The 57,671-nt window shown below is 36.2% G+C and carries 69 protein-coding genes (1 of these 69 running past the window's edge); 51 read left to right on the top strand and 18 right to left on the bottom strand.

The window, feature by feature from the left end; all coding sequences use genetic code 11:
• The 46 genes from IHV10_RS20335 to IHV10_RS20110 all read left to right on the top strand — a co-directional run.
• Positions 1 to 1,359: the 3' portion of an ATPase, T2SS/T4P/T4SS family gene (locus tag IHV10_RS20335; protein ID WP_197133906.1), read on the top strand. Its footprint begins 102 nt before the window's first position; the window shows 1,359 of its 1,461 coding nt (coding positions 103-1,461); its start codon lies off the left edge, out of view; its stop codon occupies positions 1,357 to 1,359.
• Positions 1,359 to 2,294, top strand: coding sequence for a hypothetical protein (locus tag IHV10_RS20330; RefSeq protein WP_197133890.1), 936 nt, complete (start codon positions 1,359 to 1,361; stop codon positions 2,292 to 2,294). The genes IHV10_RS20335 and IHV10_RS20330 overlap by 1 nt, the downstream gene beginning before the upstream one ends.
• Positions 2,295 to 2,309: 15 nt before the next feature.
• Positions 2,310 to 3,206, top strand: coding sequence for a hypothetical protein (locus tag IHV10_RS20325; RefSeq protein WP_197133887.1), 897 nt, complete (start codon positions 2,310 to 2,312; stop codon positions 3,204 to 3,206).
• A gap of 58 nt (positions 3,207 to 3,264) precedes the next feature.
• Positions 3,265 to 3,423, top strand: coding sequence for a hypothetical protein (locus IHV10_RS20320; RefSeq protein WP_197133873.1), 159 nt, complete (start codon positions 3,265 to 3,267; stop codon positions 3,421 to 3,423).
• A gap of 44 nt (positions 3,424 to 3,467) precedes the next feature.
• On the top strand, positions 3,468 to 3,857 hold the full coding sequence (locus IHV10_RS20315) for a hypothetical protein (protein ID WP_197133870.1): 390 nt from the start codon (positions 3,468 to 3,470) through the stop codon (positions 3,855 to 3,857).
• A 12-nt stretch (positions 3,858 to 3,869) separates the two neighbouring features.
• Positions 3,870 to 4,367 (top strand): hypothetical protein, encoded by a 498-nt coding sequence (locus tag IHV10_RS20310; RefSeq protein ID WP_197133867.1) that lies wholly within the window; start codon positions 3,870 to 3,872, stop codon positions 4,365 to 4,367.
• A 23-nt stretch (positions 4,368 to 4,390) separates the two neighbouring features.
• Positions 4,391 to 5,116 carry a hypothetical protein gene (locus IHV10_RS20305; RefSeq protein WP_197133864.1) on the top strand — a complete coding sequence of 242 codons (726 nt, stop codon included), beginning with the start codon at positions 4,391 to 4,393 and terminating at the stop codon, positions 5,114 to 5,116.
• A gap of 4 nt (positions 5,117 to 5,120) precedes the next feature.
• Positions 5,121 to 10,862, top strand: coding sequence for a PKD domain-containing protein (locus IHV10_RS20300; RefSeq protein WP_197133861.1), 5,742 nt, complete (start codon positions 5,121 to 5,123; stop codon positions 10,860 to 10,862).
• Positions 10,863 to 10,928: 66 nt separating this feature from the next.
• The gene (locus IHV10_RS20295; protein ID WP_197133859.1) at positions 10,929 to 11,306 is read left to right on the top strand and encodes a hypothetical protein; all 378 of its coding nucleotides are present in this window, start codon (positions 10,929 to 10,931) and stop codon (positions 11,304 to 11,306) included.
• A gap of 21 nt (positions 11,307 to 11,327) precedes the next feature.
• The gene (locus tag IHV10_RS20290) at positions 11,328 to 12,518 is read left to right on the top strand and encodes an ATPase, T2SS/T4P/T4SS family (RefSeq protein ID WP_197133857.1); all 1,191 of its coding nucleotides are present in this window, start codon (positions 11,328 to 11,330) and stop codon (positions 12,516 to 12,518) included.
• A 226-nt stretch (positions 12,519 to 12,744) separates the two neighbouring features.
• Positions 12,745 to 13,554 (top strand): hypothetical protein, encoded by an 810-nt coding sequence (locus IHV10_RS20285; protein WP_197133855.1) that lies wholly within the window; start codon positions 12,745 to 12,747, stop codon positions 13,552 to 13,554.
• On the top strand, positions 13,551 to 14,273 hold the full coding sequence (locus IHV10_RS20280; protein WP_197133853.1) for a hypothetical protein: 723 nt from the start codon (positions 13,551 to 13,553) through the stop codon (positions 14,271 to 14,273). The genes IHV10_RS20285 and IHV10_RS20280 overlap by 4 nt, the downstream gene beginning before the upstream one ends.
• An 18-nt stretch (positions 14,274 to 14,291) precedes the next feature.
• Positions 14,292 to 14,654, top strand: coding sequence for a hypothetical protein (locus IHV10_RS20275; RefSeq protein WP_197133852.1), 363 nt, complete (start codon positions 14,292 to 14,294; stop codon positions 14,652 to 14,654).
• 100 nt (positions 14,655 to 14,754) lie between these two features.
• The gene (locus IHV10_RS20270) at positions 14,755 to 14,904 is read left to right on the top strand and encodes a hypothetical protein (RefSeq protein WP_197133850.1); all 150 of its coding nucleotides are present in this window, start codon (positions 14,755 to 14,757) and stop codon (positions 14,902 to 14,904) included.
• A 77-nt stretch (positions 14,905 to 14,981) separates the two neighbouring features.
• The gene (locus tag IHV10_RS20265; protein WP_197133847.1) at positions 14,982 to 15,302 is read left to right on the top strand and encodes a hypothetical protein; all 321 of its coding nucleotides are present in this window, start codon (positions 14,982 to 14,984) and stop codon (positions 15,300 to 15,302) included.
• 255 nt (positions 15,303 to 15,557) lie between these two features.
• Entirely contained in the window at positions 15,558 to 15,764 is a 207-nt protein-coding gene (locus IHV10_RS20260) for a hypothetical protein (protein WP_197133845.1), read from the top strand.
• A 70-nt stretch (positions 15,765 to 15,834) separates the two neighbouring features.
• Positions 15,835 to 16,032: a hypothetical protein gene (locus tag IHV10_RS20255; RefSeq protein ID WP_197133842.1), complete on the top strand. Its 198-nt coding sequence runs from the start codon at positions 15,835 to 15,837 to the stop codon at positions 16,030 to 16,032.
• Positions 16,033 to 16,338: 306 nt separating this feature from the next.
• Positions 16,339 to 16,752: a hypothetical protein gene (locus tag IHV10_RS20250; RefSeq protein WP_197133839.1), complete on the top strand. Its 414-nt coding sequence runs from the start codon at positions 16,339 to 16,341 to the stop codon at positions 16,750 to 16,752.
• Between the two features lie 270 nt (positions 16,753 to 17,022).
• Entirely contained in the window at positions 17,023 to 17,205 is a 183-nt protein-coding gene (locus tag IHV10_RS20245) for a hypothetical protein (RefSeq protein ID WP_197133832.1), read from the top strand.
• 36 nt (positions 17,206 to 17,241) lie between these two features.
• Entirely contained in the window at positions 17,242 to 17,469 is a 228-nt protein-coding gene (locus IHV10_RS20240; RefSeq protein WP_197133830.1) for a hypothetical protein, read from the top strand.
• 18 nt (positions 17,470 to 17,487) lie between these two features.
• Positions 17,488 to 18,852, top strand: coding sequence for a hypothetical protein (locus IHV10_RS20235; protein WP_197133828.1), 1,365 nt, complete (start codon positions 17,488 to 17,490; stop codon positions 18,850 to 18,852).
• A 100-nt stretch (positions 18,853 to 18,952) separates the two neighbouring features.
• On the top strand, positions 18,953 to 19,165 hold the full coding sequence (locus tag IHV10_RS20230; protein ID WP_197133826.1) for a hypothetical protein: 213 nt from the start codon (positions 18,953 to 18,955) through the stop codon (positions 19,163 to 19,165).
• Between the two features lies 1 nt (position 19,166).
• Complete coding sequence (locus IHV10_RS20225; RefSeq protein ID WP_197133824.1) at positions 19,167 to 20,222, top strand: ArdC-like ssDNA-binding domain-containing protein; 1,056 nt, start codon at positions 19,167 to 19,169, stop codon at positions 20,220 to 20,222.
• Positions 20,223 to 20,292: 70 nt separating this feature from the next.
• Positions 20,293 to 22,638 carry a VirD4-like conjugal transfer protein, CD1115 family gene (locus tag IHV10_RS20220; protein ID WP_197133817.1) on the top strand — a complete coding sequence of 782 codons (2,346 nt, stop codon included), beginning with the start codon at positions 20,293 to 20,295 and terminating at the stop codon, positions 22,636 to 22,638.
• 18 nt (positions 22,639 to 22,656) lie between these two features.
• Positions 22,657 to 24,651, top strand: coding sequence for a pLS20_p028 family conjugation system transmembrane protein (locus IHV10_RS20215; protein ID WP_197133815.1), 1,995 nt, complete (start codon positions 22,657 to 22,659; stop codon positions 24,649 to 24,651).
• A gap of 2 nt (positions 24,652 to 24,653) precedes the next feature.
• Positions 24,654 to 24,977, top strand: a complete 324-nt coding sequence (locus tag IHV10_RS20210) for a DUF5592 family protein (protein ID WP_197133813.1) — start codon at positions 24,654 to 24,656, stop codon at positions 24,975 to 24,977.
• On the top strand, positions 24,964 to 25,554 hold the full coding sequence (locus tag IHV10_RS20205) for a hypothetical protein (RefSeq protein ID WP_197133811.1): 591 nt from the start codon (positions 24,964 to 24,966) through the stop codon (positions 25,552 to 25,554). The genes IHV10_RS20210 and IHV10_RS20205 overlap by 14 nt, the downstream gene beginning before the upstream one ends.
• Before the next feature lie 5 nt (positions 25,555 to 25,559).
• Positions 25,560 to 25,844: a hypothetical protein gene (locus IHV10_RS20200; RefSeq protein ID WP_197133809.1), complete on the top strand. Its 285-nt coding sequence runs from the start codon at positions 25,560 to 25,562 to the stop codon at positions 25,842 to 25,844.
• Positions 25,841 to 27,736, top strand: coding sequence for a VirB4 family type IV secretion system protein (locus IHV10_RS20195; RefSeq protein ID WP_197133807.1), 1,896 nt, complete (start codon positions 25,841 to 25,843; stop codon positions 27,734 to 27,736). The genes IHV10_RS20200 and IHV10_RS20195 overlap by 4 nt, the downstream gene beginning before the upstream one ends.
• Positions 27,736 to 28,356 (top strand): hypothetical protein, encoded by a 621-nt coding sequence (locus IHV10_RS20190; protein ID WP_197133805.1) that lies wholly within the window; start codon positions 27,736 to 27,738, stop codon positions 28,354 to 28,356. The genes IHV10_RS20195 and IHV10_RS20190 overlap by 1 nt, the downstream gene beginning before the upstream one ends.
• Before the next feature lie 19 nt (positions 28,357 to 28,375).
• Entirely contained in the window at positions 28,376 to 29,416 is a 1,041-nt protein-coding gene (locus IHV10_RS23035) for a bifunctional lytic transglycosylase/C40 family peptidase (RefSeq protein WP_305069425.1), read from the top strand.
• Between the two features lie 129 nt (positions 29,417 to 29,545).
• Positions 29,546 to 30,247: a hypothetical protein gene (locus IHV10_RS20180; RefSeq protein WP_197133801.1), complete on the top strand. Its 702-nt coding sequence runs from the start codon at positions 29,546 to 29,548 to the stop codon at positions 30,245 to 30,247.
• Between the two features lie 376 nt (positions 30,248 to 30,623).
• Complete coding sequence (locus IHV10_RS20175; protein ID WP_197133799.1) at positions 30,624 to 30,866, top strand: hypothetical protein; 243 nt, start codon at positions 30,624 to 30,626, stop codon at positions 30,864 to 30,866.
• A 6-nt stretch (positions 30,867 to 30,872) separates the two neighbouring features.
• Positions 30,873 to 31,310, top strand: a complete 438-nt coding sequence (locus IHV10_RS20170; protein WP_197133796.1) for a hypothetical protein — start codon at positions 30,873 to 30,875, stop codon at positions 31,308 to 31,310.
• Positions 31,297 to 31,827: a macro domain-containing protein gene (locus tag IHV10_RS20165; protein ID WP_197133794.1), complete on the top strand. Its 531-nt coding sequence runs from the start codon at positions 31,297 to 31,299 to the stop codon at positions 31,825 to 31,827. The genes IHV10_RS20170 and IHV10_RS20165 overlap by 14 nt, the downstream gene beginning before the upstream one ends.
• Before the next feature lie 4 nt (positions 31,828 to 31,831).
• The gene (gene mobP2 / locus IHV10_RS20160) at positions 31,832 to 33,058 is read left to right on the top strand and encodes a MobP2 family relaxase (protein ID WP_197133792.1); all 1,227 of its coding nucleotides are present in this window, start codon (positions 31,832 to 31,834) and stop codon (positions 33,056 to 33,058) included.
• Between the two features lie 47 nt (positions 33,059 to 33,105).
• Positions 33,106 to 34,506 (top strand): DUF3991 domain-containing protein, encoded by a 1,401-nt coding sequence (locus tag IHV10_RS20155; protein WP_197133790.1) that lies wholly within the window; start codon positions 33,106 to 33,108, stop codon positions 34,504 to 34,506.
• A gap of 302 nt (positions 34,507 to 34,808) precedes the next feature.
• Positions 34,809 to 34,994 carry a hypothetical protein gene (locus IHV10_RS20150; RefSeq protein WP_197133788.1) on the top strand — a complete coding sequence of 62 codons (186 nt, stop codon included), beginning with the start codon at positions 34,809 to 34,811 and terminating at the stop codon, positions 34,992 to 34,994.
• A gap of 59 nt (positions 34,995 to 35,053) precedes the next feature.
• Positions 35,054 to 35,299 (top strand): hypothetical protein, encoded by a 246-nt coding sequence (locus IHV10_RS20145; RefSeq protein WP_197133787.1) that lies wholly within the window; start codon positions 35,054 to 35,056, stop codon positions 35,297 to 35,299.
• Positions 35,300 to 35,356: 57 nt separating this feature from the next.
• Positions 35,357 to 35,605: a hypothetical protein gene (locus IHV10_RS20140; RefSeq protein ID WP_197133785.1), complete on the top strand. Its 249-nt coding sequence runs from the start codon at positions 35,357 to 35,359 to the stop codon at positions 35,603 to 35,605.
• Positions 35,606 to 35,666: 61 nt separating this feature from the next.
• Positions 35,667 to 36,134: an LPD11 domain-containing protein gene (locus IHV10_RS20135; protein ID WP_231619638.1), complete on the top strand. Its 468-nt coding sequence runs from the start codon at positions 35,667 to 35,669 to the stop codon at positions 36,132 to 36,134.
• Positions 36,135 to 36,377: 243 nt separating this feature from the next.
• Positions 36,378 to 37,016, top strand: coding sequence for a hypothetical protein (locus IHV10_RS20130; RefSeq protein WP_197133783.1), 639 nt, complete (start codon positions 36,378 to 36,380; stop codon positions 37,014 to 37,016).
• Between the two features lie 42 nt (positions 37,017 to 37,058).
• Positions 37,059 to 37,832, top strand: coding sequence for a Fic family protein (locus IHV10_RS20125; protein ID WP_197133781.1), 774 nt, complete (start codon positions 37,059 to 37,061; stop codon positions 37,830 to 37,832).
• Positions 37,833 to 37,864: 32 nt separating this feature from the next.
• The gene (locus IHV10_RS20120) at positions 37,865 to 38,254 is read left to right on the top strand and encodes a hypothetical protein (protein WP_197133779.1); all 390 of its coding nucleotides are present in this window, start codon (positions 37,865 to 37,867) and stop codon (positions 38,252 to 38,254) included.
• Between the two features lie 296 nt (positions 38,255 to 38,550).
• On the top strand, positions 38,551 to 39,072 hold the full coding sequence (locus tag IHV10_RS20115; RefSeq protein WP_197133777.1) for a sigma-70 family RNA polymerase sigma factor: 522 nt from the start codon (positions 38,551 to 38,553) through the stop codon (positions 39,070 to 39,072).
• A complete protein-coding gene (locus IHV10_RS20110) occupies positions 39,072 to 40,103 on the top strand; it encodes a DUF4030 domain-containing protein (RefSeq protein ID WP_197133775.1) in 1,032 nt (343 codons plus the stop codon). Before IHV10_RS20115 ends, IHV10_RS20110 begins: the two co-directional genes overlap by 1 nt.
• Positions 40,104 to 40,142: 39 nt before the next feature.
• Here the strand turns inward: IHV10_RS20110 and IHV10_RS20105 are convergent, their stop codons facing one another.
• The 10 genes from IHV10_RS20105 to IHV10_RS20060 form a co-directional block, all read right to left on the bottom strand.
• Complete coding sequence (locus IHV10_RS20105) at positions 40,143 to 40,682, bottom strand: hypothetical protein (protein ID WP_197133773.1); 540 nt, start codon at positions 40,680 to 40,682, stop codon at positions 40,143 to 40,145.
• Positions 40,683 to 40,823: 141 nt separating this feature from the next.
• Positions 40,824 to 41,099 carry an AbrB/MazE/SpoVT family DNA-binding domain-containing protein gene (locus tag IHV10_RS20100; RefSeq protein ID WP_197133771.1) on the bottom strand — a complete coding sequence of 92 codons (276 nt, stop codon included), beginning with the start codon at positions 41,097 to 41,099 and terminating at the stop codon, positions 40,824 to 40,826.
• Complete coding sequence (locus IHV10_RS20095) at positions 41,096 to 41,695, bottom strand: recombinase family protein (RefSeq protein ID WP_197133769.1); 600 nt, start codon at positions 41,693 to 41,695, stop codon at positions 41,096 to 41,098. Before IHV10_RS20095 ends, IHV10_RS20100 begins: the two co-directional genes overlap by 4 nt.
• Before the next feature lie 343 nt (positions 41,696 to 42,038).
• Positions 42,039 to 42,491 carry a hypothetical protein gene (locus IHV10_RS20090; RefSeq protein ID WP_197133767.1) on the bottom strand — a complete coding sequence of 151 codons (453 nt, stop codon included), beginning with the start codon at positions 42,489 to 42,491 and terminating at the stop codon, positions 42,039 to 42,041.
• 70 nt (positions 42,492 to 42,561) lie between these two features.
• Complete coding sequence (locus IHV10_RS20085) at positions 42,562 to 42,759, bottom strand: hypothetical protein (protein ID WP_197133765.1); 198 nt, start codon at positions 42,757 to 42,759, stop codon at positions 42,562 to 42,564.
• Between the two features lie 238 nt (positions 42,760 to 42,997).
• Positions 42,998 to 43,732: an AAA family ATPase gene (locus IHV10_RS20080; RefSeq protein ID WP_197133763.1), complete on the bottom strand. Its 735-nt coding sequence runs from the start codon at positions 43,730 to 43,732 to the stop codon at positions 42,998 to 43,000.
• 35 nt (positions 43,733 to 43,767) lie between these two features.
• On the bottom strand, positions 43,768 to 44,706 hold the full coding sequence (locus IHV10_RS20075; protein ID WP_197133760.1) for an ABC transporter permease: 939 nt from the start codon (positions 44,704 to 44,706) through the stop codon (positions 43,768 to 43,770).
• Entirely contained in the window at positions 44,703 to 45,599 is an 897-nt protein-coding gene (locus tag IHV10_RS20070) for an ABC transporter ATP-binding protein (protein ID WP_197133757.1), read from the bottom strand. Before IHV10_RS20070 ends, IHV10_RS20075 begins: the two co-directional genes overlap by 4 nt.
• A gap of 18 nt (positions 45,600 to 45,617) precedes the next feature.
• Positions 45,618 to 46,181: a hypothetical protein gene (locus IHV10_RS20065; RefSeq protein WP_197133754.1), complete on the bottom strand. Its 564-nt coding sequence runs from the start codon at positions 46,179 to 46,181 to the stop codon at positions 45,618 to 45,620.
• 81 nt (positions 46,182 to 46,262) lie between these two features.
• Positions 46,263 to 46,640, bottom strand: a complete 378-nt coding sequence (locus tag IHV10_RS20060) for a hypothetical protein (protein WP_197133751.1) — start codon at positions 46,638 to 46,640, stop codon at positions 46,263 to 46,265.
• A gap of 215 nt (positions 46,641 to 46,855) precedes the next feature.
• Between IHV10_RS20060 and IHV10_RS20055 the strand changes: the two genes are divergently transcribed.
• Positions 46,856 to 48,625 (top strand): hypothetical protein, encoded by a 1,770-nt coding sequence (locus IHV10_RS20055; protein ID WP_197133749.1) that lies wholly within the window; start codon positions 46,856 to 46,858, stop codon positions 48,623 to 48,625.
• 74 nt (positions 48,626 to 48,699) lie between these two features.
• Here the strand turns inward: IHV10_RS20055 and IHV10_RS20050 are convergent, their stop codons facing one another.
• The 7 genes from IHV10_RS20050 to IHV10_RS20020 all read right to left on the bottom strand — a co-directional run bounded on the left by IHV10_RS20050 (position 48,700) and on the right by IHV10_RS20020 (position 53,538).
• Positions 48,700 to 48,921: a hypothetical protein gene (locus IHV10_RS20050; protein ID WP_197133746.1), complete on the bottom strand. Its 222-nt coding sequence runs from the start codon at positions 48,919 to 48,921 to the stop codon at positions 48,700 to 48,702.
• Positions 48,914 to 49,561 (bottom strand): hypothetical protein, encoded by a 648-nt coding sequence (locus tag IHV10_RS20045; protein WP_197133743.1) that lies wholly within the window; start codon positions 49,559 to 49,561, stop codon positions 48,914 to 48,916. Before IHV10_RS20045 ends, IHV10_RS20050 begins: the two co-directional genes overlap by 8 nt.
• A 32-nt stretch (positions 49,562 to 49,593) precedes the next feature.
• Positions 49,594 to 50,544, bottom strand: a complete 951-nt coding sequence (locus IHV10_RS20040; RefSeq protein WP_197133740.1) for a DUF3895 domain-containing protein — start codon at positions 50,542 to 50,544, stop codon at positions 49,594 to 49,596.
• Positions 50,545 to 50,672: 128 nt separating this feature from the next.
• Complete coding sequence (locus IHV10_RS20035; RefSeq protein ID WP_197133737.1) at positions 50,673 to 51,266, bottom strand: hypothetical protein; 594 nt, start codon at positions 51,264 to 51,266, stop codon at positions 50,673 to 50,675.
• Positions 51,263 to 51,682 carry a hypothetical protein gene (locus IHV10_RS20030; protein ID WP_197133734.1) on the bottom strand — a complete coding sequence of 140 codons (420 nt, stop codon included), beginning with the start codon at positions 51,680 to 51,682 and terminating at the stop codon, positions 51,263 to 51,265. The genes IHV10_RS20035 and IHV10_RS20030 overlap by 4 nt, the downstream gene beginning before the upstream one ends.
• A gap of 334 nt (positions 51,683 to 52,016) precedes the next feature.
• Complete coding sequence (locus IHV10_RS20025; protein ID WP_197133731.1) at positions 52,017 to 52,373, bottom strand: hypothetical protein; 357 nt, start codon at positions 52,371 to 52,373, stop codon at positions 52,017 to 52,019.
• A gap of 13 nt (positions 52,374 to 52,386) precedes the next feature.
• The gene (locus IHV10_RS20020; protein WP_197133729.1) at positions 52,387 to 53,538 is read right to left on the bottom strand and encodes a ParM/StbA family protein; all 1,152 of its coding nucleotides are present in this window, start codon (positions 53,536 to 53,538) and stop codon (positions 52,387 to 52,389) included.
• Positions 53,539 to 53,976: 438 nt separating this feature from the next.
• Between IHV10_RS20020 and IHV10_RS20015 the strand changes: the two genes are divergently transcribed.
• The 3 genes from IHV10_RS20015 to IHV10_RS20005 all read left to right on the top strand — a co-directional run bounded on the left by IHV10_RS20015 (position 53,977) and on the right by IHV10_RS20005 (position 56,741).
• Positions 53,977 to 54,594: a hypothetical protein gene (locus IHV10_RS20015; protein ID WP_197133726.1), complete on the top strand. Its 618-nt coding sequence runs from the start codon at positions 53,977 to 53,979 to the stop codon at positions 54,592 to 54,594.
• Between the two features lie 111 nt (positions 54,595 to 54,705).
• Positions 54,706 to 55,533 carry a hypothetical protein gene (locus IHV10_RS20010; RefSeq protein WP_197133723.1) on the top strand — a complete coding sequence of 276 codons (828 nt, stop codon included), beginning with the start codon at positions 54,706 to 54,708 and terminating at the stop codon, positions 55,531 to 55,533.
• A 365-nt stretch (positions 55,534 to 55,898) separates the two neighbouring features.
• Positions 55,899 to 56,741 (top strand): ATP-dependent DNA ligase, encoded by an 843-nt coding sequence (locus IHV10_RS20005; RefSeq protein WP_197133721.1) that lies wholly within the window; start codon positions 55,899 to 55,901, stop codon positions 56,739 to 56,741.
• A gap of 213 nt (positions 56,742 to 56,954) precedes the next feature.
• On the opposite strand, the gene IHV10_RS23150 is transcribed toward IHV10_RS20005, so the two are convergent.
• Positions 56,955 to 57,044 (bottom strand): putative holin-like toxin, encoded by a 90-nt coding sequence (locus tag IHV10_RS23150; protein ID WP_370629683.1) that lies wholly within the window; start codon positions 57,042 to 57,044, stop codon positions 56,955 to 56,957.
• 411 nt (positions 57,045 to 57,455) lie between these two features.
• Between IHV10_RS23150 and IHV10_RS20000 the strand changes: the two genes are divergently transcribed.
• Positions 57,456 to 57,671: hypothetical protein (locus IHV10_RS20000; protein ID WP_197133718.1), on the top strand; the 216-nt coding region annotated here is incomplete at its 3' end.

The following is a 57,671-nucleotide window of genomic DNA, read 5'->3' as shown; positions in this document are numbered from 1 at the left end:
GAAAGAGCTAAACAATTCGTGAAAGAAGAGATAAACAACCGAATTGAACAGGATAACAAACAAGAAGATTTTGTAGAGAATATGCATCGTTCAGCGATGGGGGATAAGATAGCGAGAAAATCAATTCTCGTTATCATTGATGATTTCTTGCTGAAGAATGCGATTTCTGAGGTGGAGATTCCAGATTATTATTCCGAATTAAATAACGCTATTTTTGAAGAAGCTTATGGTTGGGGACCATTAGGACAGTGGAGAAACGTACTGATTAACTCTCCAAAAGCGCAAGTGATCGGAAAGGATATCTTCATCGATAAGAATGGCCGTTATGTAAAAGCACCGTACTCCTTTCAAACCATAGAAAAAGTGTATGAACTGACTGAGAGGTTAAAAAATACCGATCGAAAAAACAAGTTAGATGCGATCCAACATACCGAGCTCTTAACAACAACGATGGATGGCATACGAGTAACCATTAGTATTCCTGGTAGAACCATTGAACCAGTTATAACGTTTAGAAGACAAATTGTGAAAACGTATGATCTTAGCACACAAGTGAAGCTCAATACGATTCCACAGGAAGCTGTACTTTTACTCGAGATATTGGCCAAGATGCCTTTTAGCAGCATCATAGGAGGGCCACCGGAGTGCGGCAAGAGCACCTTTTTAATGACACTGTTAAATGGCTCAGAAGACTTGAGTCGAACAGGATTCATTGAGTCCTCTTTTGAAATGTACCCAAGAATTCACTTTCCAGGGGAACAGATCATTCACAAGCAGGGAACGGGTAAAGAGCTTGAAACCGTCGTGTTTCCTACCTTGTTAAGGGAAGATATTAAACGTCTAGTCATGGCAGAAATACGAGAAGATGAAGCAGAGATATTCGCTAGTGGAATGACGAGAGGAATCACGCAAGTGATGGGTACGATTCATGAGAGCGACCCGATTGACATACCGGATATACTAGCAACGATCAGCTTACGTAATAAAAGGGAAGGTGGTAACAAATACGCCGAATACTTACGGTTTGCAAAAGCTCTTCACTTCTCGATTTCTATGGATGCTATCGATGATCCTAAACATGAAAAGAAAGTAACAGGGATTCAGTTTTATCATGTAGATGAAGATACATTGGATGTCTCCATATGGAAAGTCATGGACTATGACTGGGAACAAGACACTTGGACCTACCACCATGAGATTCCAAATAATATTAAACGGTTGGCTTATAAAAAGAACCGTAAAGAAATGGTTACGCTACAAAAGGCACTGGAAGAATTAAGTGAAAAATATCCGATGAAAGTGGAAGAGAGAAGAAAGACCGGTTACACATTTAAGGTACTGCGAGGAAGTGGTTTTTAATGCGTGACTACTTGGATATTATTTTAAACCTTCTCCATTATTCCATCGGTCTTGCGGCCATACTCATCTTGTTACACTTGTTCGGATTTAATTACAAAGCAGCGTTTATTCGGATGCGTGTCAGCAAGCTGTTGAAACAAGAAAAAGAGCAGGTAATCAAAAACAAAATGTTGTCCTGGTATAACCAGTTGTTACGAGCGACAATAGCGAGTTATCGACCAGTCATGTTACGAAAGATCCTGATGGTTCAAGCCTGCTTTTTCTCATTGTTTCTTTTGTTCTTTTTAACTAGGACGCAAAATGTGATTTTCTCTCTAAGTTTTTCCATCCTGTTTGCGATCTGTGTTCCAGTCGTGTTCCTTTATATTCGACTTTCACGTATTCGAGCGAACGCACAAGCAAATATTAATGTAGCTGCACTTAAACTGTTTCAGTCGTATTTGAAAAATGATAAAAGCATGTATTTTGCTTTAAAGGAAATGAGCCAAGAATTAAAGGGAAACCTAAAAGTGGTGTTTACCATGTTTTATCTTCGTCTACTCGAACATGAGGAACGAGAAGAGGCAGCTCAAGTCTTTTCGTATCAAATTGGTAGTTTTGCAGGTAGAAACTTATCTCTGGCTATCTTAAGGGCTTTAGATGGAACGGACGTAAGCAACATCTTACAAGATGTGACTGAGGAAATTTCATTACAAGAAAGAAATCTACGAAAAGCTGAAACAAAAGGAAGAGAAACAGCTCAACTGGGCTGGTTACCTGCAATCGCGGCACCCATACTTTTTATTATCAACGATCAAAAGATCATGTTAACCAGTTCTTACCCTTATCTTTTATCGACTTCTATGGGGGTAAAGGCACTTTCCATTACAGTGTCAGTTGCGGTTATTGGTATTTTAATGGCTATAATCTTAGCTAATCCTAAAAAACAACTATAAGGGTGAAGAGAGCCTATGAATCTACTAAATCCCGGTACATTAGCCTTCTATGGAATAGGAACTTCCTTTCTAATAGGGGCTTTTCTTTTACTAACCAAGGTGTATCAAGACGATCGACGACGATACACACGATTGAATTTAAAGTTTAAGCAAGTCGTAACCAATCCAAAGGATACGACGTTAGGATCTATTTTGTATAACGAAACAACAGAAACTGAATTAAAGAGATGTATGATGCCAGCATGGCTAGATAGCATCGTGTTTAATGGTACTCGCCTATCGATTGTGGGATTTGGAGTTATTTTATACCTGATAAAGATGAATACCGGTATCGGTCCTTTTTCCTCAACATCTCTTTTGCTTATCTGTCTTTTGTTTTCAGTAGGATGTGTTCTACGAAAAGGGTTTCCTTTGCACTACCTCTTAAACACGTATAGGAAATCCCGTATAAGAAGAAAAAACAATGAGGTGTATTCCTTATATCTTTTGATCACATCTGAATTTAGTACACACGAGGAGAAGGTAGGGAATATTTACAACTTACTTTATGAAAGTAGAAAATACTTTCACCATATTAAGAAAGCCATTGATAAAGCGTTATCGAGTGGTGACGGAAAAGAAATCAATTGGAATGCGTTTGTAGGAGATATTCATACACCTGAAGCTGAGAGGCTCGCTCTTGTGATGCAAGAAGTAGAGATGTTGCCGATCAGCCAAACCAAACAATTGTTAGAACAAAAGCGAGAAGAGTTCTCTAATCAAAATATCAGAGAATACGAGGATTACTTAGAGGACCGGGGCAAGATTATTTACATGATCTGTTTCATGTGTGCGTTTAGCATCTTCATCTGTCCCTTAGTTGTTCACTTTCTTCAATACAAGGACATTATCAACATGTCCAATAATCTGTAGATACTACACAAATATCATTTGTGATTATCATAAATAAACTGTGGAGGTTAGAAGGAAAATGAAAGAAATCGCAATGAAAGTAGTTATGTTGGTGTTTGCCCTAACTTTAGCATCAGGCTTTTTATATGGTGACGGAGGATTTCAAGGTGATGCAGAAGATATGAAGGACACCACGAAAACCAAGCTTGCAGAAGTACAAACGGAAATGTCGAAGTAAAACGGAATGGGGGGCAAGCAGTCCCCTGTTTTTAGGAGGAATTTATGAAAGAAATTATTCTTTTTACTATCGTTTTCCCTTTCCTTCTTTATTTTTCGTTCACTCCAATATTAAATGATTTAGAAAACGCTAGAGGAAAGATTATACAAGGAACCATCTATAAATCGACTGAAAAGGCAGCACTAGACGGTTATTATACAGAAGAAAATAAAGAAGAAATATACACGCAATTAGAAGAAATCGGCTATGAGCGAGATGAGGTAGAACTTAGGTTAACAGAAGATATGAAGATGAGAGGTGAATACGTGGAAGGAACTATTACTGCTCCTAATAAGTACACTTTTATCTTAGGTGGTCTTATTTCTTCTGATTCAGAAGAAGAGAATCCGCCGCATGTTCGGTCTTCAGCAAGGATGAGTGAATTTGTAAATTAGAGGTGAAAAGGTTTGAAGTATGTATTTGTGACGGGGTTCCTAGCTGTTTTGTGGGCTTATATCAACATGTATCAACTTGAGGTGACCCTATTTGATATCGGAATGGATAAAGTGGAATATGCGGTGGAGAACGCCGCACATGACGCGGCCTTACAAGTGGACGAAGATATGATCGCAAACAACAAAGTTTTATTTGTGAAAAGTAAAGCCGATAAAACATTTAGAGAGACGATGATGGCTAACCTGAAAATTGATCAGGATCTTAAGCCCATACACTCGACGATCTTAGAACAGCCTATAAAACTGTTAGACGTCCAATACATCGACAATAGCTATATCAATCCTTTAACAAGTAAGCTCGTTACATACCCTTTTATCTATCAGTACAGTGGCGATAAAAGGCTGGAACGTACAGTCTTCGGACCAAGTATTGTATATGTGATTGAAACAACCTTTTACAAAAGTGAAGAGCCTCATCAGTTTGTCGTGATCCAAGAATATAAAAAGTAAAAAAAGAAAAGGAGAATGGCCAAATGAAATTTTTAAAGTCTAAAAGTTTAGCAGCTTTATCACTTGCGTTTATTGTAACGTTGATGCCTCAGAGAGTAGATGGGGCTTCACCACCGAAAGATCCATTTGCGAATTATATGAAGATGTACGATTATGCATCCGTTCATAAGTACAGAGTCATCAATAAGAACCTTTATTTTCAAAAGGATGGACAATCAGGTCGTTTTGAAAGAAAGATGAATCCAAAACGTATTAACCCTCATGTAAATAGCCAGATTTATAATGCTACGGTTTCGTTATTACATGGAAAATATTACACAAGCACAAGCTATATGCCGAAAATGGACACTATTCCTTCTCGCGTAATACTATCATTCTCTCCTTCGGAAGCTTATGCAATGTCAGGTAGCACAGCCTTTAACTACATCTTCTACGATGAACAGGGCGATAAATATAATAGCCACATAACCTTAACCACAAGCAGCTTGTGGTATACAGATGTTAGTGAACTGAATAAAGATCATGCAGAGGCTGTTTACAAAGCAAAGCTACAAAACAGTATTAATGCTTTATTTGATGAAAACAATGAAAAAGCGATATTTGAATTTGTTTTCAGTGAATACTTAAAGTCTGCTAAACGCCAAACTAAAGATGGTACGGTTCGTAAAAAGAAATTTGGAAATATTAATGTGGTTATGGAAAAAAGGACAGTTCCAACTTTTTATTTCTCATATGTAAGAAAGCCTTAATAAAATGAATGTACGTAAATGGAAGTATATATTTACATTCATTCTACTCTTTACACTTTTATGCAATACAAAAGTTATACAAGCTGGCAGTTACCCTGCAAATGAAACAGAATTTTATGATTACCTAGTTAAGATAGGCAAAAGGATTGTAAATACAAACGGTCAAAAAGCTAACTATAAAACCTATCAACAATACAATCTCATTGTCTATGGGGATCGTCATGGAACATTTAGAGTAGGGAGTTATTGCGGTAATGAGGCTGAATTTCGAAACTTAGGATACAACGAGTATGGAAATGTAGTATCTAATAAGTGTTTTATCAATGATGCTACAGGCTCTAGCCCAGATGAATGGAAATTCATAAAGGTAGATCCCAGTGAATCATCATGGAAAAGGATGGATGATTCAGATCAGTTTAACTATACAAATAATGTTCTTCTTCAAGGGAACGGGGCAAAAAACCTAAACGTTCATAAACTAGGAGGTAGACCATACGGAAGAGTGGAAGTTGCTCCAACTTGGAAATCCGCAGGTTCAATTTACACGGAGCACCAAAATAGCAACGGAAGTATTTGGTATGCCACCTTTACTGTTCCTCCGATGGTGGCAGGTAGTGCGATAGAAACGAATATAAGTACGGATGATGATACTTATATTATTTCTAACACAGAAAATAAAGTTGAAGGCCAAATGACGGTCACATCGACTGCCAAGTTGACCGGTTATGCTAAAAAAGATCACATCACAAGAATCACTTCCGAATATAAAGGAAAACAAACAACAGATCGATATACAGATCGGGTATGGCACAGACAAGCTATCACGTTCTCAAGAAGTGATTTTTCAAAACCCGGTACATTTGATGTTGTATTAGAAGCAAAAGGATCTCTCGAAACGAAATTTGGAGATAAAGATCAAGACGTCGCCACAAAGAAAGTAAAAGTCATTGTTGAACCTTATTTAGAAGCTGAGGTGTTGGCTGAAGCAACTGCGACTCCTGAACGCCAGGTAATCGAAGGAGACAAGGCAACCATCACAGTGAATGTCAAAGGAATAGTAAAAGATGCAGCTGGGGACATTCAGTCATGGACCTTTCTAGCTAAGAAATCAGAAGCGAACAGTTACATTTCAAGAGTTGTAAATTCGAAGAAGACAAGTGAAAGTGTCAATTTTACGTTTACGGTTCCGAAAGAAATGGTTAAAAACGGTACCTATAAACAGATTTTTGATACAAAGGTGAGGGTGAATCGAAAGGCCGCGGACAAGGAAGATGCTGATCGAACACATGCATATGTGATGCCAAAAGATAGTGAGGAACCGCCTCCTCCTCCACCACCAGAAACAAAACCACCAAGTAGTGGATGTGATCCAAATGATCCAACGTGTGCGCCCGATCAAGAGTACGCGCCACCTGTTGCCAGTGTCTTTGCTCAAGATAGCTATTTCTGGCCAGAAACAGTCGAAGCTCAAAACAATTCATACCACCCAGATCCACGATCTAAGATTGTTGAACATGCCTGGTCATTCGATAACCAGCGAGCTGAAAGTGGTACAAAGAAGTTCTCACGGGTCACTGAACCTGAACAACATACAGTTACCATAAAAGTTTTAGACGATCACACGCTATCCGATGTGGCTTCTAAAACTTTTTCTATTTTACCGACTAAGCCGATTGCGGACTTTGCGATAGGCGGTCATAAAAAAGAGAATCGCGCCATCTCGTTAGATGCAAAACCATCGGAAGGAAAAACACCATCGGTTCATGTTGCGCCGATAGATTACACCAAAACGGAGTGGCACATTGTTCCTTTAACACTAGGTGTTGATCCAAAAGGTATTATGATTCGACCAACAACTAATAAGCAAAAACTAGAGTTCCTTGTACGAGAGGCAGGAGACTATGAAGCCACGGTAACCGTGACAAACAAGTTTGGCGAAACGTCTGATCCTGTTTCAAAAGAATTCACCGTTTTAGAGGATGCTGCACCTGAAGCAAAGTTTGCAGTTGATACAAAAACAGCTTATAGAGATGGAACTTCAAAAGAAGCACAAATTGAACTGACAGATATAAGTACAAGCCCTGATGGTGACACGATTAAAGAAAGAATCTACTATGTTGAATTTGATTCAAACAATGATGGCTTTGTAGGTACGAAGTTAGATTCTCCTAAGCAAGTGATTACTTCTGGAAACCTTTTATCTGTTCTTTATAAAACAAATAAGGTAGGTAACTACCGATTTAGTATGGAGATCAAAGAAGGTTTTGCAGAACCAACATTACCGGAATTCATTTCAGACGAACATTATCAAAAGGATCAGTCCAATAATCTACACGGGGCAGGGGATGTAGCTTTTTATTTAGAGGACAAAAACTTCAACATTCCTGATACCGACAAGGTAGTAGAAGTCGATAATACTCCGCCGGTAGTTGATTTTGGGATGTTTAGACGTAATAAAGTAGATGTTGTCTTAAACTATGCTGGCTTAGATACGGCTACACCGCAGCATCTCACCGGCAAAGCACCAAACGATGGCGATTACGATCATCGATACTTTACGTATGATGAAGTCTCAAAGAATGCCATGACAGCTCTATCAGGCAAATTACAAGCCAATCTTGCGGCAAAGGGAATTGATGCAAAGATTTCCTTTGATAATAAGTACCATAAAGTTCTGGATGTGGACGGAGTAGGAATTCGAAACATCCCTCAATGGGGTTGGACCTATTGGCAAACCTATGACTATCAAAACGTATACGATCAGCCTTCAGGTTATTCGCCTCCATCTGGATGGGTTATTGATAGTTCGACTCCGAAGAAACAAACACAAACGATTAAGAAATATGGACAAGGAAGACCTTCTGCAGGAAGTGATTGGCGCTATGTGAGAGAGGTTATCGGACAGGCATCCGATGCGGTAGAGGTAGGAGCTTCAAGTGTGTCTTACACCGTGTACGCGTCAACACCTTCTCAAGAACCACCAACAGGTGCTTATGAGAATTGGCCATATGAATCCCGAAGATGGTACCAGAATAGTTCAGATTGTTCGAAAACAGATCCTAAAACGAAAGGTTGTATTGAATATAAAACGGTTTGGGGATCAAGCTCGTGGTGGCTTCGCGCCATCTACCATGATTTTGAACGAACGGTTTATGACCACAGGTTAAAAAAGACGAACTATCACCAACGATGGGAAATTCAATACTATTACGATCAAGGTGTAAATTCGATTGAACAAGTAAACACCACTGATTTTTCGTCAGCTTATAACAGTCAAACGTACCGGACAGACGCAAAGCGACACTATATTCGAATGGATAAAGAAGCATGGAACTGGATGGGAGATGCGACAAAAGTAAATATGGTAGTTAATAAGACGAAGACAGAGGATGTTTTTCTTTATAACATGGCTGCCGTATCCAATAGAGCCAATGCAGATCAAATCTTCCTTAAGAGCTCAAGACTTGGTAAGTTTCAAAGCTACGACCCGTTCATCTTATCGAAGAACGTAAGTGATATTGAAAACTTTTTAATCAATGCTTATGGTCTAAAGCAGAACGGAGAAGAGTTAACGGTATTAATTGGAGATCGGATCGATTACACCGTAACGTATCAGGATAACGAGAACGACCCAGAGATCAAACGCGAGTGGAAGTTCACGCACGATAAAACAGAGGTCAATGGCCGCGTTATCGATAATCAAGCTGATGCTGTAATCTCTGAAAATAAAAAGTGGTTGAATGCGCCATTACAACTTTCGAAACCAGGGACATACACGGTTAATCTTCGTTCATTAGATGACCCAGTACATTGGAAAGATCAGCGTTTCTTTAATTACCGGAAGTGGTCGGATGAAGAGGTGCCGAAAGCTTATAAAGTTCATGTGCATCGCCCACCGGTGGCGAATTTCACCTTTAAGCTCGATCCATATAAAGGTTATGAACTTATGCTTGATCCTACTCTTTCTTATGATCCTGACCACCAAGTCAATCGGTTAGATAAAGGAATTGTAAAACATGAATGGATGTCTTACACCGTTGACGGGGTTACTCATGAAGGGAAGCCACCAAGTCAGTTGCAGTCAAATAAAATTTATGATGTCACTTTGCAAGTGGAAGACATCGATGGTGCTTATGCATCTGTAACGAAACGGATCAATACGGGAGATAATGTTCCTCCTGTTGCGGATTTCACACTGCAAGATGTTGTAAGTACAAAAACAAAGTTAGACATTCAAGATTTAAGTTATGATCCAAACGGAGATCAGCTAGATAACTATCAAATCACGGTTCGTAAACAAGGGGAATCCACTATTTTAAAAACGCTGACTGAATGGCCAACAAGCTTTAACGATGTGGGATTAGGAGAAGGGACGTACGTAATGGGGCTTACCGTGTGGGATGTTCCGAGAGAAGGTCCTTCACTACAGTCGGAGATCCATGAAGAACAGGTGAAAGTGATGAACAATAACCCACCTTTATCGAGGTTTACACTAGCTCCAAAGCCGTTAGAGCTTGGAACTGTCGCAACCTACACAGATACAAGTACAGACCCAGATAATCACAATCCGTTGAAGTATTCATGGAAAGTGGAAAAACTTGATTCAAATGGTGATGTTCTTGAAACATGGGAAACAGGTGTTGCACCTACTGACTTTAGAGATTTTGGTGGAATTGGCAGCTACAAAATTTATCAAACGGTGTGGGATTCGCCTCCATTTCCTTTAGAGTCTCTGTCCGATACAACGGTGCAACATATCGAAGTCATCAAAGGGCCTGACCGTCCATTCGCGCTATTTTCTTGGTATCCTGAGGTGATTCATGCGACAGACACGTTCACGCTAGATCCTATTGATAGTTATGACTTAGATGGAGACATCGTGGGTTACCAGTGGAAAATTCAAGCGCCTACTGGAACGGTGACTACTTCAACAGAAATGTTTCCTAAAATAAGTGGTGCAGTTGAAGGTGTCTATACGGTTGAATTGCATGTAACGGATGATGATGGGCTTAAATCATTAGTACCTGAGGTCCGAAAGATTACAGTTTTACCTAAGCCACCAAATGAGCCACCAGTCGCTACATTTGTTTGGGAACCCTTTGAGCCGTTCTTAGGAAAGAGCATATCGTTTAACCCTGATTCGTCTTACGATCCATCTAAAGGTGGAAAAATCGTCTCTTGGGCTTGGGAATTCACGTCTGTTGATGGAAAGAAGACAACTAGTACTGAAAGGTATCCATCCCTTTTAGCTGCCAGTCCATCCTACCAGGTCAAGTTAACGGTTAAGGATAACGAAGGGGCTACGGGGAGTACAACCCAACAAGTAAACGTTCATATCGCGAACTTAAAGGCTTCCGTAACGCATACACCAGAATGGCAGAAGATATGGGGAGAAGAAGGAAAATATCCTCATACAGGAGTGTTCCGGGCTGGCGAAAAATTCGTCATCGAGCTAACGTCTACCCCGGCCAATCGTGTTTTTGGAACGGTTGATTTTGGTGGAAAAGTAGGGAAGGTAGACATCCCTTCAGGAGCCTTTAAATTAATGAAGAATGAGCCGTTTGAGATGCTGTGGAGAGCTGAACTATGGAGAGAAGACTTCAAGTACATTGAAGAAGGAGAATATCTCTTTAGGTTCAATTCACTACATCCGATCAGCTTACCAAGTGTGACAGCTGAAGACACGTTCATGATTGAAATTGAGGGGAACGTGTTCGACATACTAGGGTTTCATCGAAACTACTAGTCATAATAGATTCATAAGGAATGACCCAGTTATATAACTGGGTCATATTTTTTAGGAGGGTGAAAGATGAAAGACTTTCCCTGGGTTATTTTTATCATCTATTTAGGTTTCATGATAATCATACTGGTCAGTAATCATAAGAGTGAAGAGTTTCGGTATCGGGCTACGTTAACGACAATGACCGAATCAGCTGAGATCGCAGGTGTGAAGAGTTTAGATAACAGTGCACGAGTGGAGTCGGGTCGTGCAGAATTAACAGAGTCTAACTTCGAGACATCGTTTCAGCAACTATTCAAAACAAACGCAAATGCAAAGATTAATCCAAAGGATTTTGATTATCAATATTTAAAAGCTACTGACGGAAGAATTAAAGCCGTTCGTATTCAAATTACTGACGATCGTGACAATGCTTACAAAACAACCTATGTCGCAGACGTTCAGTAAATAATAGAAGGAGTGATCACAGTGAAAATACATCCACAAACACTAGAAGGTATACAAAATGAACTAAAGAGACTTCATCCGCAGCTGTTACTTGATGCGTTTACTGATTATGAGGCGCGAGAAGTCCTACGAGATATTTTAATGACAGAACATGGAACATTCCTCTCAACAGATGAACTATTGGATCATGTCGTTCAAGAGACTGTGGGGCTAGGAATCATTGAAACGATTATCAAGGATGAAAACGTGACGGATATCAGCTACAACGGAACGGAATTAATCGTGAATACGAATGAAAGAAAATACACCTATGAATATGAGGTGACAGAAAACTATATCGTAAAGCTCATTCAAAAGTTTGCGAACGCTGTGGGAAAAGAATTTACACCCAAGTCACCGATTCTCGATGCAACACTCAGTAACTTGCGTTTAAATGCCGTTCATAACAGTATCTCACCTTATGGTACGACAATGGCATTACGTGCTTCAAAAGCCAAACTAGCTTTAAATGAAGAGAACTTTTCAGATTTTGCGCCACCATATATTCTAGATTTTTTTAAAGACGCTATTGCGACACGTTCTAATATTGTTATCTCTGGGGAAACGGGAACGGGAAAAACGGAATTACAGAAACTATTGGTAAGTATGATTCCGTTTGATGAAAAGATTGCGATGGTAGAAGATACGATCGATAGCCACATTAAGGATCTTTTTCCGGACAAGGATATTCACAGTTGGATAACATCACAGTCCACTACTCATACGGATCTGATTAAGGCAGGACTTCGAAACAATCCGGTATGGATCTTAGTTTCTGAAACGCGAGGTAAAGAAGCATACGAGATGCTTCAGGCTGTCCTTTCAGGGCACCGAATCATTACAACCCTTCATGCGGTGGATGCAAGAGCCATCCCTAAACGGTTTGTAAACATGATGAAAATGGGTTACCAAGTAGACGAAGAATCCATCAAGTCAGATATCTATAACTATTTTCAGTTTGGAGTCCATATTGAAAAGACGGAGATCAAAGGGAAAGTGATTCGATATCTTCGAGAAATTGTAGAATATCAAGCAGACGGCACCGCGCTCACGGTCTATGAACAAAAAAAGGAAGGTGATGAGATCTACGGTGTGGTAGGAAAGTATAGTCAAGATTTCGCAGAAAGATTAAAGAAATATAAGCGTGCTAATCATTTTATAGGAACAACTTAATTCCATGTCCAAAGTTTTCGTTTTTCTATTGTCGACATTCTGTGCACTAAATGTAATGGTAATTGTAACGGGACTTTTAATAATATTTGAGAGGTTTTATGAAATAGACGTATCGCCACCGATAATTTCAATTACCGTAATTGGAATTTCAGCCCTTTTCCTTTTAGCAGGGGGGAATGACTGTATTTGTCTAAATGACCCAATTGAAGATAAGGAGAGCTAGTCAATGTTAAAGAAAAGAAAGATATATACCTTAGATGAGTTAAATGCATATAAAAAAGCATATGGAAATCCCATTCAACGTAAAGAGCTGTTCGCGACACTAACCATTCCCTTTGTCGTGGCAGCTCTTTATACGTTTTCTCTGTATTACTACTGGTGGCTTGCGCTCCTTGCTGGGTGCATCGGAATGCTCTACAGCTACCGGGTAATGTTACCGGCAAGTATTAAGAGAATCTATGAAAATAATGCATTTCGAGAACGCAATAACTTTGTGAACAATATTACACAGATCCTAACGAATCCAGAACGAACGATACTCGAGGCACTTAAGATTGTTGGCGATCGGGCACATGGTGAATTTAAACATGATCTTCTACAACTTCAGGCATCCTTACTCGATGCAGATAAAGAAGAAATCCAAAGAGCTTTTCAAGTCCTATCAAAGAAGTATGAAAAAGACGTGATTTTCGATATGTACATTGAACAACTCACAACGGCCATGACAGAAGGACGCTTTAGTATGGAGACTTTAAAGGACATAAAAACGTACCATAATGAAGTTAAAAAGAGACAAGACAAATTCAAAGCAGCTAAAAGTCGTGAGGCTTATAACTTCAAGTTTATTTGTACCATTGGTCTTGCCCTCATTGCGGCGATTTCGTTTAGTTTTGGGTGGAAACAATTTATTACGGTCTATGCACACAGTCCGATCGGTTGGGTGGTAAGTGGAGCTTACCTTATGATTCTTGGTGGCTACTTTGCATCGTTCCGAAAACGGCTAGTAGATGACGACATTATGGAGGTGCAACTATGACACAAGAAAAACAAAACATATGGCATCGACTGGCAGAACATGATTTGTTCCAAATGCTCGAGGAAATGGGGCTTAATGAGGAGCGATTCATTAAATTTCAGAAAAGACGTTTCTTTCTAACCGTATCCATATTCTTAACTTTCATTCTACTTTCTATTTTTATAAACAAATGGTTATTTATTGCCGGTATTGCAATAAGTGTTTTTATTTGGACAAGCGAATATAAACGGGCACTTAAGTTTTATCGGAACTTTCAGTTCGAAAAACAGCTTGTGTTTTCAAAGTTCATGAGAATGCTTATACCGTACCTTTTACAATCTGGCGCCACATTATATAGTGTGTTCAATCGAATGCTTAGCCGCCTAGAGGATGGTCATGTGAAGCACTGTTTAGAACGTTTGCTTATTGAGATGAACGAACATCCAAACTCTGAAGAACCGTTTAAGAAGTTTGCGATCGACGCGAGTGGGACAGACAGTGCCATTCTCTTTATGACAACACTGTACGATTTTCAGCAAAACACTTTTGATCATTCCATCATTACAGAACTTGGACAAATGGCCAGTGAAGAATTGTTTGAAGGTGTAGATGATATCATCGCCTACAAATTAAGAAAATTTGTTATGTATCCAACAAAACTAACAATGGCTAGTTTCTTAATTACAGCAGGATATGCCGCAGCGATGTTAACGGACGTTGTGACGTCTATTTCATTCTAGGAAGGGAGGTGTCGTCCAATGATGGAAGGTTCTGTTATGGAGATGGGGAAACTCTACATTTCCTTGTTCATCATCTTTACTTTGTTTTCGCTGGCCATGTTTTTTGCATCGATTAACCATGCCAATGAATATAAGCAGTATGTAAATTACCAGATCGAGAGATATGGTGGGTTGAATGGAACAGCAATAACAAAGATCAACGAATATAACCATGACCATTACGATGGGAAGTTCGAGGTTGAAAGTCCTCAAATGGATCAAAAGTTTCAATACGGAGAACAAATAACTTATACCATTAAAACGAAGTATGAATTTTTCTTCTTACCGATTCTTAGTCGGGATATACAGGTGAAAGGCGCAGCGTTATCCAATATTAGATAGCGCTTTTTTGTTGTCAAAAATTAAAAAAATGTTTGCTTAAAAGACGAGGATATCCTGGTCTTTTTTCAATAAAAAACAAATAGAAAAGGATGATATTAATATGTTAGATCAAAACGCAGACCGTCAGTATTGGATGATTGGAGCAGTTATCGTAGTGGGGTTAATGATTGCTGTATTAAAAGTAGCGTTTCCGGGATTAATTACTTCAGTTATTGAGGCATTCCAAGCAAAATTGACAGCTGGTATCTAAGAAGGGATTCGAAGAGGCTGGGAATACCCAGCCCTTTCTTTAATCGTTTACAAAATAGAACAAGAAAGGAGAACGCCATGCGGAATGAAAAGGATTTTAAGGTTATGAATTTTACTGAAGCAGACTACAAACATAATGATATAAAGCCTTCTAACTATTTAATCGAAAGAGTAGATTCATATAATTATGTATTACACCGAGAAGTTACACGTAGTGAGTTAACCGACTATGACCAGGATAGACTTTTTCTTTTTCAAAACAGATATTATTTATCATGTATTAAACATACACCAGATCAACATACAGCTGAATTAGTCGTTATTGGTTATTGGGAAGCTATGAAACAATTGAATCGCATGAAGCGTTCACTTGGGGGAAGTGGCAGGTGGAACAGGTAATACAGTCTCTTTGGATAATGTGGGAAGATTTAAAACCGAAACTTATAATCATGTCTGTCTTTTTAAGCGTAACTTTACTTATTCTAATCATTAAACAAAAATCGGCAACACTATCTTTTTTCTTACTCTGTATAACTGGGGGAATCATTTTAGGTATAGGCTGGGCTGTAGTTTTAATCCTATAGTTTTAACTTCCGTTTTAGTAGCTTAATTTGTACTACATTTTACTTGCAAGTTTGTACAAGGGGGGTCGACTTGAAGAGGCAGAATCGTTCGTCTAGCGTTCAATGTAGGTTGAACCAAAATGAAAGAGACAAGTTTGAAGAGATAAAAAGAATCATTGCGTTTGAGAGCCAAATGGGCAATCGACTAACTCCTACTCATGCCTTTGCAAAGGAAGATAAAGTGACGGATGCGGATGTTATCCGATATTTGATAAACCAATTTCAATTTCAGGACTAGTAGTGATTATTTAAAACAAATAAAACAACAAGTATCAACTGGGAAGGAGAATTCAAGAAAGAGAGGTATTATGTTGAATCAGATAGTTTTTTGTATAGCACTAATAGGAGCGCTAATCGTTGCTGGAGATGGAATTATGAAATCATATATTATTATTAAATTTCCTACAAAAGCACGAGAAAAGGAACTCTCTTCGGTAGTAGCTCGAACAATAGGTTGGTTATTTAGTTTAGGTATTGCATTAATGTTAGTAAATTCATGGATTTAAATAGAACAACAATTTGCAAACAGACTCACGAATGAATTGAATTAGTCTTGTCGTCAGATATGGAAAAAGAACCGAAGTCGAAAACTTCGGTTCTTTTCATGTACCCATTACATGAACAACATAATAAAGGAGAGTCTCTTCCATATGAAGAGATAGGTATAGATTCTCCCTAATAATCACTACTAATTCAGAAAAAAAGAAAGGTTAGGTAGGTTAATGAATTATGATTCTTATATTAGAAATATCGTGAATTTAGTTAATAGTAAGCGTACAAAAGCGACAGGGTATTTAATTTCTGGAGGGTCTATGAATGATAGGCGCTCTTTAACCTGGGATCTTATAGATAATATCGCTGTGAATGATGCTGCTGAAGTTGCACATGTTGATCTACATACAATCCATACAGATGAATTAAGAATTGATGCAATTAAAAGAAAGATTACTGATCTAAAGAAATCTGGCAAGAGTGAAAATCGCTTTTTGATTCTTGAATCGTTTGAATCCATCAGTGATGAGCAAAGAATGGATGCCATTCTTAAATTGATAGGGTGTCAAAATTCTGGTATCAATCTCGTTGTCAGTGCTTCAGAGCCGATTGTCCATCTAGTAGGGTTATCTGAGTTCATGATTCGCTTGTTACCTTCTGAGAAGGTGTTGACTGATGTTTATCGGTTAAACAATCAAAAAGTCTTATTCTCATTACCAACGGTACAGAATTGAAAGGAGGGATCAAAATATGAAAGATAAAGGTTCGTCCATTTTAAAATCCAAACGGATTTTAGTGGACATTTTCCAATTAGATGACAACTACAGATTGGGAAACAGTATCAATGTTTTTTGTAAGGCATTAAATACGCTGCATACGCTGACAATCGTAAATGTAACGTTGTGTCGTACACATTGGATTGTGTACCTAAAGTAATTCTTTAGAAGCAGTAAGAGCTAGAACATTCTAGGTCTTTTTTTGTTGGTCAAGAAAGGAGAATAATCATGGCAAAAGCAGTAAGCAAACAAGAACTAAAGAAGAGTAAGGATGTTGCTACCCTTCTATTAAAGGCTCAAGGGGTCAATTATGATGATTGGCTGCATGAACAACACCAGGAGATCGAAAAGAACAATCAAGATGTTGTAGAAAAAGCTCTAGAACTATTTATCAACCAAAAGGCTCAGTAATTTTAAATACATTTATAAACTCAGGAGGTCCATCTCGTGGAACAATTAATTGAAATTATCACTTATTGTATTCGTGCTGTACAAGGGGTAGGCGGAAGTTACGCTGCCTTTAAATTATCTGTTTACGGAATAGCTTATATGAAAAAGAACATGCAGAAGGTAGAAGAAGCTAAGGACGGTATGACAAACGTAGCTATCGGACTAGCTGTAGTATTGGGCTGTGAAGCAGGAATTACGTTTTTAAAGGCTGGTCTTACTTTTTAAAAACAGGAGGTGTACGAAGTGATTTATGTTCGCTTTAAGGTGGATAAGAGATGGAAGAACGTTCTATCCCCCAATAAAAAATATACACTTAAAAACGCTTCTATTTCGTTATCAAACGCGGAGGAGTATGCAACAGAACAGAATGTATCCGGACAAATAGAATTCATTATCTATGAAGATGAGAGTCTTTTATTTCGAGACATTTGTTCGGTTGGGAAAGGGGAGGCTTCCAATCTTATTCTCCTTGTGAGCAGAACATTGAATACCACCTTTCAGGATACACCAAAGGAAGAAAAAGAAGCATTGTTGTACAAGCTGTCTATTGCAATGAATGATGATGAAGCAGAAGTGAAACAAACATCAGGAATAAATAGGATTCAGTCTTTATTAAAAGATAAAAAAGCGAAATTCACATCGCATTTAAAGCAAAGAGAGGAAGAAAAAAGAGAACAGCAGCAAGCCGATATGTTACGCCAAGAAGAGGAAAAGGAAGTTCAGCGACAGTTAGCACTTGAACGTCAAGCCGAAGAAAGAGAAGCACTTCGTCAAGCTGAGATCATGAGGCAAGAGGCTGAACGGAAAGCGCAGCGTCAGGCGGAACTGAAACGCCAGGAGCTAGAGGAACTAACCAAGAATCAATTAGCTCGTCAAGAAGCCGAAAGGGATGCAGAGAGACAAGCTGAACTGAAGCCTCAAGAAGCCGAAAGGGATGCAGAGAGACAAGCTGAACTGAAGCGTCAAGAAGCCGAAAGGGATGCAGAGAGACAAGCTGAACTGAAGCGTCAAGAAGCCGAAAGGGATGCAGAGAGACAAGCTGAACTGAAGCGTCAAGAAGCCGAAAGAGAGGCAGAGAGACAAGCTGAGTCAAAACGTCAAGAAGATGAGAGACAAGCTGAACTTAAACAACAAGAAGCTGAAAGAGAAGCAGAGAAGCAAGATGAAGTGAACCGTAAAAATTGCGGTTCACAAAACCAACAAGAAACAACAGAGAATAAAGCCCCGGTGCTTCATGAAGCTCAGTTGCCGATGAGTCTTCAACAGGAGATTGATAAGGGTAAGCTTGAATTTCTCGAAGATCTGAAGCGTGAAAAACATCTTCTTGAAAAGCAGATGAAGAAGGAATTTAAAAGAAAAGAAAAAGAACATGCTGCCTTCGAGCGAAAACAGAAAAGGTTTCAGAAGGAGATCCGTAACGCGCAGTCTAGTTTGTACAGATCTCGTCCACTTGTGGGTTTAAAAAAAGTAATGATTGCAGCTGCACTTTTTGGAATTGGTTTCTATGGGTTTAGCGCCACATCTGAGAATCAAGACATCTCTTTGTTAAAGGATGGAGTAGAAGCCAAATATAATAAGATAAAAGAGGCGATTCTTAATGGTGAATAATTAAAGCCTTCGTCTTTTTTTGTTAGTAGGGTTGGTAGACGATAGTGGCTTTCTTCGTGTTTAAGGATCTTTTGTTAGATAGAAAAGGAGTGATTGAAAAATGATCGGAAATGATGAATTAGGATTACTCGTAGAAGTAAAAAAACCCTTTCTTGTTTTAGAAACATCTAATAAGCAAGTAGTAAAAATTGAAGTTCAAGCTGAGAAGGATAATCCAGAGTACTGGGAAGCCTTAGAAGCTAATATGGCTGAAGGACTCTATTTACCGTTTAATAGGAAAACAAAACAGCTCACAGCTGAGAGTGAGGTGTGACATGGCCAAAATTAAAGATAAAGAAGAAAGACAAAAAGAATTATCGGAAATTGTAAATACGATGAATGATCGTATTGAAGAGGTGACGCAATCACCTGAAGATCTAAAAGAATACTTACGTTTCATGTCTAATTTTTATACTTACTCAATTAGTAATACCCTACTGATTCAACATCAATTTATGGGTGCTTCAGCTGTTGCATCTTTCACTGACTTTAAGAAAAAGGGATTCTTTGTAAATAAGGGTGAAAAGGGAATCGGTATCTTAGTTCCTTTTGAACTTCCTAAGATGTTTAGGGCATTAAACGGAGAGAAGAAGAAAGTATCTGAAGCAACACCGGAAGAAAAGAAACTTCTGAAAAACGGAACACTAGAAGTGCTCAAACAACGCAGCATTGGCTTTAAAAAGGGTTATGTTTTTGATATCTCCCAGACGAACGCTACAGCTGAAGACCTAACTAAGATTTTCCCAAATCGTTGGTTAGAAGGGGACGTAAAAGATTATGACCTCCTCGATCAAGGTATCAATGCATACATGGAAAAAATCGGGGTTCAGTTAAGAGAAAACGAGAGTTATAGTTTAGGTGTCGCAAAAGGTGCATACTTTCCTGGAACCCATGAAATTATTCTGAACCCTCGGAACGGTCAGCTACAAAACATCAAAACAAAAATACATGAATTAGCTCATGCAACACTTCATCGCGATTCAAAACTAAGTCAGCCGGAAAAGGAATTTCAGGCGGAATTAGTTGCGGTGAGTGTTGCTTCTTATTTTGGACTTGATACAACGGAATACTCGCTGCCTTACCTTCATGAATGGACAAAGGGTGCAAAACTAGAGAACAAAAAAGATCTCCTTCAGGGCGTTCATAAGACCGTGAAAGATATGGTCAGCACAATAGAGGAGACGAGAAACAAACAACTGGAACGAGAGGTAAGTAAGGAGAATGAACCAGTATTGGAACAAACAGCACCTCTTTCCTTTACTATTCCTATTCCTCATAAAGCAAAAAAGCCTAGTATTTCTAAAGAATTCGAAAAGACATTACTACCCTAAATGTACAAATAAAACGAGGATGGCTAAAAGCTATCCTCTTATTTCTTAACTGAAATGAGGTGGATTCACCATGCATAAAGAGTCAAAACAATGGAAGAAAATCTTAGCCAATAAGTATACACTGCTAGCCTTTTTTGTCGCTACCTTTATAAGTGGCACACTAGTAGTTAACTTTTTATTAAACTTTATCCTCAACATTCCAAACTACTTGGCTTTATTTAAAAACTACTCCGTAGATAATCCGGTCGATCCTCGGTCAATGCTATCTGCCGAATGGCCACTTATCTTCCGTTGGGAGTATTGGTTTGTTTATCTAATTGTGTACGGCTTCTTGGGCTTCTTTTGTTCACTTAAAGCGTACAACCTCAGAAGATCGTTTCAAGACATCAACAAAGGCACAAAAGGAACCGCAAGGTGGACAACACTGGAAGAAGTGAAAGAAGTCTATCATGCGGTTAAAGATAATGACGAGGACTACGAAGGAAAATCCGGAATCCCTGTAACTCATTACGAGGATGAATTGTACATAGATCCAAATAACACGAACACGCTAGTCGTTGCCTCTACACAATCTGGTAAAACGGAGATGTTTTCGTACCCTTTACTCGACGTTATTATGAGGGCTGAAGAAAAGGATTCTGTTATTGTGACAGATATTAAAGGGGACATGCTCAAGAATACGCGAGGAGAGTTTATTAAGCGCGGCTATGATGTTCATGTCTTAAACTTGTTAAATCCCTATCAAAGTATTGGGTACAACCCACTTGAACTCATTAAACAAGCCTATATGAAAGGGGAATATTCAAAGGCACAGATGCTGTGTAATACGTTGTCATATTCCCTTTTTCATAACCCTAATGCCAAAGATCCAATGTGGGAAGAGAGTTCCATCGCCTTAGTAAATGCTTTAATTTTAGCCGTCTGTGATATTAGCTTAACGGCGAACAAGCCTGAGAATATTACGATGTACACTGTAACGGTTATGCTCAGTGAATTAGGAAGTAATCCCGATGAAGATGGACAAACCAAACTCGATTACTTTTTTGGAAACCTTCCGGCCAATCACCCAGCAAAATTACAGTATGCAACGATTCAATTTTCTCAAGGTGTCACTCGAGGGGGGATCTTCACGGGAACGATGGCAAAGCTGAAGAACTATGCATACGATACAATTGCAAGAATGACCGCGACTACAACCTTCCATATTGAAGACCTGGCGTTTGGTGAAAAACCAATCGCTTTATTTATTGTTTATCCAGACTGGGACGATTCTAACTACAGTATCATTTCAACATTTTTGTCCCAAGTTGCTGCTGTATTATCTGAAAAAGCCACCCTAACTAAGGAAAGTAAGTTACCTCGAAGGGTGAGACACTTGTTTGAAGAGGTGGCCAACATTCCGGCCATTGAAGGATTAAGTCGTTCACTGGCCGTTGGATTAAGCCGTGGTCTACTCTACTGTCTCGTGATTCAGAACATTGCACAAATCGCTGAGAAGTATGGGGACAAGGCCGCAAAAGCCATCACAGGGAACTGTGGAAATCAAATCTATATCATGTCTGATGAGCTCGAAGACGCAGAAGAATTTAGTAAAAAGCTAGGAACAAAAACGGTTGTGTCCTCTGATCGTTCTGGACAACCATTAAGCCTTGATAAGTCGTTCAGCGAAAAAGAAGAGGAACGTCCGCTAATGATGCCGGATGAACTGAGGAGGCTTAAAAAAGGTGAATGGGTACTCGTTCGAACCAAGAAAAGAGAAGATTTAGACAATGAACGAATTGAACCCTTTCCCATTTTCTCTTCTTTAAAAGCCGGAACACAGATGCTGCATCGATATGAGTATTTGATGGGGCGTTTTAACAATCCCATTGCCTTTGATGAAATGGGACTTGAAGCTGAACACAAAAGCCTTGATCTGAATAGTCTCCTCATCCAGTTCAATACAAAGTATCTAGAAAAAGAAAAGCCGGAGAAGAAAACGAAGCCGAAAAAAGAGGCAAAAACAAAGAAGAAGGATAAAGAGTCAGAAGCTGTTGAAAAGCAAGAACCACCAAATAATAAAGCTGAGAATAAGAAGAAACAAGAGGACATCCAGCCACCTGTAATGGTGGAAGTTGCGGCAACACTTATTCCTGAAGCAGAGAATTTCGCAAGTGAACTCATTTTGGATTATGAAGAGAGAGGAGAAGAAGATTTTATGAATCAAATAGAAGGTGTAATCGATACGAGTACTCCTATTTTAGAAGTGATTACGGAGGACAAATATATCTTAATCAAGGCTATCGTAAAGAAAACGTTGTCTGGACAAGAGTATGCTTATTTTGAAGGGCTAAAGACGATAGAGGAAATCGAAACCTATTTCTCATCACCTGAGAAACAAGCTTTGTATCAGAAGGTCGAGCAATACTTTGTTTAAGGAAGGGGCGTGGGGAATATGAGCGAAGAACAAATGATTGATACCCTCGTAGACTTTCGGGATCATCTATCACTGGCTAACTTGTTAAATGCACCCTTTCGCATTATCGCTTGGTTAATCATTAGAGGGTTAGCACTCTGTGTGGACACACTCTCAGGGGCGTTAGAGGAGATCTACTCTGTTATGAATTTCTTTGATAGTGCTGTCATTGATGAGTGGATCGATAAGTATGATCTAGTGATTGTGGCGATCGCATCACTAGCATTGTTGTGGTTAGGATTTAAAATTATGATCCTCAATCAAACGGATAAAAGTAAGTACATCACAAATAGTTTACTAGCGTTAACGTTAATTGCTGTACTCCCTTGGTCAATGCTTCAGATGGAGAAGTTAGTCTCTCAAGGAGTAAGTTTATTAGAAGCTGAATCGAAAAAGTCTACAAAGATCATTCAAAGCAATATGACAGACATCTATGTGTTAGATAAAGGTGGTTGGAAAAATGTTAATCCGTCTCCTGGTAACTACATCAAAAGTGATCAGAGTATAAGTCTTCTTGATATTACAGAAACGGTAGACACCGGAGGTATCCTATCCTCTTCTCCTTTGTCTGAAGGTGGAAAAGAGATGTTACAAAAGAAAGTAAATGATGCTTCAGGAACGTACAAGCTAGAAGATCTCGAATCTAACTTCTTTACTGAAGACGAGGCTTACTATCGCTACTCATGGCATCCCGTCTACATGATTATCGAGCTGTTGACGGTATGCTTGGTACTACTGTTTACAGGTTTCAAGACAACTCAACTCATTATTGAGCTTGGTTTTTTAAAGCTCTTTACGATGTCTACAGCCATGACTGATATAGATACGGGGCAACGAAATAAAAAGCTTGTAGAAAAAATTAGAAACACGTTTATTATTCTTTATGTCATTATGTTGTTGCTTAACTTTTATTTAATATTTGTAGACTTTATTGTCGATACAGACATATCAAAGCCGGTTCAAATCTTCATTCTTCTTGCGGCCGGTGTGTTTGTTATAGATGGTCCGAACATCATTGAAGAATTGTTTGGCATCGATGCCGGGTTAAAGAGTGCCAGTCGATCCATTATGGGTGTGATGGGTGCAGCTAAAACGGCAAGCATGGCAACGAATGCAATTGGGAAGGGTGCCAAGACAGTTGGAAAGATGGCCAAAGGAACAGCAAAAGGATTTGGGAAGGCAGCTGTTGGTGGTGCAACGGTTGGCGCTGGTGTGAAAGGAGCCCTTGACGGATTTAAAGAGAATAGAATGGCCGCAAAAGCTCAAGATGATACACCATTAGGTTCAGACAAAAACACAGGTGGAACGAACAATACTTCAGAACAAGCAAATACACCACTAGAAGGCAAAAATCCATCTGGTGAAAGCTCGCCTTCTGGAAGCAACACTCCATTAGGAGCAGAAAATAAATCTCCAAATGGAGGTGCATCAGAAACATCCTCTAAGGTCGACCAATCACCTTTAGCAGGTGCAGGAAGTTCGAATGGCCAGAAACGTGAAGGTCAAAATGCACCAAATGGTGGACATGTTGCGCTCGGTAATACAAATAGCCAAAACAACACGCCACTTGGTGGTATGCAAGAACCAGGAAGTCAGGGGAATACAACGCCTTCAGGTATGAACGCGATGGCAAAACATCCACTCGCTTCAAAAGTCGAGAAGAACTCACCGTTATCGGGAGGGAACGGCTATAAGCCTTCAGCCAAATTCTCACCAATCCAAGGAGGCGCTACTAGTGGAAACGGAGTAATGTCGCCTCGTGTGAATATGCCATCTTATATTACACAGGCGAAGCAACATTTTGATCAATCGGTAACGCCAAAACCATCTACTAATCTTACACTTGGTGATGCAGCGATTCATAAGTACGCAGAAACTGCACAAAAGGTATATGATTCTACACCGGTTCAGAATATGAGGAAAACGTACGATATGTCGAAAAATTCGATTTTAAACAAGAATGGAGGTAACTAGCTTTGAGAAGATTGTTACGAGTGCCAGAGGAGATTCAAGCAAGTGCTAAGTGGTCTAAGCTTACGGTGTTAGACGGAATCATTATTATTGCTAGTTTAGGTGTCGGATGGATCACCAAATGGATCGTTCTTCCGGTTTTAGAGGTTCCTTACGTTGCTTTATTTCCAATCTCACTTTATGTATTGTTGTTACCGAGTTCGAATGTTCCACACAAGAAAAACTATCAGACGGCCATGATTGTGTTAAAGAAAGACCGAAAGGTGTATAAATCCCTGTCCTTAGAGGATAGGGATTTTTATGTAGGAGGCGGAGATGATGCAGTTTGACGCTGTAAAGGTGAAAGAATCCAAAAAACCTAATCAAACAAGGCAAGAAAAGAAAATTACGAAGCAGATTAATAAGATCAATAAAGTATATCCCGTATGTGGTGTTACGGAAGAAGAATTCATAAAAAGTAAGATTGGTGCGACGGTTGTTTATTTTGAGATCCTAGACGTTCGTAAATACGATCTGTTTCTCATGGATGAACAAGAATTTCAGTTTGTGACCGAAAACAACTGGAAGTTTCAAAAGCAGTATCCGTTTCCGATTAAGGAAGTGTATATGAACTTCCCAGAGGACAATCAACAGCAGCAAGACTACTTTAAACACAAGATCGAACGAACGACTAACCCGGCTCAATTAGAAGCGTTACACACAGAGTTAGAAAAGCTGAAGCATATTGAAAAAACTTATGAGATGCGTGATACGTACCTTTTTGTATTTGGGAAAAGTGTGGAAGAACTTCAGAAGCGATTGGAACAAGTGAGGAGATTTAATAATTTTCTCGGAGTAAATACGGTACCCATGCGGAAGAAAGAAAAAATCTTGTTTCGACTAAACAATCACAATACAAGGGGATGAGGAAAATGTGTAAAGAACTAATATCGATAGATGATAATCCAATGATACGAGATGGGATCAAAATTCAACTAAACGAATGTCCGGTTAACTCTGTAGTAACAGGTACATTAGGTTGCGGTTATAATAGTGGGCCATTACAGCGTTATATTTCTAAACAACTATTAGATTCGTATTTAAATGAATCCTCGCGACTTGGAGGCGTACAGATTCATTTAGAAGAATGGAATCATTCTATTAATCCACTACACGCCTCATCCTTCCATATTAAGGACAAGAAGGTGAAGCAATGAGCGTAGAAAAAGATATCGCACTGATTTACGAGACGCAGCCTATGGGAGGCATCTCCTTTAAAGAGGAGTATTACAACCGCAAAGGAGATGGGTACGAGGCTTGTCTTCATGTCTACCGGTTCCCGAACGTCTTTACCGAATTTTGGTTGAATGAGATTACGAGTTTAGAGAATACGATCGTGACGGTTGATACGTTTACAACGCAAGACGTGAATTATGTAGAGAAGGTTACTCACTCGACAGAAGAGTTACGATCTCGACGGGATAACGCGAAAAATCAGAGTCAGTATGATGTAGCGAATGAAGAATTTGAAACTTTGCGAGAACTGGGACTAGCTTTACACAAAGAAGGCGAAGTGATTAAACGTATTCACGTTCGCATCTATATTAACGCACCTACTCAAATACAACTTGAAGAACGGATCAACAAGATATGCAAGTCTTTAGATAGCGATGGATACAAAAGTATTGTTTTTCTAGATGAACAAAAGGAAGAATGGCAAGCGAAGTTCTTAGATTATGAATCTCAACAAAAGCTCGTAAACAAGAGGCCTGGTATTGAGATTCCGGCTGAAGCGTTAGGCCTTGGATTTGCGCACGATCAAACGAGTTTAAAGGACCCAACAGGAGCCTATTATGGCTACACTCGAACAAGAGGAACAGTCTACTGGGATATGTTTCATCAGACGATGAAACGTCTATATTATAACCTTTTTGTATCAGGTGATATGGGATCAGGTAAATCAACTCTTTTGAAAAAAATCTTACGTGATAATGCATTAAAAGGAAACTTTATTAGAGGCTTTGATAAGTCAGGAGAGTTTTTAGCTGTAACAGAAGATTTTGGTGGGAAGACCATAAATTTGGACGGTTCAGGAGGAAGGGTTAACCTTTTTCAAGTATTCCCTACTGTTTCAACTGAGGGTGAGAATGAATTAAAAGTTGATGAAGCTGCTTCCTTCCGACAACATGTATCTAAACTTAACATGTGCTACCTCATGTTAAATCCTAAAAGTACAGACGCTGAACAACAACAATTTGACGAACTGGTTTATGACTTTTATGTTTTTAAAAACCTGTGGGACTATTCTGGTGACGTGCGTATTACGAATTTACCGGCTGAAGACTACCCAATCTTGTCTGAATTTCATGCTTACTGTTTAGAACGTTATCAGTTGGAAGAAGACGAACGCTTCAAAGGAAGAATCGGTGATATATCAAAATCTATTGGTAACCTCGTGAGGCAGTACGGGGAGTTATTTGATGGGTGTACCACGATTCCAGACATGACTCATGAACAGATTGTATTTTATGACATCGGGAATCTTTCGCAGTTAAAAAAGGAGATTTTTGATATCCAGGTGTTCAATGCACTTACTCAAATATGGGCTAATATGATGCACTCAGGAAGAAGAGAAAAAGACGCTTATGACACCCAGACTAAGCACTGGTGGGATATCAAACGATTCTTAATTATCGTAGATGAATGTCACAACGTTCTTAACATGGAAAAATCGTTTACAGCTGACTTTTTTGTAACATTGATGTCTGAAGCAAGGAAATTTTTTGGGGGAGTTGTCCTGGCAACGCAGCGTATGGAACGAATGTTTCCTAAGGCTGATAACGTAGCCAATGAAAAGATGGCGCTTGCTTCTAATAAGCTTTCTGAGATCTTCGGATTGACGCAGTATAAAGCAATCTTCAGACAAGACGCGACCTCCATGAAACTAATAAAAAATCTCTTTGGTGACCAAATGACAGACATGGAATATGGGATGATGCCAACGTTTGATAAAGGAAATTGTGTTCTTTCTATCGCTGGTGATCAGAACCTAGTAATGACCGTAGAAGTTACACCGGAAGAGCTAGCGTTATTCAAAGGAGGAGCTTAATGATGGGAGATCAAGGGATGAAAAATAGACAAGGGAACAAGAACCTCAAAAGGATTTATTTGGCCACAGTTGTGCTATTTATCACAGCTGTGGTTTTATTTTTTTTCCAACAGAAACAACCTGTTCAGGAGAAAAAGACGGAGACTGCCAATGATTTAATTATTGAATCCGGAGTTCAGGAAGATACCATGAGCGATTATGAAAAAGAAAAGGCAGCAATCAAGAAAAAGAACCGAGAAGAAGTTGGGGAAACGGTCACGGACTTTATAAAAGCGTACTATACCTATGATGCCAACAATCGATTTAAAAGCCTTGAGGATGCTAAGCCATATCTCTCACGTGACTTTTACGAGGAGTTAAAGAAAACCGAAGATGAAAGCACAAAAGTGCCTATACATGCGTATCGAGAGGTAACTAAAATTAGCTTGCAAGACTACCTCAGAATGGGAGAAAACCACACAATCATTGCGAAAACGACAGCCGAACTATTCGATGAAAAGAAGAAACCGTTAAGTACGATTGGTGTTGAATTTCATTTTAATGTTGTGCGCGAAGACAACGAATGGAAGATCTCCTATTTCGCACTGTTTGGAAAGAGCTTAGAATCAAATGAAGAATAAATTGATTAAAGGAGTGCTAATGAAACTATTGGCTCTCCTTTTGTCTTCTGTGGGCGCTTATGTGTTTATCGGTCTATTTGTTAGCCTCCTGATTCTTGGTGCAGTAGGGGGGAATTCGAATAACGGAGGATCATTTGAAGGCGTCTCTCCTATTAATATTTCTCCTGAAGTCGAACAGTATCGTTCGAAAGTGGAAGAGGAATGTTTGAAGAATGGAATACCCGAGACTGTAAACTTAATCCTCGCGATCATGATGCAAGAAAGTGGAGGACGAGTCCCTGATGTGATGCAGTCAAGTGAGTCTCAAGGGCTGCCGCCTAATGCTATTACAGATCCTCATTACTCGATTGAAGTTGGTGTGAAGTACTTCTCAATCGGATACAAATACGCGAAGGAAAACGCCAAGCAAAACGTCAATGAAACTAGCCTTCAGGGATACAATTATGGCTATGGTTTTATCCCTTGGGCGATTAATACTCACGGTGGTTGGTCGGAAGCAAATGCTGCAGAATTCGCGTTTATGAAGAGTGGGGGAAGGAAACGGGATAATGGCCAGTGGAAGTATGGCGACCAGTTATATGTGTCACATGTGATGAGGTATTTAGTGGCGAATGATGGTTCCGAAAACGGAGGGATAAAGCCGTTGCCAGGAGGTCATAAGACGGTAGAGAAAGCCATCTCAGAGGGGTCGAAGTTCATCGGTCGTTCAACGTACGTGTTCGGTGGAGGACGTAATCAGGGTGATATTGCACGGGGCCATTTTGATTGTAGTAGCTTCATTCACTATGCTTTTTCACAAGCTGGGTTGAACCTTGGACCACTCTCATCAGTGACAACGGATACGTTAATAAATAAAGGTCCCCGTGTGAATCCTTCAGATATCAAACGAGGCGATTTAGTTTTCTTTGATACTTATAAAGTAAATGGACACGTGGGCATCTATCTAGGGAATGGCGAATTTTTAAACTGCCAAGACACCGGTGGTGTAAGAGTGGCATCGATGCAAAACAGTTACTGGAAAGGCACCTATAATGGCGTCATTGTTCGTGTAACCCAGTAAAAAAGAGGGGTGTAAAACGAGTTGTTTTCAAAAATAAAATTCAAGAAAAACGGAACTAAGTACAAGCTGATGGTCTTCTCTATCAGCTTTCTTTTTTTATTCTTTTTTTCTAGTAGAGTGCTATTTAATATGCCAAAAGCTCATGAAGATACAGCTCTTCGAACGCCGGTTTCATTCTCTAAAATGGATGTTGAGGTGGCGAGCAAAGACTTCTATGAAAGTAAAAACTTACTTGAGATCAATGTCTTAGTGAAAGAAAGGGGAAATGGAATTCCGATTGATCTTGGTGTAAACATAAAAGAAAAATCAGATACAGAAGTTGTATATAAGAAGAAAATTGTAAAGATTACCGATCAATATTATGTCATTTTCGTTCATGGTTTACCGGACAAATGGAAGAGTGTTTCATTTGATTTTTATGATAAGAACGAATCAAAAAGTGTGATGAAGGGAGACCAAAAAATCTATGTTTCTTCCGCCAAAACAGAAAAACATGATCGATTCATTCCACAAAAAGATGCATTTTATGAAGTGAAGTATACAAATTTGTTAATGAAAGATGCAGAAAAAATCATTAAAGAAGAACAAGAAATGATTGCAAAAGCCAACAAAAATCAGAACGAGTTACAACAAAAAATAGAGTCATTAAAAGAAGAACTCGATTACAAAACAGAAACAGAAAAAGCAGAAGTAAACCAAACTATTTCATCACTTACTTTAAAAATTGAAGGTTACAAAAGAGAAAAAACAGATCATGAGAAGCTGATAAAAGAGCAGCAAGAACGAATAAAAAATCTCAAGAAAAAGAAGCAAGAACTAGAAGTGAAATGATAGTTTTATTCCGAAAATGACGAGTAAAACACCACTCATTATGTATACCAGATAGGTATTATCTCTAAAAATTGATATACCTGACTGGTATTTTATCAGGAAAAACATATACCTGGGTGGTATTTTCGTAAGATTTTCATATACCTGATTGGTATTATTTTATGATTTCGTGGAACCGCAAAAAAACAAACCGCACTGCGGTTTCAACCATGAAATGGTTGCAGTTTTCCCTTATGCTCTTTATTGCTTTCGCCTCCCCTTCTTTTCGAAGGGGAGGACGTCTGGTAGCTATCGCTACCAGACTCGAAAGAATAAACGATCTTTCGAAGACTAAAGTTCGCGTTTGCTCAATCTAACGAAGAAAGGTTTTGAAAAAATGGCCCACTTAACAATCAAAGATATCTCAACTTCGACGAATCAAAAGCTCACAGACAAAGCGAAGGCTGCGGGCGTTTCCAAGAACAAATATTTGCTAAAACTTCTCGACACGCATGTGATCGCAGAAGAAGTAGAAGGGATAAGAACGGACTATGAAGAGCTCGTGAAGAGTTGTCTTCAGGTGATTCGACATAACACAAAAGTGATTAACGAATTTATTCGGATGAACGAGGAAGGATGATAAAGAATGGTAAGTAAACATGTACGTTTTAGTGAAGAGGAAGAATCAGATTATGGGATTGCCTATTTAAACAAAAAAATGGCCCAGTATAACTTAAACATGAACCAAACAATCGAGAGAATTTTTTCAGAACATGAGTTGTTTCAAAAGTTGCTGAACAATTATGATGAGCTGCTAGTCGAAAAAATTTATGAGCGATTCAAGAGAGATCTGGACGTGATCCGAGTTAGAACCGGATACGCTGACAAGAACGCTCGAATTAGTCTAGAACTTTGGAACGGATACATCTTAACGAATAACCAAGAGAACTATGTCACGACAGAATTAGTCGAGACGAAAGCCCTTCAACAAGCCAGAGAAAAAGTAGAAGGTGACATCGCAGCTTATCGTCAAAAGAAACTCGAACGTGAGAAAAAAGGAGAGCCAGTCAGTGATCCAACTTAAGAAAGGTCTTATAGAAAACTGTGAGGCTGATGTGATCGTGAATGCTTCAAACGGAGTCGGGTACATGGGCGGATTTCTTGGTAAGTACATCAAGTTTCCGGGGGTTGCTGAAGCTCTTCATTTTGCGACAAAAGGTTCGATTGAAAGAGAAGCAAAACAGGTATTAGCTCAACGGAAAATGAATGCTGGAGGCGTCTTCATAACTTCAGCCGGAGGCTTGAAAGCCAACTACATCTTTCATGCGGTCACAATGAACAAGCCAGGGCAAACCTCTTCTTTACAAACGGTCGAAACGTGCCTGAAAAACATAGTGAATCTTGCGCGAGCTTTCAATTGTAAGAAGATCTCGCTTCCTTCTTTAGGAATAGGTACGGGTCGATTGAACAAGCAGATGGTCGCAAAGCTTTACTACGATGTACTAAAGAATGAACGAACCACATATGAAGTTGTAGATCCTCAAGGTGATTTCAACAATCACCTTGATTTTTATTTTAAAAACCGAATGAATGTAAGGTGATCGCATGGGAAGTCCAGGTGTCGTGCTCGTATCAAAATATGTATCGGGGAAGTCAAAAAAATTTACGTCTTACGTGAACTATATTAATCGAAACGAAGCCACTCGCTCACAGAAATTTGAAACGTATAATGTGAATCAGCTAGACGGTTACAACCAATACATGGAGAACCCAGAGAAGAGTAATGGGATCTTCACCAAATATAAAGATCATCTCACTCAACGAGAGAAGGATCAGTTAAAACTTATTTTCAAAACCGCCCAGGAGAATGACTCCGTTATGTGGCAGGATGTGATTAGTTTTGATAATGCATGGCTAGAGAATAATGGGTTTTATAAAGAAGAAACCGGATGGATCAATGAGAGTGCCATCCAACAAGCTGTACGAAAAGGAATGGATGTTGTTCTCCAACAAGAGAGCATGGAGGAGAGTGCGGTTTGGGCTGCCTCCCTCCATTTTAATACGGACAACATACACGTTCATGTTGCTATCGTAGAACCACACCCAACGAAACCTTACGGCATCTATACAGATAAGAAGACGGGAGAAACTTACGAAGCTAGACGTGGGAATCGCAAAAAAACAACGTTAGATAAATTCAAAAGCAAAGTAGCCAACTCTCTGTTGGATCGTGACAAGGAGTTAACCAAAATATCGGAACTGATCCACGATCGAATCGCTCCTAAAGGATACAAATTTAGAACCAAACAAGATCGATTCCTAATGAAGAAATACAACGAAGTGTATACACAACTTCCTTCAGATATGAGCCTGTGGAAATACAATAACAATGCCATTAAGGAAGTAAGACCGGAGATCGACACGCTGATTACGATGTATATCGAAAAGTATCACCAAGCCGATTTTAAAGAGCTCGATCAAGCGTTAAAAGAGGAGATGAACTTTAGAAAAGACGTGTATGGAGACGGTGAAATTGAGGTCAAACGGTACGAGGAATACCGGGAGAATAAACATCATGAACTATACACGAAACTTGGGAACGCCATGTTAAAGGAAATGAAAGAGATCCGCATGGAGGAAAGAGCTTCCTTTCAAAACCGTTCTCTTGATGGGAAAGCCCCTCAGTCCTTCCACTCTGAGTACCAGGGCCGATTAGGAAATAGTGCTCTGTATCAAATAAAACGAGCGCTTGATGTGGATTATCAAAGCTTAAAGAACAAACGTAAATATCAGCGACTACAAAAAGAAATGGAATATGAACAAGGAAGGTGAAGCCCACATAGGTCTTCACCTTTTTTTATTTTAAGGAGGGAATACACATGAAAAAACGAATGAGCGATGAACAAATTCAAGGCGCAGCATCCGTCGATATCGTGAGCCTTTGTGAAGAGATGGGCTATGCGCTTGAAAAGAAATCTGAACGCTATTACTTCGGAATCGATCATGATAGTTTGGTCATCGATCGAAAAGAAAATGTCTTCCATTGGAACTCACAACGTATCTCGGGAAACGCCATCGTCTTTGTTCAAACCTTCTTTGATAAAACGTTTCCTGAAGCCGTTAAGATGCTTACCTCAAATGACTATCAAAAGGGGATGGAGAAGCGTTTCGAAGAGGCTCCGGCGCAAGAATATGTCTATCAGATCCAACACGATACTTCTACAGCTGCGGTTGAAGACTATTTGATTCAAGAGAGAGGCATCGATGGCCAAATCGTTTCAGCTTTAATTAAGAAGGGACTTATTCGCCAAGACGTAAAAAAGAATTGTGTGTTTGTCTGGGGCTCAACGGGTCAGTGTGTAGGAGCAGATCTTCAGGGAACCGTGGCCATGAACAATGGGAATGGAAAGCGTACAACGTTCAAGCAAATTAGTAAGAATTCCGAAGCTCATTATGGATTTAACGTATCTTTAGGATTGCCCAAATCACTTTACTTTTTCGAAAGTCCCATCGATTTATTAAGCTATTGGTCCTTAAATAAAAATCTAAAAGACTGCCGGTTGATCTCAATGAGTGGACTAAAACGGCAAACGGTGATGAATATGATACATCATACAGCTGCATCCAGGGGAACGTTGCCGGTGAACGGGATATTCTTTGGTGTAGACAATGATGTGGCCGGACATAAATTCGTTGATAAGATGGAACAGATGACAATGAAGGCAAAAGATGGCCAAGAGATTAATCTACAGAATTTGATTCCTAATGACACGCAGATCCCAAAAGAATACATTCCGATGTACCAGGACGCAGCTATTGCATACAGAGTGGATTGGAAGCAGATTGCGGCCATTCATAAAGCAGAAACCAATCTAAGTGAGACGAATGAAATATCCAATGACTTTGGTTATGGCCGTTTCTTTGGAAAACCGTTAGAAGCCGGAGAAAAGCCTCAGAGAATCGATTTAGTGTCTTCCATCCAAAAGTGTGCAGAAGTTCTTTCAAACCATCTTACACACGGTACGGTGGATTTAAGTGCTGTTTTACACTACTCTTCATTTCCTTTAGATACATTGGAGAAAATGCAAAGAAAAGTGGTCAAGTACCATGAAGCATACGAAGACCTAGGATACCTCCCTGTGCAGGAGTCCATAAAAGACTGGAACGACAAGTTAAAAGAAAGAAACAATCAAAAAAAGATGGATCGAGGCTATACGATTCTCACAAAAAAGCCTAAACAAGTTGAAAGTAAGAAACAACAACTTACCTATGGCATGTAAAGTGAGAAGAAGCTGAACGAAAGATAAATTCGCTATTTAATCAAGTGTAAAATACTTAGGATTCTTTGCAATCTGCCGATAAGAAAAATGTAGAAGTTTTATCCAACCAGAAGAAATTATCTTATGTTAGATCATATCTTCCGTCCCTTTCATGTACTTAAAGAGCGTCATCCATTTTTGGATGACGCTCTTTATATTTTTTCTGATTTAAAACAGTTCATTAATTATACCTAATCTACATTAAAGTGTTGTTATTTTAATGTATATCAGGTATAATTAATTTATAGAAGGAGGTGCTAATCATGAGAAATCAAAAAAGTATTATTAGTAATTTACCGATTGGAACTTCGTTATTAATAAGAACATCACATCAATCATATGGCGGTACGTTAACAGCTATTCATAGTGAATGGTTCGTCATAAAAGAAGCGAATGGAATGAGATTCCCCATTGATTTTCAAGAAGTACTTTGGAACTCGGCAGAATAGAGAAGACTTAAATAGAAATAGCTAATAATAAGAAAAAAAGTTTAGGAGAAAGAAAGAATATGAATACCGTTACGATTGAGAGACATCATACCGATTATCAAAACCATACATCCTTTATGTTCGAAGGGACAATTAAGATTGGAAAAAGTTATCGAATTAATTATTCAGATGAGTACATTTACGAAGGGTATGTTGATCAAATTTTTCTAGATCCAGATGGTGATGAACTGATAGAGCTTCAAACCATAGAAGGAAAACTTGAATTCATACCAGCGAAAGGAATTTATGAATTTGAAGTGATTTAAATGATAAAAATAAGAGGGAAAGCCGGTTAAGGCTTTCCCTGATAAAGGATGAGGAATATGAACATAATGGAACAATCTTTCGAACTGGAAAAAGACATCTGCTATAGTGCCGGCCAATTAATCTCCCAAAAAGAAATAGAGGTTACAAACATACAAGATTTTATTTCAATAATCGTACCCCAAATAGAAAAAGAGTTTAAGGAAAGCTTTTCTTTATCAGATATAAAAGAAAACTATGAGGGGCTCATTTTTGACTTCACCACAGAACGCCTTTTAATTTACCACAAAGAGCGCAGATTACCTTAAATGAAGGGTGTATCTTTATATCATTTTAGAAACATAAAACGACTTAAAGGAGAAAAGGATAATGAACGAAAATACAACGGAAAATAGGAACATAAGAACTATGGAGTTAATGGGTGTGGATGATTGGGATAGACCCGTATATAAGTGTATTGAAACAAATCAGCTGTATAAAGACATCACACTTGGGAATGACGAAACCCCTTCGTTATATTGCTGCGGAAATGTTTTTGAGGGTGAACCTGGTTTCCCTATCAACAGTGATTTAGAAGTTCGTTTTATCCAAACTGTGGAGAGGCCAAGCCCTGAAAATCGTTTTAACTATATGTTATTAGATAGGTTAAGAACCGATTGTGATTATTACTTAGGTTATGGAAACAGAAATGCGAAGAATCTATGGGCTAATAATGAAAAAGAGCAGATCGCAAAAATGAAGGATCTGTATAATGGTTTTACTGATGATGAGAAACCTGAGTGGTTAACATACGAACAAATTTTACAGTACGAAAAGTCTATGGTTAATAATAATTAACTTAATTTGAAGCATGATGGGCAGGAAGACAGGGAATTGTAAGTTGAATTTCCTGTCCTACTCTTTTATTTAAAAACTGATTAGCTTTTTAAGTATGGCTACAGTATGATTATTCTGTAAGACTTTTTTTCTTATATTGGCTATTTCCTTACCTGGAACACTGATTCCAGGTCTTTTTTTAAAATAAATAATGCATTTTTGTTATAATTACAGTAATGAAATAAGAAATAGGAGGCTTAAGTTTTGACTAGATTAAGTTTCAACTTTGACAAAGGTATGATTAATCGTTTTAATACCTTAGTCCCCGAAACAGCAAGATCCAGAACCATTAGAAACTATCTACTGAAAGAATATCAATTACCAAAAGATATAAAAGACTTACCCGTTCAATTGGAAGGTGAAAATGAAATCTATCCTTTCCACTTTAATTCAGAAAGTATAGAAAAATTAGAAGAGATTGTACAAGAAGCCCAAAAGATGGGCATAAGCATAAATAAATCCATTGTTCTTAGGGATGTACTAAATAAGCTTATCGAACGTTATACATTAAACTCCTTCCCACCTAGGGTTATGAAAAGAAACACATTTAAAGTGGATATTGGAACGGTTCAAGACTTGGATAAGTATATTCCTAAAAAGGAACGAAGCATTATTATTGAGGATTTTATTTTGGAGGAATATGAAGGTCCTAATGTGCCAGGCGAGGTATTAAGAATTCGTCCAGCTTACAACGAAGATCTCAGTGTATCTTTGGAGATGGCCGTATTTGATAAACTTGAGCATTATGTGATTCAAACCAATACAAAAGGTGTGACAAAGGCAGCAATCTTTAGAGATGCTGTGAATAGTCTCCTTACACGCTTAAAAAGTGAGAAGAAGTAATTTTTTAAAACAATAATGAATGATTAAGAAAGGAGATTCGGCATGAAAAAGGAAGGCTTACCACAAGAATATTTAGAAGATGTTTTAGTAAGATTGGCGCACCATTCAACTGCAATAGAAGGAAATACGATTAGTCTTGCGGATACGGTTTCCATCCTTTTGTATAACACGGTTCCAAGCCAAGTTAATTTACGTGAATTTTATGAAGTTGATAATCATCGAGAAGCGTTTGAGTATATTATCCATCAAATTCAGACAAATCAACCATTAACAGTAAATGCAGTAAAAGACATTCACGAATTACTTACAAATAAGTTGCAACATGATAGAGGGAGATTCAAATCCTCAGATAATGCAATTAGAGGGGCTGACTTTTTAACAGCTTCAGCTAGTGAAACACCACAGTTAATGGATCAATGGGTAGGAAATTTGAATTGGCAGCTGGGAGAGGCAAAAAGTAAAAAAGACATCATTAAAATCGTAGCTGATTTTCACATTCAATTTGAGCGCATTCATCCCTTTTCAGACGGAAACGGACGTACTGGACGTCTAATCATGAACTACTCTTTACTTCAGCATGGAATCCCCCCATTAATTATAGAAGCTAAGGACAAGGTGAATTATATTAGCATTCTGGCCAACCAGGATGTAGAGAAGTTCTTAACATTTGCGGAACAGTTAATTGAGCGTGAAGACGAACGAATCAATCGTTTTAGAAATAAGGAGAAAAGCCAAGTACCAAGTGTGGAGATCATTAAAAATGTTGATAGAGAAATTAAAAAAGTAAATAGAAGAAACAAAGAGAGTGAGAGATAGTGGAGATAACCAACTGAAAGAGGAGTAGACAAGTGAAACGGTTAATCATTTTCATAGGAATCTTCATTATCATGGTCATTACAAATCCAAGTAAAGCTGATTTTGTAGGGTGGGTAGAAGAAAAAGGCATTGAACAAAGCGATAACATTATTGAAAAAGGCATTACCTATTTTGCAACTGAAGCCTGGGCTGAATCATTAACCCATACAAGTAATTATATAATCTTCTCGACCTACACTATGCTTATGCCAGACGGACAAAATATGAACTTTATTGGAGCTTTTAATAATTTCTTACCATTAGGCCATATTGAATTAAATTCTATAGTAAGCAGTGCCCTGAAGTTTTTACTGTTCCTTGTTGTAGCTATTATTTTATTAAGGATATTAAGGATTCAAAGACAAAAGCGACCAGACAATTAATGTCCAGTCGCTTTTACGTTACTCACAAATATTTTAATTCGCGGTACGCTACCATTTTTACAAATTACTATGACCCCACCTAACTCTCCAATTGTAAAAGTACACCTCTACTTTTGTAAAAACACATTTATTACTTACCCAAATATTTAATATAAAGATTTTTAATAAGGAATCATGTAGATACTGTAAACATTAAAGAAGCATTTTATACATTCAAAAATAAGTAAAAAAATTTTACTCTTCTGCAACGTTTTTTTGTTTTTCTATGTCTAACGGTTTAAGAAAGAGGTGTATTGATGTCAAATGAAAAAAAGATTAACAAAGCTAAAAAAGGTAATTCTAAAGCATTTGAGGAGTTAATTCATGAAGAAAAAAATAAACTATTTCGTGTGGCCTTTTTGTATGTGAAAGATGAAGATCTTGCATTGGACATTGTACAAGAGACAATCTATAAGGCATTTGTGTCAATAAAACAGCTAAAAGAAACTCAATATTTTTCAACATGGATAACTAAAATTCTTATTAACACTGCTCTTGATTTTATTAGGAAAAATAATCGTTTGAATATAGTCCCATTTAGTGATATTGAAAGGTTTAATTTGAATCACAGGATAAATCTTGTTGACAAATTAGATTTAGTGGAGGCAATTGAACGTTTAGAAGAGCAATATAAAACCGTAATAGTTTTAAGGTATTACAAAGACCTGACCATAAAACAAATAAGTGAAGCCTTAGGATGTCCTGAAGGTACTGTTAAAGCTCGATTACATAGAGCTATTAATAGATTGAAATCTGATCTCAAAGAGGGGTGTATTTAATGGAAAAATATTTAAAAGAAAACGTGAAAAATGAGATAGACAAAGTTAAGATTCCTGAGGAAAAATTAAATCAAAGAATAAAAATTGCAATTAACAAAGGCAAAAAGGAACAACATAGATACTCAAATAAAACGTTCTATATAAGTGCTGCAGCAGCAATTCTGTTTGTACTTTTGATGAGTTCTTCATTAGTTTCTCCAGTAATGGCAAATGTAGTTTCTAAAATCCCTCTTCTTAATCAAGTCTTTGGCTCAAAAGATATAGTAACTCATATTTCAGAAGAGCTATTGGCCAAAGGGTATAAGATATCTGGAGTAGGTGTTTCCGTTCCTGAAAAAGAGCTCATAATTGGAATAAAGGGTTCTGAGGAATACTTTGAAGACGTTAAAGGAGATGTAGAAACAATTTCAGGCTCCATTTTGGAAGCTAGAAATTATGATGCCTATACACAAAAAATAATGTTATCAAATGAATCTAAGGATGATCTTTTAGAAAAGGATAAGGAAAAAAGGGAGACAGCTGATTTAGAGTATGAAAAAATCCATACTATAGTTACAACTGAATTAAGAAAACAAGAATACAAATTTTTATCACTATCAATGAGTAGTAACCCTAAAACTATTCAAATAGACATACCTGATACAGAAACAAGAATTATCGAGCTAAAGAAAACGGTTAATGATGTTCTAATTAAGAATAATTTAAAAACCCTTCCCTTAAACATAAAGAAAATTGATATGGAGAGAAGAGAACTAGATAAAAAGTGGTTAGGAATTCTTGATATTGTAGGGGAAGAACTATTGGGTAAAAGAGATTATAATGTCTCCACAGTAGGATATTCTATTGATCCAGTCCCAGAAATACAAGCATTTATAACTTTATCAAGCTCAGAGGAAAATTCAAAAGATTTTGCCAAGCAGCTTGAAAAAGTTATTGATGATTTTCTGAAATCTGATCAAATGAAATCGAAGATTGGAAACGATACTTATAAAATTACTATATACAGTAATGACAATAAGATAATTAATTAAGTAAAAAGGTGTCACCAATTGGTGACACCTTTTTACTTATCAATCGAATCCTTCAGCATAAATAAAGTCTTGTGTGAAGGCATTATAAACATGAACATAAAATTCAGCTTCAGTATCATCTACAAACCCTGAGATATTTTCAGCTAATAATGTATTATTGAAGGCGTCAATTCTAATTGGTTGGCCTACTGGATCATCAGCATTATCAGCATCATATTCCATGAGTTGTGCAGTAAATGAGTTCCCACTTAATATACCCGTAAATTCAACTTTGAAATTTCCACCAGCTGAGCGCCAATTAACACCAGATTGATATGGGATTGCCTGTCTTGGTGTATTTCCAACATATACTGTATTGGAATATTGCCCTCTAGATTGCCAACCTGAAGGATCTGAAATTGTAAGAATAGAGACATCTGAATTAGACATACTTTGTTCGGTGTTAATACTTGCATCTTTTTGTGGTACAGCTCTAACTGAAAATTCCGTTGATGAAGTACCTTCTTCAGCGTTTGCTAATACGGGCAATGCAGTAAGTAAACTTAAACTCAATAATGGAATTCTTAATTTCTTAAGCATTTGTTTCCACCTTTACTATGTATTTTATTTTTATCTTACTGATTTATAAATTCTACAAAAATACATATTTACCTTTTTGCGCTAAAAATTATTTAAATAAAAAAGCCACTAAGTTTTGTTTACTTAATGGCATAATATAGGTTATTTACTGAGTAATTGTAACTCTTCCATTAGACGTTTTGCACCTTCAGGACTTAATGTGAATTTACCGTTAGCATAACTTTTATTATTAGGTGATATAGACCCTGTAATAGAGCAAGTCATATTAGAAGAGTATTTTTTTAGGATAACAGTATCCCCTTCGGTAAAGATTTCTACAGGATCTTTTAAATCAATCTCTAAAGTTCTTCTTAGTTCTATAGGTATTACAACTCTACCTAGTTCATCCACTTTTCTAACTATACCTGTGCTTTTCATAATATCATTCCTTTTCTTTTTCTTTCTGAAGCTGCTCTATACAGAGTTGCTCTACTAATATTTGTAATTGACTCTATGTCTTTAACGGTCATTTTGTTCATATCCCTGTTAAAGAATAATTCAAGTGCATATTGTAGACCGCGATGTCTCTCTGTGTATTTTTTGGGTTTCCCTTTATATACATTCCTTTCTTTTGCTAATGCAATCCCTTCGATTTGTCTTTCTTTAATCATATCTGCCTCGAACTCTGCTATTCCTGATAGTACAGTTATCATAAGCTTTCCGATAGCCGTAGAAGTATCAACTCGATCTCCACCCATATTTAGTACAATAAGAGAGACACCTTTGTCATTAAGCAACTCAATAGTAGAAAGTGCATCTTTTGTACTTCGAGCAAATCTATCTAACTTTGTGACCACAATTGTATCACCTGACTTAATAGTATTAAGTAAACTATTAAACTCCTCACGGTTTTTTTTGTTACGTCCAGAAGCTTTCTCCTTGTAAATTATTTCACACCCATTGTTTTTTAATTGACTAATCTGTGCAGTTAGATTCTGGCCAATAGAAGATACTCTTGCATACCCATATTTCATAACGATTTCTCCTTATTATTGATATATGTATATGAGACGCTCCGAAGTCAATAATATCAGGAACTTGAAAATGTATCAATAGAGTAGAGTTAATTGATACAAAATAAAGGACTAGAAAAGAAAAATTGAAAAAAGTAGAAGATATTCCAAACCTTATATAAGAGTTAAAGGCTTAGGAGATTTTACGACAAAATTTACAGTTCCAAATAAACAGGTACATAATGAAACAAACTTAATTATAGGGATTGTAAAGAGTCCTCATACAACTAAAGAAAACGAACTGATATTACAGAGGGTGAATTTTTAAACCTTTTAATGGTAAAAAATAATGACTGACTTTTAGTCAGTCATTATTTGTAGCTTTCTTCAAATCCCTGTAATACTTATGATCTTTTAATACTTCTGTTTCCCCGGCCCATAACATTTTGTTGTTACTAGCGTCTACTACGATATATCTACATTTAACTCTGTTGTTTGCATCAAGTACTGAGCTAAAGAAGAATACTTCTGCATTCGGGTTTAACTTTTCACCGTCACCAGAGTAAACTCGAGGTTCTATTAACTTTCCTAATTTACTAATTGCAACTTTTCTTAGATCTTTGTACAAAATCTTTTCTCTCACATTAGTTGTAGCGTCATCATATTCTCTATAAGACAATAATGGATTATTTTTCAAAAACTGACTTGGGGTTTCTGATTTACTTGAAGAATGCTTTTGATTTGCCAAGACATCTTTACCGATAAATAAACCAATTACAATTAAAGTTAGTAACAAGAATATTGAAATTTTTTTCAATTTATTTCCTCCTAAGTTTAATATTTTATACTAACCTTAAGTTTGAATTTTATTCCATTTCCAATTACTACTAGCTATCTTTTATTAGTTTTTTTAGTGTGAGGATATATTTTTCATATTCATTAATTTTATCCAATAATTCTTTTGATTTACTGTAAGCTTCTATATAACCCTTAGTACGTGGTATTTTTTCTTCATACTGGTGACCAAGAAGCTCCTGCAACCTACGAAATTCATTTATTATGTCATTTATAATTTGCTTGTCCAACAATTCTGTTCCTCCTCGTTATTTTCTCTGTTTAAAATATATAAGACTTCGTATATCCACTAATAAATGGGTATACGAAGTCTTATCTTATTTTAAGCCGAACGTCTTCTCTAATACTCGTGAATAGTTTTATACTTTTCAGGCATGCGTTCATAATCATTTTTCTGATTTTAGCCAAAATCGTAAACTTGTTGCCAATGATAACGACAATAATGACCGACTAATATCTCAGCATCATCTACAGATCCTCAAATATCTCCGATAGAAATTTTTCTTTATTATTTATAAAATACTTTGTAATCAAATAATGTTCTGTTTCTTCGTAAGTAATTTCTTTTAATTCTTCATTGTCAAAACTTACAATAGTTGCATCCGGATAACCTAACAGTATTGGTGAATGTGTGGCAATTATAAACTGAGATTTTTTACGAACATCGTGTTGCTTTAAAGTGCGCAACAGCGCTAGTTGTCTAGAAGGTGATAATGCTGCTTCTGGTTCATCCAGAAGGTAAATACTTTTTTCTCTATGGCTAAACCTATTATTAAAAAGTGAAAAAAATGATTCACCATGAGATTGCTCTAAGAGCGATTTACCTCCATATGGGATATAAGCTTTTCTGTCAATTTCAGCTAAACTATCAATGTGTTCTGCAAACTGAAAGAATGTTTCCGCTCTAAGAAAGAATCCATTAGAAACCTTAGGTAGCCACGATAATTTTAGAGTTTCTCCAAGAGTATTATCTTGATTATTAATATAACTGTTATTTTTACTTCCACCACTTGTATTAAAACCAATTTTATAGGCAAGTGCCTCTAATAATGTCGATTTTCCAGTTCCATTTTCACCAACAAAAAACGTGATATTAGATTTAAACTCATATTCGCTCAAATGTTTAATAGTAGGAATAGAGAAAGGATATTTTTCTAAATTTAAATTAGTACCTTTGTCGACCGTAAGTTTATTTAAAAACATAATAGCTCCTTAAGATTCTAATAAAGATTCTTTTCTTAAACATCCCTTTTAATTTTGGTAAAGGTTATCCACGTAATAAGTAAAAACATGATTTGATACATTGATATTATAAATAATGAGGAATATAATGTCATATCTTCCATCTTAGGTACTCCCCCAAACAAATAATCCTCTAAATGAAGATTTGAAAACAAAGAATACTTATTCCAAAAAAAGTCGCTAAAGAAATCTGTAAGTACTGTTAATGAAAACATTATCGTGATTGACACGCCTATACTGATTGCACTGTTATTAAATAAGGTAGAAATCATAAATGCTACAGTTGCAAGTACAACGAGGTTTATAGCATCTAATCCATAATTTATCAATACATACATAGAGAGATTAATCTCTTTAACCACATTATTTTCAACGAATAGATGTGGCTGCGAAGTGCCAGAGAATCCAAACATAAATCCACCAATTAGCCATGAAAAAAACAACATAAGTAAATATTGAACACAAGCATAAATAAGTACAGTTATAAACTTAGAAGCAAGAATTTTACTTTTGGAGTATGGCTTTACTAACAAATTTTTTAGTGTACCCCATTTATATTCATTTGTAAGGATGCTGGAGGCTATAATTATTGAAAAGATAGTAGCGATCGACAACTTGCCACTAATTGAATTAATAAATCCCCAAATATTGTCGTCAGCAATAGGTTCATAGTTATTTTTAATCCTGTATTCATTCATAAGGATCTCTTTTGTGTAAGGTTCAACATATTGAGGGTTCGCTTCCATCTGACTAGTCAAAAAACTATTGTACTTAGTTAAATCATCTTTCCAGTCTGGATTGTCTTCTAAGTACCCACTTCCTACTTTGGAAATTATTCCACCACACAAAACAAATAAAAATAGCAGCACAAACAACACCTGAGTTGAACGCTGATAATAGAGTTTAATGTTTTCGTTTATTATTAAGTTGTTCATCTGTTTCCTCCGGTTAATTCAAGAAACCTATCTTCTAAGGTTATTGATGAAAGGTTTGTAGAATATATAAATATGTTGTTTTTTGAAAGAAGGTTTAGAATGTTAGCAACATCTTCTGGGGTAGTTTCTATATATAACTCTTTATTATTGGAAGTCACTGAATTTATACCATGTAAATTTAAAATGTTTACTGCTTTTTCCGTGTCACTAACTATTATTGATAAAGAGGTTTTATCCCTATAATCTGTTATATTTTCACTAAGTATAGTACCTTCTTGCATAATTAGTATTCGGTCACAAATAGCTTCTATTTCTGCCAGTAAATGACTTGATATAATAATGGTTTTACCTTTAGAACATAACTGTTTTATATAATTTCGCAATTCATGTATACCTTTTGGATCTAATCCATTCGTAGGCTCATCTAATATTAATATTGAAGGATCGTGTAACATCGCCTGAGCTAATCCTAATCGTTGTTTCATGCCAAGAGAATAGTGTTTAACGGTCTTGTGAATATCCTTATCTAGTTCAAAAAAATGTATTATACTTTCAATCTCTTCCTTTAATACAGCTTTATTATTCATCCTAGAAGTTAGCTTTAAATTTGACCATCCACTTAAAAAAGGGTACATTGTAGGGTTTTCGATTACTGCACCTACATTAGAGAGGAATTCTTTGTAATTAATATCTTTTCCATTTATTTGTATCTTTCCTTTTGTCGGTTCGGAAAGTCCAAGTAATATTTTTAAAAGTGTGGTTTTACCAGCACCATTCGGACCAATTATGCCTACGATATCTCCTGAATGTATTTCTATATTAATGTTTTTTAATATTTCTTTGGATTTAACGACTTTATTTATATTTACCATTTCAATTAAGGGTGCACCCATATAGAATTCTCCTTCATATTAATTATTATTATTAACAATAGCCTGAACTTCTTTTTCTCCTTTTTTTGCTTTTGCAATTATTTCAGAGATATTATTAATATCTATTTTACCCTTAAACCCTTTTCCGTATATTTCGCCAGACTTTGCTATGTATGCAAAAGAAAATCCTTTTTGTTTAGAAAACTCTTTAAACTTTTCATCTGAGAAATCTGGAATCTTATTTTCATCAGTAAAAATAAATTTCTTAAAAAATGCATATGTAGGGTTTCCATATCCAACAACAATAATCGGTATCTCTACTTGTTTTTTTAACCATTCATTTAATTCTTTCATATTACCTTGCATTGTACTTTTATCTATAATAATACCCGAATTATTGTCAATTTTTATCTTCTTTAATTTATTAAAATCGTTTACTACTAATATTTTAGCATCTTTTAAAGTTTTTAAATTTTCGATTTGAGGTGATTTTGAATCAGTAAAATATATAGCCTGATAATCTTTATTTGTCTGAGACTTTACATAATAAATAGACAACAATATTACAATAATAAGAACTATAAGTATCATAATTTTTTTCAATTTGATCCCACCATTTTTAATAATAGAAAAGGCTTACTATAAGTAAGCCTTTTTTTATGTAAACTCAGAGTTGAAATGAAATTATCTTTTTGTATATGATGTACCTACACCTGGTAAGACACGAAATGCGTCGCCATCTATTGCGTAGGCAGTTCCAGAAAGAGTAGCATAAATATACACGTTATTTGGTCCAGGGGCATTGATTACATCCCCTTCCCATCCAAATCCAGTACCTGAAATCGAAGTAGAACCCGAATAGCCTGCAGAATATGAGATTAATCCCCTAAAGTGATATGGCCATGTTGTTGCGGGTTTTACATTCCAGTCTAGCATTCTATTACTAGAGAGATATGTAAGTTCTGAAATCCCCCCCGGTCCAGTTGCTGCACTCGCTCCTAAAGGTGAAAAAGAACTTCCAATTGTCAAAGCGGTCAAAAATGCCAATATTTTTCTTTTCATACTAAAATCACCTCCTTTTACATATAATAACATATTTCTACAAATTTATCAGACTATTTATAATTTTTTTATAATTGTATTGAAATAACAGTTTAAAGATACTTTTTACCTATAAAATGATTTGGTACAAAAAGCGACATTTGCGATAGTCGACTATAAATAATAATTGTTTAATAATGTATTAAAGGACTTTTATAGAAGGATGTAGAGCGATTATGAATAGTAAAAGAATAGAAGAGATTGCAGTTGCAGTTGTAAGAAATGAAATTTTAAAAAACGACTTTCTTTCTGATGAGATCCCCGTAAATGACAAAACTCCGTCATGGGACGGTGAAATTTGGCTATATAATAATAAAAATCAAAAGAAGGATACGCTGTTTGGTAAAGTCCCTGTGCAGATCAAAGGAAAAACTGTAAAAAAAATAAGTGATGAAGTGACAAAGTATCCTATTAATAAATCCGATCTGAATAACTATTATAGGAATGGTGGGATTTTTTATTTTGTAATTGAATTAATTGATTCTGAAAATACTCAAATTTTTTATCTATCGTTGTTACCTATTGATATCAAACAAATACTAAATGAGATGGAAGGGAACAAGTCTAAAAAAACTATAACAAAGAAATTCAAAAAGTTGCCTTCTACTGAAAGAGCACTGGAGTTTCTATCGAGAAATTTTATATATCACAGTAGAAAACAGGGGATATCATTAATCGATACTATAAAAGCAACAGATTTTGATTCTTACACGACAAAAGTAATTTTCCCAAGTAAGAATACACTCAGAGATAATATTTTTGAGTATGGAACGTATATGTATGGACGAATTAACAGACTTAATTTAGATATCCCATTATACAAACTAGACTTTGAGAAAATTGCTGAAGAAACTGATATTTATATTGGTCTAAATGAGAAAGTGATTTATGATGAGGTTGTTAGAGTAATAGAAAAAGGGAAAATTACTTTGGAGTTCGGTAAAAGTTTCGTATTAAGGTTACCTAAATTTATTGATGATCAGAACCAAGTTGAAATTCAATTTAATGAGCAAGGTAGCCTCCAAGATAGAATTAAAGACTGTCGGTTTATGCAGGAAATATGTAGTGAAAAGAAAATCAGCATTAACCATTACGAAATTCCAATTGAAAGCGTTGATGGAATTGGAAATGGTATAAAGCGTATTGAAAACTATGTAATCTATCTAGAAGAAATCTTAGAAACCTTTAACAGATTAAAGGTGTCCTTTGAATGTGATTTTAAACTGTTAGGCAAAGAGGATATACAAAAAATAGAAATTTTAAGAGACGCTATTATACATAAAAATTATTCCAGACTTAAATTAGCAGTAGATAACTGCTTTCTTAAATTTATTATTGGTGATTTAAAAATAACTTTAGTCTCGTTAAAAGTGAACGAAGAGTGGTTAGTCTTTAATTTATTTGATCTAGATGCAATTAATAAAAATTTTAATATTATGGTGACCTCAAAAGATAATATTCAAAAAGCTATGCATAGCCCTTATATCATGTTTGAAGCAGCTGAGTTATTTAGTTTGGATAATTTGAATATAAAGGTAATTGAGTCATCTTTAACACAAGTTGATTATAATAATGATTACTCAGTTCAATTGACAAATAATTTTTTGCTAAATGTGTTAATGTACTTTGATAAAAATAATCATAGAGAAGAGATATTAGATTTAGTACTAAATGTTTATAATTATTTAACCCAGCTGGAAAATAATGATCTTCTCAACTTCCTAAATAAAATGCAGGCTATAAAAAGACAGAGAGAATTTACTTGGGAGGAAAAAGAGGAAATCATTAATCAGAAAAATCAAAGTCACCATAGTAATGAAATTTTATGTGCTTTTTTTATTCTCTTAGGCAGTAAAATAGAATTTGAAATTAATTTTAATAAATTATCTGAGGAACAAAAAAAAGTGTTTATATCATATCCAATATATAGTTTAATAATGAAATGATTAGCGTATCAAAGCTAAAGAACCTAGAATTTTCCTATGAGGAGATCCTGGGTTCTTTATATCTAAATCTCTTATCAATTGTTTTTATATCTATCGGACATTCTTTCATAGGCCTGTTTTTGTTTTTTTTCAAAAGCATAAACTTGTTGCCAATGATAGGGACAATAATAACCAACCAACTTATTGGGGTTTTGCCAATCATAGACAGCAGCAACGCGATCGATACCTTTCCCGACTTCCTCCATACAGTAGTTACAATAATATCCTTCTTCTCGAATGACTTTGATATTAGTCATTTTCTTTATCCTCTTTCATATCGCTACCAGCATACAATAATTCTCGTTTCATTAAGTGCATTTTTAATTCTTCAGCAAGAGGAATTTCAGGGTTAATAGTGAAACGAACCGTTTTTTTTGCAAGTTTCATTCTTTCTTCTAGTGTCATTTCAAAAGTCATTTTACGTTGGGCTTCAAAATGCCCCTCACTTTTTATGGATTTTGCTAATACTAAATCAAAGTCAATGTCTGGGGAGCAGCCATTCACTTTAATGAAATGTTCCATTAGGTTTTCCCATTGTTCCTTACTAAGCACTGATTTTGTTCGACCAATATGTTGAAGCGAGTGACAATCTCTACAAATGAGTTTTATTTCTATTAACTGGCATACTTTATTTTGAAAGTCGTAATTCTCCAACTCATGTAAATGAAGGCGTTTTATGTCTTCTTCTTTACCGGGTACCCAACCACAGATGGAACACTTATTCTCTTGTTGTTCTAACACTGCTGGACGAAGTTTCTTATTCCAAAAATATTGGGCTGCTTTCCTTACAGTGCTACCATGAAAAAAAGGTGGTTTAGCTGAGGGTAAAAGTTTAAATTTCGCGAGATCAAGTTCTTCCCACTGCTTCTTACGCAATTGCTTTTTTCGAGAAACCATACGTCTTGAGCTCCTTTTTAACATTTTAAACTTTAATTGGAGTAGAGGTCTTCAGTATTTTTTGTGTGAAGTAGACCAAGATTACCTTGCTTTACTAAAGTTTCTAAGTGCATACATACAGATGGGTAAATTTTTGGTTTACTAGTGCTGTACCTCTCTCTAGATGCCCCGTGCTCTTTAATTAATAGCTCACATAGTACCCTGGTGCTACTAATTCCCTGATCCAGAAACTTCATTATTACATCCCTATATTCAGCTATAACAAAATCTTTGTGGCCAATGTCTATGGCAGGTAGTTCCTGGTTCTCAAAAAAAGTTTCTTGCCAAGTATCCAGTTCCTCACCAACACCATCATTCTGTTTTGATCGAACCTCTACTTCTATTTCCCTTCTAAGTAATTGTTCCTCTTCAAGTGTAGCTAAATAAGCAAGTTTCAACCTTTTAACTTGCCTATTAAGCAGTGGAACATTGGCGTTCACATGCAGTTGCATTTCTGAAGGAAATATGTAATCTTCAGTGATAAACGGAAGTTCATTCTGAATCTGCCATCCAGTGTCTATCTTATATAGCAGTTCATCCGGTTCATAATCAATAAAGTTAAAACCGTTAATAATTAATTTGATAAGGTTTGGAGGAATACCGGTATGCTCTTCAAAATGCGTAATACCAAACCTTCGAACAGTTCCTGTTCCCTTATGTTTAACGATATATTGATATCTAAGTGGTCTACCGCATTCACAAGGGGTTTCAGGATTAACAAAACCGTTATCTATATAATCCTCAAGAATCCACTCATCAAGTAGTATTTCAATTTCTTCACTAGGTACATCTTCAGGAAATACTAATCCTTTATCCCGTGCCATGTAATTAGCAAAGACTGTCTTCTTTCCTCTTTTAAGGTGCAGCTGCAGAAAGTCGACTTGAACATCGTTTAGTGCATTTAGAATTCTATCTCTTTCTTTGGCGTTCATAATGATTGTCATGTTTACTTCCTTTCCCCCTAAATCTAGGCTAAAATGCACTTAAAGATCCTATATTTGTAATTTTTTCATAAATATAATAAAAAAACCACCTATATTAAGGTGATTGAGATGTAAATATTTTAAAAAACTTATTGCCTTTTACTTTCTGTAAATTTTATTAGTTTTTGGGCTATACACTTTACATTACCCTGTTTATACTCATTAATAAAATCTGTAAATATGATTTCTAATATTAATTCTAAGGTGAAATGATGGCCAGGATAAAAATCCTCCAAATCTAATAAAAAATTCTCTCCTCTTAATGCATCCTCTCGATCCATACCAATTTTTATTAGGCAACGATCTACACATTCACCCTTTCTATCCACCTCATTATTAAACGAATAATCATTAATCTTAACGGAAGATGTATCACGAACAATTAGCCAATTATATATTTCATGAAGATTATTGTTGCTCTTCCTAAGATATAGTAAAAAATCTTCATATAACGCTGACAGTAGATGTGCTTGTGTAAACTTCATTTTAATATCTTTAGTGATGTCATAACACAGTGTTTTAGACCGGATCACTATCACGGAAGGCATACTAATAGATAGAAAGACTTTGTTATCGATTCCTATTATCCGATCAATAAACTTCGAGAGAAAAGAATCATTATATGCTCCTTCAATGCGATCTAATTCTTCTCCTATAATGTTTAATTGGCTGTATGCCCTCATAATAGAGTACCGCCCTCTAATTTCAATATGAAAGTTAAAATCCTATGTGAAGCCTTCCTTTTACTACAGTCCCAATCAATAGTGTGATTCATTAATATGTCGTTAAACTCTTTTTCTAATTTAATTTCTACTGGCTTTCCTGAGGTTTTATATTCAACTTCTGGGTAATCAAAATTCCTTGTTAAAGCTTTTTTCAACAACAAAGTACAAAATGGAGTTACAGGCATATTAGCCTTATAAGCTAAATATTTTATTAGCCTTTTTTCTTCTTCAGTGACGTAAACACGAATATCAAACTTAGCATCACATCTTTTTTTTCGAGGCTTGTCTTTATTCAATTTCCGAACGTTTTTTCTTTCTGGAAGTTTAGCTGCGCCTTCTTGCTTCTTCCCATAAGATGGATTAATAAAGTTCATATACCTCTCTCCCCCACTGTAAAATTCTCTCTCTTCATTAAATATGTCAGCGTCATTTTGTTATTTTGTTAGATAGTCATTTATATGGAGAAAGGTTAGAGGATAGAACGTATAAAACTAAAAAATTCAGTTAATAATGAAAATACGAACAATTTAAATTTTGGAGGTTTTATTATATGCCCAAATCTAATGTGTCGGCTTCATTAGGATTAACTAAAAAACAATTAAAAGATTTTGTTAAAGCTGCTAAAAAGAAACCAGGTATCAAAATATTCAAAGTAAAATAAAAGACCGTTCCTAAAAAGGTCCGGTCTTTAAAATATTGAAAAGGCTTTTAAAAGTCTAAATCATAAGTTTCATCTATGGTACCTTTTATATCTTCAGTTGTAATGACTTGTCCTTCTATAACTTCATTTTCTGATTGATACTCTTTGCTAAAATTTTGCGATGATGACACATTAATATTTTCTATCTTTTTTGCTAAGTCTTTAAAATGCTCGTGCATTTCTCTTTTCATTTCGGAGATACTACCTGCCAATGATTGATCTGGTAAGGTTCCGTTAAGGTCTCTTTCGACTAAGCTTATTAAATAGTCTTTGAGTTCTCTATTTCTGGACTTGGTTTCAAAACAGTTATATACACGATCAGACATATGGTCTGTTCTTATAGCAAATGTAGCTTTTCGTTTCAATATAATCACTCCATTAAGGCTTAACTAATGTGTCTGCACGACTTAAAATTTCTAGTCCATACAAGTTAAGTTTTCGAGCTTCTGGCAAGAAAATATGATTAGATTCCAAAATGTCAGAACCGTATTTTTCTTTGATAATTTCTTCTATAGCTTCTTGAACTACCGGTGCAACACCACCAAAATAGCAATATTTATAAGTTTTGTCTTTTGGAGAAGGAAAAGCATCTTCTATTTTAGAAAGGACTATCGATGTCCAATCTTTTAAAGCTGCTTTAATTGGAGTAGCAAGATCAATAGATTTTCCACTATTTCCGTCCCTTCGTTCCATCTTAGTCTTGCCGATATTTTTTACAATAAAGTTTTCAAGTTCTCTAACATCATCAAAATGTTCAATTAATTTTTCAGTTCTTAGTTTTTCTATGTGACCTAAAAATGGGATATCTGCTATGAATGCCATTGATTCACGACTTCTTGGGGCGTTTAAACCAGCTGGTAATAAACATAGATCCCCTGAACCTCCGCCTAAATCTACCATGACCACATCATGATTCTTAAACTGTTCTGCATCTGAATTATCTTCAAGTTCGAACGTTTTCTTAATTGCCCATCTAGCTACTTCACTCTCTGTTCTGCATTTACTCTCATTTACTTCAATTGAGATTTCCTTTTCAAAACCTGGTGTATGAACCTTTACAGAATGAGTTCCTAAAAATCTTTGAGCCATTTTTTGTTGCATTTCACTAAACTTATTTAGTTTAAATAGAAGCCATATAGGAAGCATTGTAGAAAAGTAATCAATTTCAATTTTATTATCTTCTTCTTTTTCGTTTTTTATAGTGTAGTAATAAGCATTTGAAGCAAGAAATAAAACATATGGGATATGCGATTCAGCTTTATTATGTAATTTTCGAATATGATTGTTTCCAAGAATTTGATCCTCAGCAACTTCTCCGACTAAAAAATATCTCTCTTCATTATCAATAGTGCAAGAAACCAGGAGGTTTTTGAGTAATTCTTGTGGTGAGTCAATCGAAGTTACGAAGTAACCCTCAGCTTTCTCTTTGCTTAGTTCCACGACATTTGTAGGGATTTCAAAATAATAACCATCAATAAGATTCATGTTAATAGAATTTCCAAAGTCAGTGTTCATGCGTTTAACATTCATTTAAATCTCTCCTCAAATTATATTTGCTGTTTGTTAACATATTAACACAAGTAGGAATAGATTTAAAGTAATTTGTTAACAATTTTAATAGTTATAAATACACAAATCAACATGGTTTATAGAATTATTTAAAGGTTATTATATAATTTGTTAACATTATATTATGTTGTTAACAAAAGCACGCCTTTATATAGCTTTTAATTTAAAGGTAAGTTTATAAAATGGAGTAATGTACTACGTTAGTTCATTTTAACTAATTGATAATCACTAGATTTTAGTGTATTACGCATGTATAAATAGTAATAATACACATTTTATATATATAATTTAAAGGAATTTTAATATCTGTATCGTATACTAGTGATTAATTCGTAATATATATCATGCTCAAGATGTATTACGTAATACACCTTGAATGATACATCAGGAGGTCGTGTTATGAATGAAGATGAACTCTTAAGTGTTGGACTGGTTGCTCAAGAACTTGGACTTGATCGGCAAAAGCTACAAAGGTGGGAAAGTGCTGGGTTATTATCATTTTGTGTTCATGATACAGACGGAAGGAAATTTTTTCGAAAAGATTTTGATAGAATTTTAGAGGTAGCTGAAGTAGTCTCGCGAACTGGTTCCTTAAAGGCTGCGTTATTAGAAATTGAGAAGAATAATGCTTTAGAAAATGTTCTGGAGAGAAAAGAAGAAGATAAAATGGTGATGATGCTTGAAAAAGCGATCGGTAAGGAGCAAATGATAGCTTTTTTTCAGGAACTTGGCCAACAAATGAAGGCACAAGAAATTCACATAAAAAAGCAAGATGAAATGTTGCTTGTTCAAGCACAAGAAATTAAGCAATTAAGAGAACAAATGACAGAACTAAAAACTATGCTAGCTGAACCAGCGTCCTCCTTTAATCAAGACGATCTTATAAAAAGAATCGATGAAGAAGTAATTCAAAAACGTCAAGACGAACTGGTAAAACAGTTTACACAAACCATCGAGAAGAAAGAACAAGAAAAAGAGAGTAAGGCTGGTTTTTGGAAACGATTATTTAGCAGATAATTATTGAATTAAGTAAACCACCCGATTTATAGGGGTGGTTTTGTTAACGTTCACCTTGATTTTCCGATACATAGTATAGATGAAAAAATAAAATAAAAGGGGATAGTAATAGTGGTTTTAGAAAGCGTGCTTTTTAAGTTGTATCCAAAGTACCACGATTATAGAAAATTAGTAGATCAACAAGTATCTAACCATTCGGTTGCTGAAAAAATAGCTATTAAATCAGTAAAAGATTTCCAACTAGATTATGGAATTAACAATATCTATAGTTTTTCTGTTGTTGAAGAAGATAATAACAAAAAAAATCTATTAACAGAGATCACTGATTATAATGAAGAAAATCAAGTTTATACTGCTTTTACAGAAGGAATCGGGAATATTTTCTTGATAGATGAATATGAAAAGAAAAATATGCTAAAAGATGCGTATTTTCAAAATAAAATGAATAATGGAGACCTATCCTTACCAATTAAAGCAACTGATGTTAAGCAAAATGTCCCTGATTTTTTGTATGTTATAGACAATAGGAATTATATGATTTCGCTACAATCTAGATTTAGTATTGAAACGGAAGAGGGCAAAAGAAAAGAAGTAGAGCAACTTTATAAATACCTTTTCAAAAACTTGGGTAAATCAATTGATATTGATCCTGATTTTGATAAGTCAGGGTGTTATGAAAAGCGTTGTAAGTTAGTCTATTTCAGATTAAACCTAGATAGCCTATATATAGTAATAGAGCATAATAACAAAAATGTTTATCACACTTTTAAGAACATTAGAGATATTGCTCATACGGTTACTTATGGTGGGGAAGCATTAAAGTTTTGGCTTTACATGGGCGATCGAAATTATCGTTTTTACTTGCATCATCCAGATTCTCTAGATGTCCAAATAGATTCTGCTATATATAGTTTATTAAAGCCAATTAAATTCGTTTGACCTTATTTATTAAGGTGAAAAATATCTTTTTTGGATTTTATAAATGCTGATAACAGCATATAATAAAAGGGCTATTAGAGGTTAGAAAAGTCTAATAGCGTTAAGAAATGAGTATTTTTCATTAGGAAAAGCTCAACACAGGCTAAAACCACCCTCTAAGCTGCCGAGCTATTCAAGGGTGGTTTTAACATATAGAAGTAATCATTAAAAGAGAGCTATTATTATAGAACATAGAAGCAATATTAAAGGAGACGTAACCCATTCAAATTGAACTACCAGGTAGGTTTTTTATTTCCTTAATGTTCCACATGCTAGATGCTATAAGGTTTGAGACTGTTCATGTAAAATAGTTACTGGTGATTATAATGTTTATACAACCAATGCTATTACACAAAAGCGATCCATTTACTTCTCCTGATTGGATATTCGAACCCAAAATGGATGGAATACGAATTATATTAAGTAAAATAAACGATAAAGTAAAAATTTTCACGAGACACAAAAATGATGTCACAAATAAATATCCCGAGTTGTATGACATACCAGTGAAAGAAGATATCATTCTTGATGGTGAGATCATATGCTACGATCCTATAACGAAACAGGTAGATTTTGAACTCTGTATGGAACGATTCATGACTCAAAAACCTGAGAAAATGAAGCGATTCATTATCAGTTATGTTGTATTCGATATTTTACACTATGCTGGCAAAGATCTTCGAAATTCCCCATTAAATGAAAGAAAAGAAATACTTCATTCTGTTTTAAAAGACTCCAGATATATAAGTAAAATACGTCATATTAAAGAACATGGAGAGCAGTTATTTGAAGCAGCAAAGGATATGGATCTTGAAGGAATAGTGGCCAAGAAAACATTAAGTTGTTATGAAGGACGTAGATCAAACGAATGGCTTAAAATAATTAACTGGAAGTATGAAGATATTATTATAACAGGTTATAAAAAGGGTGGATTAGGCTGGGGTTGTGCTATTGAAAAAAATGGCCGTTTGCAAAATGTTGGCTTTTTAGAATTTGGTATGACTCCGAATGATAGAAGAGCGTTTTATAGTGTATCTCAAAATCTTATAAAGAAAGAAACACAAACGTTTGTATACTTAGAACCTAGAATAAGAGCAAAAGTTAAATACAGAAATTGGACAAAAAACAAAATGCTAAGGACGCCAGTTTTTTGTTCATTTATTTTTTAATATTTGCTAGACAGTTTTTAGCTATACTAATGGTATGACAAAGTGCTAGAATTATGGTATCTTAATAATAGATATTGCATATACTAAAAAAAAGAAGCCATTGGTGCAGCTAACACCTAATGGCCTCATATACACAACAGAGTATTTCCAAAAGGAAAAGGCTCAACGCAGGAGTAAAACCACCTTAAGCTGGCGAGCTATTCAAGGGTGGTTTTACTTTTTATTTTGGAAAGACAGGATCGCAACTATCAAGACGCTAAAGCTAATCATAAGTTGTAGTGCTTCCGAAACTGTCACAGGCATCACCCCCTTTCGGTAAAACCAAAATGGGGTTGAGCCCTTCCACCCTTGAACGTCCTCTATTGTTTCCTCATTATATCACAAACCTTATATTAAGAATTAGAATACCTCTATTTTAATAGGGCAACCTAATGGATTAAGGCAATAAATTATTCACTCCCTAAAACGACCACAAAGAAAAATCCTAAATATAAATGGTACAGGCATACCTTGTGAAATTTAATAAAAATTTGAGCTACCCCTATATGAGAATGCAATAACTCCTTTTGTCAGGGGTTATCCTTTCTAAAACAATCGGGAATAATCGCCACTCGATTGCTTTTTATTATGCACCACTTAAGCGAATCCCCATATGGTTCAATATTCTGACAAAAAATGATAATATAAAAATGGAAGGGAATGGAGGTTTTTATTGTGCTCTTAAACGAAGCATTCAAATTAACTTTTCATCAACCAGAAGTTGATTTTTTAATTCCAAACTTAAAAGAAGATCTAAATCTTTATGTAGATCCTTATTTGTTTTATAAAAGTCAAAATCCTAATTTGAACGAGGTTCACACTGTTTTCCATAATTTTTTTTCAACAGCTATTGATCAAATAAATGGTGGCAATCTAAAAGTAGCTAAAAGA

Origin of the sequence: Fictibacillus sp. 5RED26 (assembly GCF_015903895.1) — a bacterium.
In the GTDB taxonomy this organism is placed as follows: domain Bacteria; phylum Bacillota; class Bacilli; order Bacillales; family Fictibacillaceae; genus Fictibacillus; species Fictibacillus phosphorivorans.
This window is presented reverse-complemented; position numbering and strand designations above follow the sequence as displayed.

Bases quoted from the DNA above. Each gene is read 5' to 3' on its own strand.
- IHV10_RS20330 (WP_197133890.1), top strand. From the start codon at position 1,359: ATGCGTGACTACTTGGATATTATTTTAAACCTTCTCCATTATTCCATC.
- IHV10_RS20325 (WP_197133887.1), top strand. From the start codon at position 2,310: ATGAATCTACTAAATCCCGGTACATTAGCCTTCTATGGAATAGGAACT.
- IHV10_RS20320 (WP_197133873.1), top strand. From the start codon at position 3,265: ATGAAAGAAATCGCAATGAAAGTAGTTATGTTGGTGTTTGCCCTAACT.
- IHV10_RS20315 (WP_197133870.1), top strand. From the start codon at position 3,468: ATGAAAGAAATTATTCTTTTTACTATCGTTTTCCCTTTCCTTCTTTAT.
- IHV10_RS20305 (WP_197133864.1), top strand. From the start codon at position 4,391: ATGAAATTTTTAAAGTCTAAAAGTTTAGCAGCTTTATCACTTGCGTTT.
- IHV10_RS20300 (WP_197133861.1), top strand. From the start codon at position 5,121: ATGAATGTACGTAAATGGAAGTATATATTTACATTCATTCTACTCTTT.
- IHV10_RS20295 (WP_197133859.1), top strand. From the start codon at position 10,929: ATGAAAGACTTTCCCTGGGTTATTTTTATCATCTATTTAGGTTTCATG.
- IHV10_RS20285 (WP_197133855.1), top strand. From the start codon at position 12,745: ATGTTAAAGAAAAGAAAGATATATACCTTAGATGAGTTAAATGCATAT.
- IHV10_RS20280 (WP_197133853.1), top strand. From the start codon at position 13,551: ATGACACAAGAAAAACAAAACATATGGCATCGACTGGCAGAACATGAT.
- IHV10_RS20275 (WP_197133852.1), top strand. From the start codon at position 14,292: ATGATGGAAGGTTCTGTTATGGAGATGGGGAAACTCTACATTTCCTTG.
- IHV10_RS20270 (WP_197133850.1), top strand. From the start codon at position 14,755: ATGTTAGATCAAAACGCAGACCGTCAGTATTGGATGATTGGAGCAGTT.
- IHV10_RS20265 (WP_197133847.1), top strand. From the start codon at position 14,982: ATGCGGAATGAAAAGGATTTTAAGGTTATGAATTTTACTGAAGCAGAC.
- IHV10_RS20255 (WP_197133842.1), top strand. From the start codon at position 15,835: ATGTTGAATCAGATAGTTTTTTGTATAGCACTAATAGGAGCGCTAATC.
- IHV10_RS20250 (WP_197133839.1), top strand. From the start codon at position 16,339: ATGAATGATAGGCGCTCTTTAACCTGGGATCTTATAGATAATATCGCT.
- IHV10_RS20245 (WP_197133832.1), top strand. From the start codon at position 17,023: ATGGCAAAAGCAGTAAGCAAACAAGAACTAAAGAAGAGTAAGGATGTT.
- IHV10_RS20230 (WP_197133826.1), top strand. From the start codon at position 18,953: ATGATCGGAAATGATGAATTAGGATTACTCGTAGAAGTAAAAAAACCC.
- IHV10_RS20225 (WP_197133824.1), top strand. From the start codon at position 19,167: ATGGCCAAAATTAAAGATAAAGAAGAAAGACAAAAAGAATTATCGGAA.
- IHV10_RS20220 (WP_197133817.1), top strand. From the start codon at position 20,293: ATGCATAAAGAGTCAAAACAATGGAAGAAAATCTTAGCCAATAAGTAT.
- IHV10_RS20215 (WP_197133815.1), top strand. From the start codon at position 22,657: ATGAGCGAAGAACAAATGATTGATACCCTCGTAGACTTTCGGGATCAT.
- IHV10_RS20205 (WP_197133811.1), top strand. From the start codon at position 24,964: ATGATGCAGTTTGACGCTGTAAAGGTGAAAGAATCCAAAAAACCTAAT.
- IHV10_RS20200 (WP_197133809.1), top strand. From the start codon at position 25,560: ATGTGTAAAGAACTAATATCGATAGATGATAATCCAATGATACGAGAT.
- IHV10_RS20195 (WP_197133807.1), top strand. From the start codon at position 25,841: ATGAGCGTAGAAAAAGATATCGCACTGATTTACGAGACGCAGCCTATG.
- IHV10_RS20190 (WP_197133805.1), top strand. From the start codon at position 27,736: ATGATGGGAGATCAAGGGATGAAAAATAGACAAGGGAACAAGAACCTC.
- IHV10_RS23035 (WP_305069425.1), top strand. From the start codon at position 28,376: ATGAAACTATTGGCTCTCCTTTTGTCTTCTGTGGGCGCTTATGTGTTT.
- IHV10_RS20180 (WP_197133801.1), top strand. From the start codon at position 29,546: ATGCCAAAAGCTCATGAAGATACAGCTCTTCGAACGCCGGTTTCATTC.
- IHV10_RS20175 (WP_197133799.1), top strand. From the start codon at position 30,624: ATGGCCCACTTAACAATCAAAGATATCTCAACTTCGACGAATCAAAAG.
- IHV10_RS20170 (WP_197133796.1), top strand. From the start codon at position 30,873: ATGGTAAGTAAACATGTACGTTTTAGTGAAGAGGAAGAATCAGATTAT.
- mobP2 (WP_197133792.1), top strand. From the start codon at position 31,832: ATGGGAAGTCCAGGTGTCGTGCTCGTATCAAAATATGTATCGGGGAAG.
- IHV10_RS20155 (WP_197133790.1), top strand. From the start codon at position 33,106: ATGAAAAAACGAATGAGCGATGAACAAATTCAAGGCGCAGCATCCGTC.
- IHV10_RS20150 (WP_197133788.1), top strand. From the start codon at position 34,809: ATGAGAAATCAAAAAAGTATTATTAGTAATTTACCGATTGGAACTTCG.
- IHV10_RS20145 (WP_197133787.1), top strand. From the start codon at position 35,054: ATGAATACCGTTACGATTGAGAGACATCATACCGATTATCAAAACCAT.
- IHV10_RS20140 (WP_197133785.1), top strand. From the start codon at position 35,357: ATGAACATAATGGAACAATCTTTCGAACTGGAAAAAGACATCTGCTAT.
- IHV10_RS20135 (WP_231619638.1), top strand. From the start codon at position 35,667: ATGAACGAAAATACAACGGAAAATAGGAACATAAGAACTATGGAGTTA.
- IHV10_RS20125 (WP_197133781.1), top strand. From the start codon at position 37,059: ATGAAAAAGGAAGGCTTACCACAAGAATATTTAGAAGATGTTTTAGTA.
- IHV10_RS20115 (WP_197133777.1), top strand. From the start codon at position 38,551: ATGTCAAATGAAAAAAAGATTAACAAAGCTAAAAAAGGTAATTCTAAA.
- IHV10_RS20110 (WP_197133775.1), top strand. From the start codon at position 39,072: ATGGAAAAATATTTAAAAGAAAACGTGAAAAATGAGATAGACAAAGTT.
- IHV10_RS20105 (WP_197133773.1), bottom strand. From the start codon at position 40,682: ATGCTTAAGAAATTAAGAATTCCATTATTGAGTTTAAGTTTACTTACT.
- IHV10_RS20100 (WP_197133771.1), bottom strand. From the start codon at position 41,099: ATGAAAAGCACAGGTATAGTTAGAAAAGTGGATGAACTAGGTAGAGTT.
- IHV10_RS20095 (WP_197133769.1), bottom strand. From the start codon at position 41,695: ATGAAATATGGGTATGCAAGAGTATCTTCTATTGGCCAGAATCTAACT.
- IHV10_RS20080 (WP_197133763.1), bottom strand. From the start codon at position 43,732: ATGTTTTTAAATAAACTTACGGTCGACAAAGGTACTAATTTAAATTTA.
- IHV10_RS20075 (WP_197133760.1), bottom strand. From the start codon at position 44,706: ATGAACAACTTAATAATAAACGAAAACATTAAACTCTATTATCAGCGT.
- IHV10_RS20070 (WP_197133757.1), bottom strand. From the start codon at position 45,599: ATGGGTGCACCCTTAATTGAAATGGTAAATATAAATAAAGTCGTTAAA.
- IHV10_RS20060 (WP_197133751.1), bottom strand. From the start codon at position 46,640: ATGAAAAGAAAAATATTGGCATTTTTGACCGCTTTGACAATTGGAAGT.
- IHV10_RS20055 (WP_197133749.1), top strand. From the start codon at position 46,856: ATGAATAGTAAAAGAATAGAAGAGATTGCAGTTGCAGTTGTAAGAAAT.
- IHV10_RS20050 (WP_197133746.1), bottom strand. From the start codon at position 48,921: ATGACTAATATCAAAGTCATTCGAGAAGAAGGATATTATTGTAACTAC.
- IHV10_RS20045 (WP_197133743.1), bottom strand. From the start codon at position 49,561: ATGGTTTCTCGAAAAAAGCAATTGCGTAAGAAGCAGTGGGAAGAACTT.
- IHV10_RS20040 (WP_197133740.1), bottom strand. From the start codon at position 50,544: ATGACAATCATTATGAACGCCAAAGAAAGAGATAGAATTCTAAATGCA.
- IHV10_RS20035 (WP_197133737.1), bottom strand. From the start codon at position 51,266: ATGAGGGCATACAGCCAATTAAACATTATAGGAGAAGAATTAGATCGC.
- IHV10_RS20030 (WP_197133734.1), bottom strand. From the start codon at position 51,682: ATGAACTTTATTAATCCATCTTATGGGAAGAAGCAAGAAGGCGCAGCT.
- IHV10_RS20020 (WP_197133729.1), bottom strand. From the start codon at position 53,538: ATGAATGTTAAACGCATGAACACTGACTTTGGAAATTCTATTAACATG.
- IHV10_RS20015 (WP_197133726.1), top strand. From the start codon at position 53,977: ATGAATGAAGATGAACTCTTAAGTGTTGGACTGGTTGCTCAAGAACTT.
- IHV10_RS20005 (WP_197133721.1), top strand. From the start codon at position 55,899: ATGTTTATACAACCAATGCTATTACACAAAAGCGATCCATTTACTTCT.
- IHV10_RS23150 (WP_370629683.1), bottom strand. From the start codon at position 57,044: ATGCCTGTGACAGTTTCGGAAGCACTACAACTTATGATTAGCTTTAGC.